The following is a 57671-nucleotide window of genomic DNA, read 5'->3' on the forward strand; positions in this document are numbered from 1 at the left end:
GCATCACGCGCTCGCCGTCGACATGGACGATTCCGCCGCGTTGCAGGCCGCCATCGCCACGCACGTCGCCGCGTATCCAGTGCAGATCCTGGTCAACAACACCGGCGGCCCGGCGGGCGGCACCGCGCACGAAGCGCCACTTGATGCATTCGAGGCCGCGTTCCGTCGACACCTGATCGGCGGCCAGGTGCTGGTGCAGGCCGTGCTGCCCGCGATGCGCGCTGCGAAATGGGGCCGCATCGTCAATGTGGTCTCGACCTCGGTGCGCGAACCCATCGCCGGCCTGGGCGTGTCGAACACTGTGCGCGGCGCGGTCGCCAGCTGGGCCAAGACCCTGTCGCGCGAACTCGCGCCCGACGGCATCACCGTCAACAACGTGCTGCCGGGCTACACCCGCACCGGCCGCATCGACCAGGTCGTGGCCGATCGTATCCGCCGCACCGGCCAGGACGAAGATGCGGTGCTGGCGTCGATGCGCGCCAGCGTGCCCGCCGGACGGTTCGCGGAGGCATCGGAGACCGCCGGTGTCATCGCGTTCCTGTGTGCGCCGGCCGCGGCTTATGTCACCGGCGTGAGTCTGCCGGTCGATGGCGGACGGATGGCGTCGATCTGATCGGCGCACGCGCGTCGCGAATGTCACGACGCCGCGACGCGTCCATTGCTTCGATGCGTCGATGCCCGAAGGCCCCGAAACCCACGCACTCGCCGATCGCCTGTCGACCCTGCTCGTCGACGAGACGCTGACGCATGTGCGCTTCATCGATCCCGCGCTGCAGAGCCGGCGCGGCCTGCTCGAAGGCCAGCGCGTGCTCGCAGTGGAGGCGCGTGGCAAGGCGCTGCTGACCGCCGTCGAAGGCGGCTGGACGCTGTACACCCACAGCCACCTGTTCGGCTTCTGGCGTTTCGTCGAAGACCTCGATGCCCTCCCCGACGGCGCGCCGCCGCGGTTGGTGCTGGCGACCGTGCGCGGTGTCGCGGCGCTGTACGCCGCGCCGTCGATCTCGCTATGGCGTACCGACGAACTCGGCGCTCAGCCCTATCTGTCGAAGCTCGGCCCCGATGTTCTCGATCCCGCGGTCGATGCCAAGGCCCTGCTCGCGCACATGCGCACGCCCCGCTTCGCCCGGCGCACGCTGGCCATGCTGTTGCTCGACCAGGGATTCGCAGCCGGCATGGGCAACTACCTGCGCTCGGAAGTGCTCTTCAAAGCCAAGCTGTCGCCGCACCGGCTGCTGCAGGACCTCACGACCGGCGAGCGGCGTCGCCTCGCGAATGCGCTGCTCGACGTCCCGCGGCGCGCGTATCGCGCCAAGCACGACGACGCGCTGCCGCCGGGCAAGGACTACCTCGCGAAAACCCGCGCGCAGTTCGGCTTCGAGGTGTTCGAGCGCAAGGGCGATCCCTGCTCGCGCGGCGACGGCCGCATCGTCGAGGAACGTCTGGCCGGGCGCCGCCTGTACTGGTGCAAGGGCTGCCAGACCTGAGCGGCTTGACGCCTCGGGTAAGCTGGCGACATGCAACGGCTGACGCACTGGATCGATGGCGCTGCGCTCGCACCCGGCCGGGATCACTGGCTGCCGGTGCACGAGCCGGCGACGGGTCGCATTTACGCAGAAGTCGCCGCCGGCGACGCCGCCGATATCGAGGCCGCGATCTCCGCCGCCGCCCGCGCCGCGCCTGCCTGGGCCGCATTGCCGAACAGCGCACGCTCGGCGTGGCTCGAAAAGCTCGCCGCGGCGCTTGACTCCCGGATCGACGACTTCGCCCATGCCGAGGCCCGCGATGGCGGCAAGCCGTTCGCCCTCGCCCGCGATGCCGAAATCCCGCGCGCGGTCGCCAACCTGCGCTTCTTCGCGCATGCGGCTACGCAGTTCGCCAGCGAGTCGCATCACGGCGAGGCCGGCCTGAATTACACGCTGCGCGCGCCACTGGGCGTGGTCGCGGCGATCTCGCCGTGGAACCTGCCGCTGTATCTGTTCACCTGGAAGATCGCGCCCGCCCTCGCAGCCGGCAATACGGTGGTCGCCAAACCTTCGGAAATCACCCCGGCCAGCGCGTCGCTGTTCGCTTCGCTGTCGGGCGAGATCGGGCTGCCGCCGGGCGTGCTCAATGTCGTGCACGGCATCGGCGCCGAGGTCGGCGATGCGGTGATCGACGATCCACGCGTGCGCGCGGTGTCGTTCACCGGCAGCACCGCGGTCGGCCGTCGCATCGGCGCGCGCACCGGTGCGCAGCTGAAGAAGGCCTCGCTGGAACTCGGCGGCAAGAACGCGACGTTGGTCTTCGCCGACAGCGACTGGGAATCACAACTCTCCACGCTGGTGCGCTCGGCCTTCCAGAACGCAGGGCAGATCTGCCTGTGCGGCTCGCGGATCCTTGTCGAACGCGGCATCTATGAGTCCTTCCGCGAGCGCTTCGTGGCCGAGGTGCTCGCGTTGCAGGTCGGCGATCCGATGGACCCCGACGCGCGCATGGGCCCGCTGGTGTCGCAGGCGCACCACGAGAAGGTGCTCGCCGCGATCGCGCGCGCCCGCGATGAAGGCGGCCACGTGCTGTGCGGCGGCCATGCGCTGGAGCGGCCGGGCTGGTTCATCGCCCCGACCGTCATCGACGGTCTCGGGCCGGACTGCGCGACCAACCGCGAGGAGATCTTCGGGCCGGTGGTCACACTGCAACCCTTCGACGACGATGCGCACGCACTCGCGCTGGCGAACGCCGGCGACTACGGCCTTTCGGCTGTCATCTGGACACGCGACCTGACCCGCGCGCACCGCCTCGCTGCGGCGCTGCATGTGGGCATGGTCTGGATCAACACCTGGCTGATGCGCGACCTGCGCACGCCCTTCGGCGGTACCGGCGCGTCCGGTCTCGGCCGCGAGGGCGGCAAGGAAGCGATGCGTTTCTTCACCGAGCCGAAGAACGTCGGCCTGTCTCTGGGATAATCGCAACATGGGCGAACTCGACAATCTTCTGCAGAACAACCGTGACTGGGCCGAGCGCGCCGTGCGCGAGGACCCGGATTACTTCCACCGTCTGGAAAACCAGCAGATCCCGCGCTACCTGTGGATCGGCTGTTCCGACTCGCGCGTGCCGGCGAACCAGATCCTCGGGCTCGACCCGGGCGAGGTCTTCGTCCACCGCAACATCGCCAACGTGCTCTCGCACGGCGATCTCAATGCGCTGTCGGTGATCCAGTTCGCTGTCGACGTGCTCAAGGTCGAACACATCCTGCTGGTCGGCCATTACGGCTGCGGCGGCGTGCATGCCGCCCTGACCGGCGCACGCGTGGGCCTGGCGGACAACTGGCTGCGTCATGTCGCCGACATCGCGCACAAGCACAGCCGACTGCTGGACTCCATCGAAGACGTGGGCATGCGACACGCACGGCTGTGCGAACTCAATGCGATCGAACAGGCGCTCAACATCTGCCAGACCACGGTGATCCGGGACGCCTGGGCACGTGGCCAGAAGATCGCCGTGCACGGCTGGGTCTACGCGTTGGGGGATGGTCGCGTGCGCGAGCTGGGCATGGACGTGACCTCGCACGCGGATATCGGGCCCGCCTACGAGGCGGCGGTAGCCGACGTCGCACGCGTTGCAAGCCAGGGCCGGCGCGATGGCTGAGGCCATCCAGGCCGGCGCAGCGCCGCGGCCGGTCGGTCGCTACCCGCATGCGCGTCGCGCGGGCGGACTGCTGTTCCTGTCGGGCATCGGACCGCGCGATCCTGCGACCGATTCGGTGCCGGGCAACGTGCTCGATGACGGAGGCCACGTGATCGGCCACGACATCGCTGCGCAGACGCATGCGGTGCTCGCCAATGTGCGCACGGTGCTCGACGCCAGCGGTGCGCGCTGGGAGGACCTTGTCGACGTGACCGTCTACCTCACCGACATGGCCGGCGATTTCGCCAGCTACAACGCGGTCTGGGCCGAGTATTTCCCCGATCCCGCCACCGCGCCCTGCCGCACGACGCTGGGCATCGACGCCTTGCCGACACCCATCGCGATCGAACTCAAGTGCGTCGCCGAGCCGAAGGAGTGAACCGATGATCCCCGGACCGCTGAACTTCCAGAAGTGGATCGACGAGCACCGCCATCTGCTCAAGCCGCCGGTCGGTAACAAATGCATCTACGACGGCGATTTCATCGTCATGGTCGTCGGCGGGCCGAACGCACGCACCGATTACCACTGGGAAGAAGGCCCGGAGTGGTTCCACCAACTCGAAGGCGAGATGGTGCTGCGCATCCAGGAAGACGGCCGGGTCCGCGACATTCCCATCCGCGCCGGCGAGACCTTCCTGCTGCCGTCGAAGGTGCCGCACTCGCCGCAGCGCGGCCCGGATTCGATCGGCCTGGTCATCGAGCGCAAGCGCCTGCCGCATGAGCAGGACGGCCTGCTGTGGTTCTGCGAACGCTGCAACCACACGCTGTTCGAACAGTACTTCCACCTGCACGACATCGAACAGGATTTCCCGCCCGTGTTCGACCGCTTCTACGGCTCGATCGAACATCGCACCTGCGAAGCCTGCGGGCATCTCAACCCGCGCCCCGCCCGCTACGATCCCGATCCGGACACGCTGGCCGATATCACCTGACTGCCGCATCCGCCACCCCTGAACCGGCTGTGCGCCTGCGGCGTGATCGGCGCGGGCCGGTCGTCTAGGATGACCGCCATGCTGAAGATCGATATCCACGCCCACTACCTGCCACGCGAGTGGCCGGATCTGGCATCGAAATATGGCGAGGCGCGGTTCCCGGTCATCCACCACACCGATGACGGCCGCCACCGCATCTACAAGGACGGGCGTTTCTTCCGCGAGATCTGGTCCAAGACCTGGGACGCGCAGGAACGCATCGACGACTACGCGCGCTTCGGCGTGCAGGTGCAGGTCATCAGCACGGTGCCGGTGATGTTCAGTTACTGGGCGAAGCCGGCGCATGCCCTGGAACTGCACCAGTCACTCAACGACCACATGGCCGCGACCGTCGCCGCGCATCCGCGCCATTACGCCGGCATCGGCACGGTGCCGATGCAGTCGCCGCGGCTGGCGATCCAGGAACTCGAGCGCTGCGTCGACCAGCTCGGCCTGCAGGGCGTGCAGATCGGCAGCCACATCGGTGACTGGAATCTCGACGCGCCGGAACTGTTCCCGTTCTTCGAAGCGGCGGCCGATCTGGGCGCGGCGGTGCTCGTGCATCCCTGGGACATGATGGGCAGCGAGTCGATGCCCAAATACTGGCTGCCGTGGCTGGTCGGCATGCCGGCCGAGCAGTCGCGCGCGGCGTGTTGCCTGGTGTTCGGCGGCGTGCTGCAACGGCTGCCGAAACTCAAGATCTGCATGGCGCATGGCGGCGGCAGTTTTCCGTACACGATCGGCCGCATCGAACACGGCTTCAACATGCGCCCCGACCTCGTCGCGACCGACAATCCGCACAATCCGCGCGGCTATCTCAAGCAGCTGTATTTCGATTCCTGGGTGGCCGACCCGCGGGCGCTGCAGTACCTGCTCGACACCTGTGGCGCGGACCGGGTGATGCTCGGCACCGACTATCCGTTCCCGCTCGGCGAACAGGTGCCGGGCGCCGGCATCGAGGAGATTCCGCTCGACGACGCTTCGCGGGCGCGCCTGTATCACGGCACCGCGCTCGAATGGCTGGGGCTGTCACCCGGCCGCTTCGCGTGATCGCGACGCCCCACCCCTCTTTAACGCGTCGCGCATCAGCGCGACCTTCGACCGAATGCATTCCATGACCGATCCGCACACGCTGTTCTCCGACGACTACGCCGCCTCCGCCGACGCCGCCGATCCGCTGCAGCGCTTCCGCGCGCAATTCCATCTGCCGCGCTTCGGCGATGTGGAGCAGGCCTACTTCGTCGGCAATTCGCTCGGGCTGCAGCCGCGCGGCGTGCGCGCGCAGGTCGAGGACGTGCTCGACAAGTGGGCGATGGAAGCGGTCGAAGGCCACTTCCGCGGCAACTCGCAGTGGATGACCTATCACGGCCTGGTCGGTGCACAGCTGGCCGAGATCGTCGGCGCCCAGCCGGAAGAAGTGGTCGCGATGAACTCGCTGACTGCGAACCTGCATTTCCTGATGGTCGGTTTCTATCGCCCGACCGCCGAGCGTCCGGCGATCCTGATGGAGGCCGGCGCGTTTCCGTCCGATCGCTATGCGCTGGAATCGCAGGTGCGCTTCCACGGCTTCGACCCGGCCACCGATCTGATCGAAGTGCAACCCGGCGCGGACGGCCTGTTCGGCATGGACGCGATCGCCGCCGCCATCGAACAACACGGCCATCGCGTCGCGCTGGTGCTGTGGCCGGGCGTGCAGTACCGCACCGGCGAGGCTTTCGATCTCGCGGAGATCGTGCGACTCGGTCATGCCGCGGGCGCGGTCGTCGGTTTCGATCTCGCGCATGCGGCCGGCAACCTGCCGCTGCAGCTGCACGACAGCAATGCCGACTTTGCCGTGTGGTGCCACTACAAGTACCTCAACAGCGGTCCGGGTGCGGTGGCCGGCGCCTTCGTGCACGCGCGGCACGCGCAGACCGACCGCCCGCGCTTTGCCGGCTGGTGGGGCCACGACGCGGCGACGCGTTTCCGCATGGGGCCGGATTTCCAGCCCACGCCGGGCGCCGAAGGCTGGCAGCTCAGCAATCCGCCGATCCTCGGCCTCGCGCCGCTGCGCGCATCGCTGGACCTGTTCACCGTGGCCGGCATGCCGGCACTGCGGGCGAAGTCGGAAACGCTGACCGGCTATCTGGAAACGCTGATCCGCAGCCAGCTCGACGACGTACTCGACATCGCCACGCCGCGTGATCTCGCGCGTCGCGGCGCCCAGCTGTCGCTGCGTGTGCGCGGCGGTCGCGAGCAGGGCCGCGCGTTGTTCGAATACCTGTCCGACAACGGCGTGCTCGGCGACTGGCGCGAGCCCGACGTGATCCGCATCTCGCCCGCGCCGCTCTACAACACCCACGGCGACGTGCTGCGCTTCGTGCGCACCGTGGCGCGCTGGCGCGACGCGTGACGGCACCCGCACGCCATCTGACGATCATCGGCGCGGGCCTGGCCGGCGCCCTGCTCGGCATCCTGCTGCGCCGTCGCGGCTGGGACGTGGATCTGTACGAGAAGCGCGGGGATCCGCGCGTGCAGGGCTACGGCGGCGGCCGTTCGATCAATCTGGCATTGGCCGAACGCGGCCGGCATGCACTACGCGCCGCCGATGCGGATGACGCGGTGATGCACCACGCGATCATGATGCGCGGCCGCATGGTCCACGTCGGCGACACCGAGCCGGTGCTGCAGCGCTACGGCCGCGACGACGACGAAGTCATCTGGTCGGTGCATCGCGGCGATCTCAACATCGTGCTGCTCGATCTGGCGGAGGCTGCCGGCGCGCGGCTGCATTTCGATGCCGGCCTGGACGCGGTGAACTTCGATTCGAAGCGGGCGGTGTTCCGAGATCCGCGCGACGACAGCACGCGCGAAGTGCAGTTCGAAGCGCTGATCGGCGCCGACGGTGCGGGCTCTGCACTGCGCGGCGCGATGCATCGCGTGCGCGATCTCGGCCAGCGCAGCGATTTCCTCGATCATGGCTACAAGGAACTCGAGATTCCGCCGACCGCCGACGGCGGCTTCCGCATCGAGCCCAACGCGCTGCACATCTGGCCGCGCGGGCATTACATGTGCATCGCGCTGCCCAACGACGAAAAGACCTTCACCGTCACCCTGTTCCTGCCCCACCACGCCGGACCGGATGGAGGGCCCGCGTTCGATCAGCTGGACGACGTCGCCGCGGCGCGCGCGTTCTTCGAGCGCGACTTTCCGTCCGCGCTGGCACTGATTCCCGAGTTCGACCGTGACTGGAGCGGCAACCCGGTCGGCCAGCTGGCCACGCTGTATCTCGACCGCTGGCATCTCGATGGCCGCGCGGTACTGCTGGGCGACGCGGCGCACGCGATGGTGCCCTTCCACGGCCAGGGCATGAATTGCGCGTTCGAGGACTGCGTCGCGCTGGCCCGGCAGCTGGATGCGCACGACGATCTCGCGACCGCGTTCGCCGCCTTCGAGGTCGAGCGCAAACCCGACGCCGCTGCGATCCAGCGTATGGCGCTCGACAACTATCTGGAGATGCGCAACCGCGTCGACGATGCCGACTATCTGCTCCAGCGCGAGCTGGAACTCGCGTTGCAGGACCGCCATCCCGGCCGCTTCGTGCCGCACTACGCGATGGTCACCTTCATGCGCATCCCCTACTCGCTGGCGATGACGCGCACCGACCTGCAACGCGGCATCCTCGAACGCGCGACCGCGGGGCATGCCTCGCTGGCGACGCTGGACTGGGACGCGATCGACGCCGAAGTGCGCGAGCTGCTGACGCCGCTGGAGGATATGCCGGCGTGAGCGACAGCTTTCTCTTCTACGATTTGGAAACCTTCGGTTCCGATCCGCGCCGCACGCGCATCGCGCAGTTCGCCGCGATTCGCACCGATGCCGAACTCAACGAGATCGACGACCCGATCGACTTCTTCGTCCGGCCTGCCGACGATCTGCTGCCCTCGCCCATCGCGACGCTGATCACCGGCATCACCCCGCAGCACGCGCTGGCCGCAGGCATGCCCGAGGCCGATGCGTTCGCGCGGATCCATGAGGAAATGGCGCGGCCGAAGACCTGCACGCTGGGCTACAACTCGCTGCGCTTCGACGACGAGTTCGTGCGCTTCGGCCTCTACCGCAATTTCCACGATCCCTACGAGCGCGAGTGGCGCAGCGGCAATTCGCGCTGGGATCTGCTCGACGTGATGCGCCTGTGGCATGCGCTGCGCCCCGAGGGGCTGGTGTGGCCGAGGCGCGAGGACGGCGCGACCTCGTTCAAGCTCGAGCATCTGGCGACGGCCAACAACGTGCGCACCGGTGACGCGCACGAGGCGCTGTCGGATGTGCGCGCGTTGATCGGTCTCGCGCGCCTGTTCCGCAACGCGCAGCCGCGGTTGTGGGACTACGCGGCGAAGCTGCGCGACAAGCGCCATGCGGCATCGATGCTCGACACCATCGCGATGACGCCGGTGCTGCACGTGTCGCAGCGCTACCCGGCCGCGCGCCTGTGCGCGGCGCCGGTGCTGCCGATCGCGCGGCATCCACGCATCGACAGCCGCGTCGTGGTGTTCGACCTCGATGGCGATCCGGACTGGCTGCTCGACCTTGATGCCGAAGCGATCGCCGCGCGCGTCTTCGTGCGCCGCGAAGATCTGCCCGAAGGCGTCGCGCGCATTCCGCTCAAGGAAGTGCACAGCAACCGCTGCCCGGCGCTGGTGGCCTGGAGTCATCTGCGCGAGGCGGATTTCGAGCGGCTGTCGATCGATCCGGCAGACATCGAACGACGCGCCGCCCGGCTGCGCGCCGCCGGCCCAGCACTGGCCGAGAAGATCCGCCAGGTGTTCGCGGTCGAGCGCGAATTCGGACCGTCCGATCCCGACGGCGCGCTCTACGACGGTTTCGCCGGCGACGGCGACAAGCGCCGCATGGCCCAGGTCCGCGCGACGCCGCCGACCCTGCTGGGCGCATGCGATTTCGGATTCGAGGATCCGCGCCTCGATGCGCTGCTGCTCCGCTACCGCGCACGCAACTGGCCGGACACGCTCAACCCCGACGAACAGCTGCGCTGGGACGACTACCGCCGCGCGCGCCTGGCGCCCGGTACGACGCAGGCCGAGCAGGATTTCGCCAGCTACTTCACGCAGATCGACGCCTTGCGCGCCGAAGATCCCACCGACGCACGGCGCCTGCCGCTGCTCGATGCCCTCAGCGACTGGGGCCAGAGCCTGCACACGCGCCTGCATCCGTCCCCCACGCTGCCCACCCATTCCGCATGACCACGTACTTCAGCGACAAGAGTTTCAAGTTCCTGCGCGCGCTTGCGCGTCACAACGAGAAGCCGTGGTTCGAGGAACACCGCAAGGACTACGAGGCGCACGTGCGCCAGCCGTTCCTGCGTCTGATCGGCGATCTGCAGCCGGATGTCGCCGCGGTCAGTGCCCATTTCCGCGCCGACACGCGCACCGTCGGCGGCTCGCTGTTCCGCATCCATCGCGACGCACGCTTCTCCAACGACAAGTCGCCGTACAAGACCTGGCAGGGCGCGCGGCTGTTCCATGAGCGCCGCCGCGAAACCGCCGCGCCGTCGTTCTACGTGCACCTGCAGCCGGGCGGCAGCTTCGTCGGCGCCGGCCTGTGGCATCCCGAATCCGACACCCAGCGGAAAGTCCGGCAGTTCATCGTCGACAACCCGGAAAGCTGGAAGGCCGCTGCGCACGCGACCGAGCTGCGCAAGAAGTTCGAATTCGAGACGAGCGAGATGCTGGTCCGCCCGCCGCGCGGCTTCGAGCCGCAGTTCGAATTCATCGACGATCTCAAGCATCGCAACTGGGTGTTCTGGCGCACGCTCGACGACGACGCGATGACCGGCCCGAAGCTGCGGCAGACGATTGCCGCCGATCTGGTCACGCTGGCGCCGTTCGTCGACTACCTGTGCGCCTCGCTGGATCTGGAGTTCTAGGCCCGCCCCGGCCGCGCAGGCCGGCAGCGCATTCGAAAAGCGATCCGGACCCCGCGTGCCGACCGTTCCACACGTCGCTCGACCGCCGGTCACTTTCCGCCGCCCACGGCTGATCCGGACTGCGATGTTGGCCCCTCGACAACCTCGAGGTGCGCCATGTCCCGTCCCAGCCCGAACTTCGCCAGTGGCCTGATCGATCTGTTCGTCGCACCGGCCTCCGTATTCGCGGCCCTGCCGGCCCGACGCTTCTGGGGCTGGTCTGCGTTCGCGCTCATCGCGGTGACCACCGTGCTCGCGATGTTCGTCTTCATCGGGCCGATGTCACCCGAGTGGATCGTCGAGCAACAGATCCTGCAGATGGGATCGCGGATGTCCGATCAGGAACTGGCACAGGCGCGCCCGCAGCTCCTGGCGATGGCCTCGCACACCGCCGTGATCAGCGCGATCGGCGGCGTACTCATGAGCGGCCTGCTGATCGTGCTGCTCGGTTCGGTCTACATGCTGCTCGAACGGGTGGCGACCCGCGGCGACGTCCGCCATCGCTGGAGCCAGTGGCTGCGCCTGACGACTTGGGCCCAACTGCCGCAAATGCTCTACGCGATCGGCCTGATCGCGCTCGCACTGCTCGCCTCGACGCCGGACCAGCCGCTGGCGCTGATGGGCTATGCCTCGCTCAACGGTCTGGTGCTCGACCTGCCGCCGGACCACCGCTGGTTCAACTGGGCCTCGAACCTGGGTGTCTTCCAGGTGTGGTCGATCGTACTGGCGGCCGTGGGCTTCCGGGTCTGGACACAGGCCTCGTGGGTGCGTGCAGCGGGCCTCGCCGCCCTGCCCTGGATCCTCGTGTTCGGCATCTGGGCGCTGCTTGCATGAAGAAGAAGCTGCTCATTGCCCTGGGCCTGATCGCCGGCATCGCCCTGCTGGTGTGGCTGTCCTCCGGCCGCGGTGGACGCGCGCCCGACGCCACGGTCGCCAGCGTCACCCAGGGGCCGCTGGCCGACACGACGCTGGCCTCGGGCAATCTGGTGTTCGAGACCCAGATCCAGCTCCGGCCGGAAGTCAGTGGCCGCGTCGCCGAGGTTCTGGTGGAAGAAGGCGACCAGGTCGAACAGGGGCAGCTGCTGCTGTTCCTCGACCGCGAGACTTTCGCCGCGAATCTGGCCAGCGCGAACGCGGGCGTGGAATCGGCGCAATTGTCGATCCGTCGCCTGCGCGAAGCGGATACCGATCTGCGCCGCCAGCTGCAGCGCCAGCGCGATCTGCTCGAGCGGCAGCTTGTCAGTCGCGACATGGTGGACCAGCTGCGCAGCCGCCAGCAGATGTCGGCCTTGCAGGTCGGCGAGGCCCAGCAGGCGCTGGCGCAGCAGCAGGCGCTGCGTGACCAGGCCGCCGACCAGCTGCGCCGCAGCGAGTTCCGCGCGCCGATCGCCGGACGCATCATCTCGGTCGACATCAAGCCCGGCGAGACGGTCATCGCCGGCACGACGAACATCGTCGGCTCGGACCTGATGACGCTGGCCGACACCAGCGCACTACTCGCCGAACTGCGCGTCGACGAAGCCGACATCGCCCGGATCCGCCTCGACCAGTCCGTGGACGTGTTCGCGGCTGCGCGACCGGAGGCCGCGATTCCGGGACGTGTGGTCCACATCGGTTCGTCCGCGCGCAAGATCGGCACGACCGAAGGCCTCGCGTTCCGTGTACGCGTGTTGCTGGATGGCGGCGGCAGCGACCTGTCGCCGGGCATGAGCTGCCGGGCCGAGATCGTCACCGCGCAGGGCGAGGACACGCTCAAGATGCCCGTCGCCGCCTTGCGCCGTGATGCGGTCGGGGCGTTCGTCTGGCGGCTGGCCGACGACGGCACAGTGCGACGGACCCCGGTGACGCCAGGCTTGTCGAACGACATCGAGCAGGCCGTCGAATCCGGCCTCGCGGCAGGCCAGCGCGTCGTCACCGGCCCCGGCCGGGTCCTGGCGCAACTGGGCGAGGGCCAGCGCGTCGGGATCATTGACGATGCGCCCGGGTCCCGTCCCGAAGCTGCGTCGTCCACCGGCAGCGCGCCATGAGCGCCACGCCGGTGATCGAACTGGATGCCATCACCAAGCGGTACCGGATCGGCGACGGCTGGTTCACCGCGCTGGACGATCTGTCCCTGCGTATCGACGAGAACGAATACGTCGCCATCGTCGGTCCTTCGGGCTCGGGCAAGTCGACACTGATGAACCTGCTCGGCTGCCTCGATGTCCCCGATGCCGGCCACTACCGGCTCCATGGCGAAGATGTCGCGGGCCTGGACGAGGAGCGGCTCGCCATCGCACGCAACCGGGCGATCGGCTTCATCTTCCAGAGCTTCAACCTGCTGCCCCGCGCGAGCGTGCTGGCCAACGTCGTGCAGCCGCTCGTGTACCGCCGCATGGGCAATGCCGAACGGCGGCAGCGTGCGCTCGAAGCCCTGCAGCGCGTCGGTCTGGCCGACAAGCTCGACAACCTGCCCGGACAGTTGTCGGGCGGCCAGCGGCAGCGTGTCGCGATTGCCCGCGCGCTGGTGACACGGCCGCGCATCCTGCTCGGTGACGAGCCCACCGGCAATCTCGACAGCAGTACGACGGCCAGCATCATGCGTCTGTTCGACGCCCTCCACGACGAAGGGCAGACCATCATCCTGGTCACCCACGAAACGGAAATTGCCGACCATTGCCGCCGCAGCATCCGTCTGGTCGATGGCCGCATCGCCGAGGACCGGCGGCAGCCGGGCGCGGGGCGCGTGTCGTGAGCGCGCATCGCGATGCCGCGACGGACGACCGCTCCAGTGGACTGGCGCACGCGGTGCTCGAGGGCAGTCGCGCGGCATTCGCTGCGATCCGCGCCAATGCATTGCGCAGCGCGCTCACTGCGCTGGGCATCATCATCGGTGTCGCGGCAGTGATCGCGGTGGTCGCGATCATGCAGGGCCTGAGCCGCAACATCACCGCCCAGCTCGACGATCTGGGCAGCGACACCGTCACCCTGCGCGCCTGGACCTCGCCCGAGCAGACGATGCTCGGTACCGGCAACCGCATCCACTACAACGATTTCCTCGCGCTGCAGGGCCGGGTGACGGGTGTGCTGGACATGACCGCACAGATGCAGGCTTTCAGCTTCGGCAGCGGCGTTGCGTACGGCCGCAACACCACGCAGTCGCAGATCATCGGGACCGACAGCAGCTACCAGAACGTGGTGCGGGTGTATCCCGAGCGCGGCCGATTCCTGACCACCAGCGACGACGAACGCCGGCGCCGGGTCGCGGTACTGGGCCCCAGTGTGGTCGACAAACTGGAGATGACAGGGGATCCGGTCGGCCAGTTCGTGCGCATCGGGGGCGAATGGTTCCGGGTCATCGGCGTCGCCGAACGCCGCGGCAGCCTGTTCGGCATGGACCAGGACAATTACGTGATCGCACCGTTTTCGACGATGCGCTCGCTCAACGGCGAACGGGTCGAGCGCAACATCGAGATCATGTTCCGGCCCGCGAGTGCCGGACAGCTGCCGGCGATCCAGGCGCAGATGGGGCAGATCCTGCGCGCCCGTCACCGCGTAGCCGAAGGCGAGCCCGACCCGTTCGAATTCATCACTGCCGAGCGCATCCGCGCACAGTTCGACGCGATCATCCGCGGCGTGACACTGGTCGCCGGCGGTGTCGTCGGCATCAGCCTGATCGTCGGCGGCATCGGCATCATGAACATCATGCTGGTGTCGGTGACCGAGCGCACCCGGGAGATCGGCATCGTCAAGGCACTCGGTGCCACGCCGCGCTTCATCCTGGTGCAGTTCCTGATCGAAGCGATCGTGCTGTCGCTGTTCGGCGGTCTGGTCGGCCTGTTGCTCGGCTGGGGGCTGGCGGCGCTGCTCTCACTGTTCATTCCGGGCATGAGCGGCGCGGCGGTGCCGGTCTGGGCGATGATGCTGGCACTGGGATTCACGTCGCTGATCGGCATCGTGTTCGGACTTGCGCCGGCAGTGAAGGCATCCCGGCTGCATCCCATTGACGCATTGCGATACGAATGACGAGCCCACCCGCCCCCGGACATCCCTTCGCCGCGCAGTGGTACTGGCACCTGACCCATGCCAGCGGTGCCTACTGGCTCGCGCAGGCGGCGTTCTTCTGCGTGTTCTTCGGCATCTCGGCCCTGATGATGTTCGGGCTGACGCACGTGGACGGCGCGCAGACCCGCCAGCCGGCGCACATGATCGCCCGCTTCCCGATCGATGCCGGGCTGCTGCTGGTGTTCACGCATGTGCTGATCCGCCCGCTGCTGCTCATGTTCTTCGTCCACCGCCGCCCGGCCTTGCGCACGGTGCTTGCGGGTCTGGGCCTGCTGGTGCTGTTCGGCTACGCGAACCTGTTGGCCAGCTATCTGTCCGGCCGGCTGCTCACGCCGCACGACGGCATCAACTTCGAGCAGATCAGCTTCCGCGCCGGCGACAGCGCCTACGACTACAACGTCGACGCCACCCAGCTGATCCTGCTCGGCGGCTTCAACCAGTTCACCATCCTGCTGCTGTGGTCGGTGCTGTATCTGGCCTGGAAGGCCTTCGAGAGCCGGCGGCAACTGCAGCGCCAGGTCCGTGACGCGCGCCTGCGCCTGCTGACGCATCAGCTCAGCCCGCACTTCCTGTTCAATGCGTTCAACACCATCCGCGGCATGATCTTCGAGGATCGCGAGCGCGCCGCGGAACTGGTCACCCAGCTGTCGGAACTCTTCCGCTTCCATCTCAGCGCCGGCATCCGCACCGAGGTCACCCTGGGCGAGGACTGGGAGATCGCCCGCCGTTATCTCGACCTCGAGGCGGTCCGGCTGGAAGAGCGACTGCGGCTGGAGGTCGACCTCGACCCTGCGCTCATGCCCCGCACGCTGCCGATCATGACCCTGCTGACGCTGGTGGAGAACGCGATCAAACACGGCATTGCGCCGAACCGCGATGGCGGCAATCTGGTGATCCGCGCCCGGACGCGCGGTCCGGGCTGGACGCTGGAGGTCGAGAACAGCGTCGGCCGCGGTGTCGCCGACCACAGTGGCGGCCACGGCCTGTCCAACCTGCGCGAACGCGTGAGCCTGTCCGGCGACGAGCGGGCCGGGCTGCATGTCGACGATGGCGACGGGCGCTTCCTGGTCCGTCTGGAGCTGCCGCGATGATCCGCGTGCTGCTGGTCGACGACGAGCGTCTGGCGCGTACCGAACTGCGGCGCCTGCTCGGTGCGCATCCGGACGTGGAGATCGTCGGCGAAGCCGACAACGCAGCGACCGCGCTGCAACAGGTGGCGGAACTGTCGCCCGACGTGGTGTTCCTCGACATCCAGATGCCGGAAACCACCGGCCTGACACTGGCCGCCGAACTCGCCGGACAGGCACGCTTCGTGTTCTGCACGGCCTACGACAGCTTCGCGATCGATGCCTTCGGGCTCAACGCCGTCGATTACCTGGTCAAGCCCGTGGTGCCCGAACGCCTGGCCGATACGCTCGAGCGCCTGCGCTCGCAGCCGGCAGCACGCAGCGTGCTGCCCTACGACCATGGTCTGCTGCTGCGCTTCGGCGAACAGGCGCGCATCGTGCGACTGCGGGAGATCGACCGCTTCGAGAGCATCGGCAACCATGCCCGTATCCACTGCGCGCATGGCAAGAGCTGGCTGCAGAGCTCGCTGAACCGGATCGAGCAGCGGTTGGATCCGAACTACTTCTTCCGCGTCGGTCGCGGCGACATCCTGCGTCTCGACGCCATCGTCGCGATCGATGCCGATATCGGCACCGGCTCGATTGCGACCCTGCCCGACGGCAGCCAGGTGGCCGTCAGCCGACGCCAGGCGCAGGTGCTCAAGCAGCGCATGGGGCAGATCTTCTGACGCCGGCTCATGAAGTTTCCCCGCACGCTTCGTGCGCCCCGGCTGGAATGACGCCAGTGCTCGGCGCCTTCTTGCATGCGCGTCCGGTCCGGCATCCGTTCAGCCATGACTGCAGGCGGAGGCCCGAGAATCGAGCACGCCTTCCATTCCCGACTGACGATGAAGAAATTCGCCTGGCTCTCCGCGATCATTGCCGTCCTGCTGCTGGCCTACACGGCGGCCGGACCGGTCCTGACGATCAACGCGATCCGGGACGCCGTCCGCAACGAGGACTCGCGCGCCCTTTCCAGGCAGGTGGACTTCCCCGCATTGCGTGAAAGCCTGCGGCTGCAACTGGCTGACGCGATCGTGCGCGAGGCCGGGCCAGAGCTGCAGTCGAACCTGCTGGGCGCGATCGGTCTGCGGCTCGCGGGCAGCGCGGCCGGCACCGGTGTCGACATGATGGTGACGCCTGTCGGCCTGAGCGCACTGATGCGTGGCCAGCGCTTGTGGAGCCTCGCCGGCGGCGCATCGCCGACTCAGATCCGCCCTGACGCCGAACGCGAGCCGCCACTGGCGGACGCGCATTACCGCTACAACTCGACCTCGCGCTTCACCGCCACGGTGCGCGACGATCGCGGCCGCCCGATCGAATTCGTGCTCACGCGCAAGGGTCTGACCTGGAAGCTGTCGGACATCCGCCTGCCCGTCTAGGCGTCGTGGCCGGCGCGCAGCAGGCACTTCCCGGGACGAGAGGCTCCGCCTCGTTCCGCGCGTCCTAAGAACGGTCCTGCAGCGCATTCCGCCCGAACCGCGGCCGGTGGTACATCACCAGATACACGCCCACCACCCACGCCGACGCCGCCGCCCAGCCGGCCAGAATGTCCGACGGGTAATGCACGCCCAGATACACACGCGACAGGCCGACCATCGGCACGAACACGGCCATCGCGGCGATCACCCACCAGCGTGCGCGCGTCGGCCAGGCCAGCAGGATCAGCACCGCGGCCAGCGTCATCGATCCCATCGCGTGGCCGCTGGGAAAACTGTAGGTCGCCTCGGGCGCGATCGAGTCCCACAGGCTGGGCCGGTCACGCGCGAACAGGCGCTTGGTCGCGAGGTTCAACAGCGCCGAGCCACCGGTCGCAACCGCGACGAACAGCCCGTCGCGCCAGCGCTTCATCGCCAGCAGGATCAGCACCAGCGCGATATCGACCGGCACGACGCCCTTGGCGTAGCCGATCTCGGAGAAGAACAGAAACACCCGGGTGAAACCCTCGCGCGCGACGTCCTGCGCGAACAGCAGGATCGGCTCGTCGAACGGAATCACCTCGGCCTCGTGGACCTCGTCGGCGAGTTCCATGAAGCCCCACATCGGCAGCAGCACGCCGGCGAACAGCAGCAGGAACTTCCAGCCGTGGCGCCGCAGCAGGCCACCGGTTTCGCGTGAGCCCTCGACGACGACATCTCCGCCGTCAGACGGCATCGACGCGGCGGCCGTAGTTGCGGTGCACGTAGTCGTCGACCAGCGCGACGAACTCGTGGGCGATGTTCTCGCCGCGCAGGGTCATCGCCTTTTCGCCGTCGATGAAGACCGGTGCCGACGGTGCTTCCCCGGTGCCGGGCAAGGAGATGCCGATGTTGGCGTGGCGCGATTCGCCCGGGCCGTTGACCACGCAGCCCATCACCGCGAGCGTCATGGTCTCCGCGCCCGGATGGGTGATCTTCCATTCGGGCATCTTCTCGCGCACATGGTCCTGGACCACGCCGGCCAGCTCCTGGAAGAACTCGGACGTTGTGCGGCCGCAGCCGGGACACGCGGTGACCATCGGCGTGAACGCGCGCAGGCCCATCGTCTGCAGCAGTTCCTGCGCGACGACGACTTCCTTGGTGCGCGACGCGCCGGGCTCGGGGGTCAGCGAGATGCGGATGGTGTCGCCGATGCCTTCCTGCATCAGGATCGCCAGCGCGGCGCTGGACGCGACCATGCCCTTGCTGCCGATGCCGGCTTCGGTGAGACCCAGATGCAGCGCGAAATCGCTGCGCGCGGCCAGATCGCGATACACGGCGACCAGTTCCTGCACGCCGCTGACCTTGGCGCTGAGCACGATGCGATCGCGGCCGAGACCGAATTCGACGGCGCGTTCTGCCGAATCGACTGCCGAGCGGATCAGCGCCTCGCGCAACACGCGGCCTGCATCCCAGGGCACGGCGCGCCTGGCGTTCTCGTCCATCAGCGCGGCGGCGAGGGACTGGTCGAGCGAGCCCCAGTTCGCGCCGATACGCACCGGCTTGTCGTAGCGCATCGCGAATTCGATCAGCTGACCGAACTGCAGATCCTTCTTCTTGCCGAAGCCGACGTTGCCCGGGTTGATCCGGTACTTCGCCAGCGCCTGCGCGCAGGCCGGTTCGCCGGTCAGCAACTGGTGTCCGTTGTAGTGGAAGTCGCCGATGATCGGCACTTCGATGCCCTGCATCGCCAGCCGCTCGACGATCCGCGGCACCGCGGCGGCGGATTCGGGATTGTTGACCGTGATGCGCACGAGCTCCGAGCCCGCGCGCCACAACTCGCCGATCTGCTTCGCGGTCGAGGCGATATCGGCGGTGTCGGTATTGGTCATCGACTGCACGACCACCGGCGCATCGCCGCCGACGGCGACGCCGCCGACATGGACCTGACGCGTACCGCGGCGCGCGGCGGCGCCGAATTCGGGCAGGCGCACGGGTTCGGAGAGACAAGCGTCGGGTGCGGAAGCGGGCTGGGCAGACATGGGCGCATTTTAGCGGCTCGCGCACCGCTTTTCGGTGACGCGGGGTGAAACCGCCCACAGGTGCGACCGATGGCCGCAGCCTGGCCCTGCACCGGCATCACCGCGACCGGGCTGGTCTACGATGACCGGCGATGCAGCACACCTCCGCCACCGCCCTGCTCCGCACCCTGTACAGCCTGCGCTGGTTCGCCGTGGGCGGGCAGTCGCTGACCATCGCCTGGGCGACGCTCGGACTGGACATGGCCCTGCCGACCCTGCCGCTGTGGTCGTCGGTGCTGATGCTGGCCGGCTTCAACCTGTGCGTGTACGTGCGTCTGCTGAACGCCCGCGACGCGACGCCCGGCGAGGCCTTCGCCCACGTACTCGTCGACACCGCGGTGCTGGCCTGGCTGATCGCGTGGACCGGCGGCATCGCCAATCCGTTCGCCTCGCTGTTCCTGCTGCCGATCGCGCTGACCGCCACTGCGCTGCCGCAGGCCTGGGCGCTCGCGGCCGCGCTGGCCTGCGTGACCGGCTACGTCCTCGCGGTCAGTTTCGGCCAGCCGTTGCCCCATCTGCACGACCACTTCGACCTGCACCTGGCGGGCATGGCGGTCAACTTCTTCCTGTCGATGGCGCTGGTCTCGTATTTCCTGATCCGTCTGGCGGCGGCGCGCGACCTGCGCGAGCGGGAGCTGGCCGTGCTGCGCGAACGCTTCGTCCGCAACGAAGGCATCCTCGCGCTGGCGACCCACGCCGCGTCGGTCGCCCACGAACTCAACACCCCGCTGGGCACCATGACGTTGCTGCTCGACGACCTGGACACCGGCGCCCTGGGAGCGGATGGCGCAGCGGACGTGGTCACCCTGCGCCGCCTCGTCGACACCTGCCGGGATCGCGTGCGATCGCTGGCCGATCCGGCCGATCCGGCCGCGAGCACGCGCGTGGAGATCGGCCGCGTGCTCGAACACTGGCAGCTCGTCCGCCCGGCGATCGTGCTCGAACGCAGCGGAAACCTCGCCGTCCACCAGCGTGTGGACCGCGCCATCGGCCACCTGCTGCTGGCCCTGCTCAACAATGCCGCCGATGCCAGCGAAGGCAACGGCAGCCACCGCGTGGACCTGCGCCTGCAGGTCGACAACGGCCTGCTGGACGGGGCGATCCGCGACTACGGCACCGGGTTCGACGCCCAGGCGCCGTTCCTGCCGGTGCTGTTCCGCAGCGGCAAGCCCGACGGTCTGGGCGTCGGCCTGGCGCTGTCGCATGCGGCAATCGAGCAGCTCGGCGGCGAACTCGAAATGGATGAAGCCGGCGACGGCGGCAGTGGCGCGCGCGTGCGGTTCCGCGTGCCGCTGGATGCGGGCGAACGCCCTCTTGCGGAGACGACACGATGAAAGGCCTGCTGGTCGACGACGACACCCTGTACCTGGACGCCCTGCGCCGGGCGATGACCCGGCGTGGCATCGAGTGCGAGGTCGCCGCCGATCCCGACACCGCACTCGAGGTCGCTGCGCGCATCGCACCGGACTTCGCGCTGGTCGATCTCAAGCTGGGCGATGCATCGGGCCTGTCGCTGATCGAGCCACTGCGGGCGATCCGCGCCGACATGCGGATCCTGCTGGTCACCGGCTATGCCAGCATCGCGACCGCCGTCGATGCGATCAAGCGCGGCGCGGACGACTACCTGCCCAAGCCGGTCTCGGCCGATACGCTGCAACGCGTGCTGCTCGACATGGAAGCCGTGCACGGCGCGCCGGTCCCCGACCGCGGCAGCGAGAGCGACCGGCTCGACAACCCGACGATGATTCCGCTGCACCGGCTGGAGTGGGAACACATCCAGCAGGCGCTGGCCGAAACCGGCGGCAACATCTCCGCCACCGCCCGCCTGCTGGGCATGCACCGCCGTTCGCTGCAGCGCAAGCTCGCCAAGCGGCCCGGACCGGAACGGCGGCCGCCGACGGACGGCTAGCGCCGGGACACTCTGCCTGCGGACGGGCAGTCGTCGGGCCGTCAGTGGCCCGAATGTCCACCGGATGCCGGCGCATCCCCTGCCAGCGGTCGCACCTCGAACTGCACCGTCTGTTCGGGCGCGTTGGCGAAGCGCAGCGTGGCCTCGATCGACTGGCCGGCCCGCACCGGCTCGACCGGATCGATGAACATCAGATGGTTGCCACCCGGACGCAGCGTGACTTCGCTGCCGGCGGGCAGCTCGACGCCATCGGCGAGTTCGCGCATGCGCATCATCCCGCCCTCGTGCGACATCTCGTGGATTTCGACACTGGCGGCGGCAGGGGTCTCGACGGCGACCAGCCGGTCGGCGGCACCGCTGCGCAAGGTGAGATAGCCGCCCGCGACTGCGGCGTTCGGCGGCGTCTCGCGGATCCAGGCCTCGCTGACCACGATGCCGGCGCGCTCGGCTGCTGCATCCGCGGTCGGCGACGCAGCGTCCGGGGTGGCCGGCTGACAGCCGGCGAGGACCAGGATCAGACCGGCGGCGACAGGGCCGATGGCGAGGGAAAACGGGCGGCGTGCAGACATCGCGATGCTCCAGGGTCGAAGTGTGGGCGCCGGATCGCGCCCGCTTGCGGGCAGTATCGCAGCGCAGGACATCCGCTCGTCGTGCGACGCGATCGACCGCCATGCTGGCCGTATGCACGCGGCAATGCCAATGCGACCCGGTGTCGCAGCGCATCGTGTCGGCGGCACCGACCGGCGCTCGACAGCCGCCGGGTATCCTGTGCGCATGCACGACAGCGGCCCCTCGGAAGTCCTCACCCCCACCCAGCTCAATACACTGGCGCGCGGCCTGCTGGAGGACACGTTTCCCAGCGTCGTCGTCGAGGGTGAACTCGGCAATCTGTCACGGCCGGCGTCCGGGCATCTGTACTTCACGCTCAAGGATGCGCGCGCCCAGGTGCGCTGCGCGCTGTTCCGGTCGCGGAGCCAGGGACTGCGCTTCGTGCCGCGCGAGGGCCTGCTGGTGCGCGCGCGTGGTCGGGTCACGCTCTACGAGGCGCGCGGCGACTACCAGCTGATCCTCGATTCGCTGGAAGAAGCGGGCGAAGGTGCGCTGCGGCGTGCGTTCGATGCACTCAAGGCACGCCTGCAGGCCGAAGGCCTGTTCGACCCGGCGCGCAAGCGCGAACTCCCCGCATGGCCCCGCCACATCGCCGTCATCACGTCGCCATCGGGTGCGGCGGTCCGTGACGTGCTGAGCGTGCTCGGCCGACGCTGGCCGCTGGTCCGGGTGGACGTGCTGCCGGTGCCGGTGCAGGGTGTGGAAGCGCCGCAGAAGATCACGACCATGCTCGAACGGGCGGGTGCCAGCGGCCGTTACGACGTGATCCTGCTCGCGCGCGGCGGCGGTTCGCTCGAAGACCTCTGGGCCTTCAACGACGAGGCGCTCACGCGCGCGGTCGCGGCATCACCGGTGCCGGTGGTCTCGGCGATCGGCCACGAAACCGACTTCAGCCTCACCGACTTCGCGGCGGATCTGCGCGCGCCGACGCCGTCGGTCGCCGCCGAACTGCTGGTGCCCGATCGTGCCGACATCGCGACGCGACTGCTGCGCCTGCAGCGCCATGTCGACGACGCACACCTGCGCTCGATGCAGCAGCGCTTCCAGCGGCTGGACCGGGCGTCGCTGCGCCTGCAGGCCCAGCGGCCGCAGGCGCGACTGGAGGCGTTGCGGCGGCGTCAGGACGACGCGATGCGTGCACTGGCCAATGCCCTGCGGCAGCGCCTGCAGCAGGATCACGCCCGTCTGCGGCATGCCGGGGCGGTCCTGCGGACGACCACGCCACAGCGGCGACTGGCGCAAGTGCGCGAACGCCTGGCCGCACTCGCACCGCGTCCGCAGGCAGTCCTGTCGCATCGCCTGCAGCGCGACGCTCTGCACCTGCGCGGTCTTGCGCGATCACTGGAGGCCGTCAGTCCGCTGGCGACCATCGCCCGCGGCTACAGCATCCTGCAGCAGCCGGACGGCGGCATCGTCCGCCGCACCACGGACGTGGCGCCGGGAGATCCCGTACAGGCGCGACTGGCGGACGGCACGCTGCGCCTGCGCGTGGAAGGCTGACGCCTGCGGGACGTCGAGGCCTGCCGGGCGCGCGACTTGCGTGCGGCCGGCAGGCCGATGTCAGCGACGAAGTGCGGCGCCCGACGGCCTGCGTCGCGCACCGCGCCCGGGCGTCAGTGCCCGCTCAACCCCCGCCGCCCCCACCTGCATGGATTCCGCCCCGGGTGAGCTCGGCAGGATCGAGCAGCGTGGTGAGTTCGGCCTCCGACAGCCCGCTGTCCTCGCGGGCGATGTCGAGCACGGGACGCTGTTCCTTGTAGGCACGCTTGGCGATCGCCGCGGCCTTCTCGTAACCGATGATCGGGTTGAGCGCCGTGACCAGGATCGGGTTGCGCGCGAGCGCGGCGTCGACGTTCTCGCGGCGCACCTTGAGGCCGGCGATCGCGTCGTCGGCCAGCAGCCGGCTCACGTTCGACAGCAGCTGGATCGATTCGAGCAGATTCGCCGCGATCAGCGGCAGCGCGACATTGAGCTGGAAGTTGCCGGTCTGGCCAGCGACGGTGATCGCGGCGTGGTGACCGATGACCTGGGCGGCGACCATGACCGTGGCCTCGGGAATCACCGGATTGACCTTGCCCGGCATGATCGAGCTGCCCGGCTGCAGCGCCGGCAGTTCGATCTCACCCAGGCCGCCGAGCGGTCCGGAATTCATCCAGCGCAGATCGTTGGCGATCTTGATCAGCGCGACCGCAAGCGCATTGAGCTGGCCCGACAGTTCGACCGCGTCGTCCTGGGTCGCGATGCCTTCGAACTTGTCCTCGGCCGAATCGAAGCTGGTACGGGTCAGCGTCGACAGCGCACGCGTGACCTTCCTGCCGAACTGCGGATGCGCGTTGATGCCGGTGCCGATCGCGGTGCCGCCGATCGGCAGGCGGCGCAGGCGCTTGAGCGTATCGCTCAGGCGTGCCTCGGCCGAAGACAACTGCGACGACCACGCGCCGAATTCCTGCGCGAAGGTCAGCGGCATCGCATCCATCAGATGTGTGCGGCCGGTCTTGACCACCTTGCCGAGCGAACGGCCGCGTTTGTCGATCGTGCGGCGCAGGTGCTTGAGCGCCGGCAGCAGGTCTTCGACCACGGCCAGCTGCGCCGATACGCGGATCGCGGTGGGCACGACGTCGTTCGAGCTCTGGCCCAGATTGACGTGGTCGTTGGGATGCACCTTGCGCGTCGCGGTCGAGGCCAGCGTCGCGATGACCTCGTTGGCATTCATGTTCGACGACGTGCCCGAACCGGTCTGATAAATGTCGACCGGGAAGTGGGCATCGTGCTTGCCCTCGGCGACTTCGAGCGCGGCGGCACGGATCGCCTTGCCGGATTTTTCCGGCAGCAGGCCCAGACCTGCATTGACTTCGGCGGCCGCGGCCTTGACCAGGCCCAGCGCACGGATGAAACCGCGCGGCATCGGCCGGCCGGAGATGGGGAAGTTCTGCACCGCGCGCTGTGTCTGGGCGCCCCACAGGGCGTCGGCGGGCACCTGCAGTTCGCCCATGCTGTCGTGTTCGGTACGGAACGCGGTCGCGTCCTTGGTCTTGCGCATCGATTCGGCTCCAGGAGGAAATGAGTCGGCTGGCAGGGTCGCTGGCGTCGTGCCTGCAGGATACGCGAGGGCCGTACAGGCTAAAATGACGGCTTCGCCCGCTGCGCCCATGCCTCCCATGTCCGACACCCAGAAGACCGAAGCCGCCCTGCTCGCCCTGTCGCCGCTCGACGGCCGCTACGCCACCAAGGTCGATGCACTGCGTCCGATCTTCTCGGAATACGGCCTGATCCGTGCCCGCGTGCGGGTGGAGATCGAATGGCTGCTGGCACTGGGCGACGAGCCGGGCATCGTGGAATTGCCCGCGTTCGACGATGCGCAGCGCGCCCGTCTGAAGTCGCTGGCCGAGAACTTCTCGGTCAGTGATGCCGCGCGGGTCAAGGCGATCGAGCGCACCACCAACCATGACGTCAAGGCGGTCGAGTACTTCATCAAGGAACAGCTCAAGGACGACGCCACGCTGGCGCCGTCGCTGGAGTTCGTGCATTTCGCGTGCACCAGCGAGGACATCAACAATCTGTCCTACGCCCTGATGCTGGCCGAGGCGCGCCGGGATGTGCTGCTGCCGACGCTGGACACGCTGATCCAGACGCTGCGCACGATGGCCCATGACCACGCCGCGCTGCCGCTGCTGTCGCGCACCCACGGCCAGACGGCATCGCCGTCGACCGTCGGCAAGGAACTGGCCAACGTCGTCGCCCGCCTGCAGCGCCAGAGCGAGCTGCTGTGGGACGTCGCGCTGACCGGCAAGATCAACGGTGCGGTGGGCAACTACAACGCCCACGTCGTCTCGTACCCCGATGTCGACTGGCCGGCGTTCGCGCAGCGTTTCGTCGAGTCGCTGGGCATCGAGTTCAATCCCTACACCACCCAGATCGAGCCGCACGACTGCGTCGCCGAGATCAGCGACGTGCACAAGCGCATCAACACGATCGGTGTCGATCTGTGCCGCGACATCTGGGGCTACATCTCGCTCGGCTACTTCAAGCAGGCATTGAAGGAAGGCGAAGTCGGCAGCTCGACGATGCCGCACAAGGTCAACCCGATCGATTTCGAGAACGCCGAAGGCAACTTCGGCATCGCCAATGCGCTGTTCGAACATTTTGCCGCCAAGCTGCCGATCAGCCGCTGGCAGCGCGACCTGACCGACTCCACCGTGCTGCGCGCGCTGGGCACTGCATTCGGCCACACCCTGATCGCACTCGATGCGCTGCAGCGCGGCCTGGGCAAGCTGAGCGTCAATCCGGAGCGCCTGGCCGCCGATCTCGACGCCTCCTGGGAAGTGCTGGCCGAAGCCGTGCAGACGGTCATGCGCCGCCATGGCCTGCCCAATCCCTACGAGCAGCTCAAGGCGCTGACCCGCGGCCAGGGCATCACCGCCGACTCGATGCGCAGCTTCGTCGACGGACTGGACCTGCCGGCCGAGGACAAGGCGCGCCTGCGTGATCTGCTGCCGGGCGGCTACACCGGCCTGGCCGCGCAGCTCGCCCGCGATATCTGATCGCGGCCACCGGGACGCGACATGGATCTGCTGGTCAATCTCGACGTCCCGGATCTGGCCCGCGCCGAGGCGGTGTATGTCGAGGCCTTCGGCCTGCAGGTCGGACGCCGCTTCGGCGATGCCGTCGTCGAGCTGACCGGACTGCCCGCGCGGCTCTATCTGCTGCACAGGCCGGCAGGCAGCGCGGGCGCCGGCAACGCACCGCGCGACTACACGCGGCACTGGTGTCCGGTGCATCTGGATGTCGTGGTCGAGGATCTCGATGCCGCACTGGCGCGCGCGGAGCGCGCGGGTTTCGTCCGCGAGGGTGAGGTGCGCGACGAGGCATTCGGGCGGATCGTGCAGCTCGCCGATCCGTTCGGCCATGGCTGGTGCCTGCTGCAGTTCGGTCCGCTCGGCTATGACGCGATCGAGACGCCGCGTTAGACCCGACGCCCCGGATCGCCGCACTGCGATCGCGCCTTGCGGCCGACGTCGCGCCGATCGACGTCATGCGATCACAACCGGAGTCACCGGACACCGCACGGACGCGTAATCCGTGCGATCGCATCGTCGAGCCGGCGCCGGTTTTCGCGTAGGCTCCCGCCCATGAGCAGAGCCCCCCTCCCCTTCGAAATCGACGCCCGCAGCTTCGCCGATGATGGCCCGCTGGGCATGTCCGCCGGGCAGTTCCTGCGCGACTACTGGCAGAAGCGCCCGCTGCTGATCCGCAACGCGTTTCCGGACCTCGAAAGCCCGCTGCAGCCCGAGGATCTCGCCGGCCTGGCCTGCGAGGACGCCGCGCTGTCGCGGCTGATCCGCCACGACCGCGCAGCCGATGGCTGGCAGGTCGAGACCGGACCGTTCGACGAAGACCTGTTCCCGGGTCTCGGCGACCGCGACTGGACGCTGCTGGTGCAGGACGTCGACAAGTGGGATGCCGATGTCGCCGCGCTGCTGCCGCATTTTGCGTTCCTGCCGCGCTGGCGCATCGACGACATCATGGTCAGCTTCGCCGCGACCGGCGGTTCGGTCGGCGCGCACGTCGACCAGTACGACGTGTTCCTGCTGCAGGGCCAGGGCCATCGACGCTGGCAGATCGACGCGTCCGACGCGATGGGTCGCGGCGTGCCGCCCCAGGATTTCCGCGACGACGTCGAGCTGCGGCTGCTGCGTACGTTCGAGCCGACCCACGAATGGGTGCTCGGTCCCGGCGACATGCTGTACCTGCCGCCGATGGTGCCGCACCACGGCGTGGCCGAAGACGCTTGCCTGACATTCTCGGTCGGCATGCGCGCGCCATCGGTCAGCGAACTGATGGGCGACTACATCGACACGCTGGCCGCCGAAGCCGACGAGTCGATGCGATACCACGACGAGACCCTGCAGCCGCCTGCCGATCCCAACGAGATCGATGCCGACGCGATGGTGCGCGTGGTCGAGGCGCTCAACGTGATGCGCATGCGCGACCCCGATCGTCTCGGTGACTGGTTCGGCAGCTTCATCACCGGTTACCGCAACGCACAGCACGTCGTGGCGGGTGACACCACGCCGCCGCGCATCGAACTGGAGTGGCTGCTGTCGCAGGGCCAGACCGTCCTGCACCGCAATCCCTTCACCCGGATGGCCTGGCGCCGGGCGAAGCGCGGCGCGCGCCTGTTCGCCGCAGGCACCGCCTGGCCGGTGCCCCTGCGCGACGCGCGCACGCTGGCTGCCGGCGCCCAGATCGACGGCCGCACCTACGCGGCCCTGTCGGAGGCCGGACGCGAAGCGGTGCTCGACCTGCTGGACCAGGGTCACTACACACTGCTGGAGTTGGATTCCGAATGAGCGTGCTGGCGCCGTTCCAGGTCGACATCGTGTCCGATGCCGGGAGCCTGGACGCGGCGCGCGCGGTGCGCACCGCGGTATTCGTCGACGAACAGGGCGTGCCCGCAGCGCTCGAACGCGACGCGCTGGATGTCCTGAGCCGGCACGTGCTGGCGACCGCCGCCGACGGCACGCCGATCGGTGCCGGGCGGATCGCGCCCGACGGCCGTATCGGCAGGCTTGCGGTGCGCCGCGACTGGCGCGGCCGTGGCGTCGGCGAAACCATGCTGCGTGCGCTGCTCGACGCCGCGAGCGAGGCCGGCCTGCGCGAAACCTATCTGCATGCGCAGCTGCAGGCGATGGCCCTGTATGCACGCGCCGGCTTCGTCGCCGAAGGCGCGCGCTACGAGGAGGCCGGCATCGCGCATCGCACGATGCGCCGGATTGCCGGTGCGACGTTCCCGGTCGACGATCCCGAAGCCGCGATCGACGCCACCCTCACCCTGGTGTCCGCGACGCGCCGCACCCTGCGGCTGCGCACGCGCGATCTCGACCCCGGCCTCTACGACCACCCCGACGTGCTCGCCGCCCTGCGCCGCCTCGCGACCGCTGGCCGCGGCGTCCAGGTGCAGGTGCTGCTGCACGACGCCGCCACCGTGCAGCGCCGGGGTTCCGCGTTGCTGGCACTGTCGCAGCGGCTGGGCAGTGTGTTCGCGTTCCGCGAGGTCGAGGATCCGGTCGACCGCGAGTTTGCCGGTGCATTCCTGATCAACGATGCCGGCGGCTTCCATGTGCGCACCCTGGGGCATCGCGTCGACGGCGAAGCGGCGACCGATCTGCCCGGTCGTGCCCGTCAGCTGGCGCAGCAGTTCGCGCCGGTGTGGGAACGTTCACGCGCGTGCAGCGAGTTCCGCGCGCTGGGCATCTGAGCCGTTTGCGTCGTTTCGACGTGCCGCAAACGCATTCCGGATGCATCGTTGCACGTGCTTGAAGGCCCTTCGATGGTGCATCGCGGCGAACGACCCGCGTATACTCTCCGGCGTCGTTTCGCGCCAGATCCCGCCTGTTTTCCGGAGATCGCTCCGGGTCAGGCCCTGCCCCCTCCAAACGAGCCCGAATTCCCCGACGTGGACAGTCTCCTGAAGCAGTTTGCGCAGTCCTCCCAGTTCGGCGCCAATGCCGCCTTTATCGAAGACCTGTACGAGCAGTACCTCGTCGATCCCGACAGTGTCGGTTCGGACTGGAAGCGGTGGTTCGACGCTTTCAAGGGTCGTGAAGCCGGCGATGTTCCCCATTCCGCAGTGCTCTCGGCCGTGGCCGAAGCGGGCCGCAAGGCCGCCCGCGGCATCGTCGAGGCGACGCCTGGCGGCGCCGGCGACGAGCGCGAGCGCCACGTCGGTCGCCTGATCACGGCGTACCGCTCGCGCGGCCATCTGGGCGCGAAGCTCGATCCGCTGGATCTGGCGCCGCCGCTCAATCCGCCGGATCTGGGCCTGCCCTTCCACCAGCTGACCGATGCCGACCTCGATGACGAGTTCAGCACCGGCGGCGTGGCCGGCCAGCCGCGGATGAAGCTGCGCGACCTGCTCGCGCTGCTCAAGACCACCTACTCCAGCCAGATCGGCGCGGAGTTCATGCACATCCCCGACTTCGAACAGCGCAGCTGGCTCTACCAGCGCCTCGAAGCCGCGGGTGGCCGGTTCGCGCGCAGCGAAACGGAGAAGAAGCGCATCCTCGAACGCCTGACGGCGGCCGAAGGTCTCGAGCGCTATCTGCACACCAAGTACGTCGGCCAGAAGCGCTTCTCGCTCGAAGGCGGCGACGCGCTGATTCCACTGCTCGACAGCGTGATCCAGCGCGCCGGCAAGGAAGGCGTCAAGGACATCGTGATCGGCATGGCCCATCGCGGTCGTCTCAACGTGCTGGTCAATACGCTCGGCAAGAACCCGCGCAAGCTGTTCGACGAGTTCGAAGGCAAGTTCGACCACCACGACACCGATCGCGCCCATACCGGCGACGTGAAGTACCACATGGGCTTCTCGGCCGATCTGGCCACGCCCGGCGGTCCGGTCCATCTGGCGCTGGCGTTCAATCCGTCGCACCTGGAAATCGTCAACCCGGTGGTCGCCGGCAGCGTGCGTTCGCGCCAGCACCGTCGCCGCGACACCGAGCGCAAGCTCGTGCTGCCGGTGCTGCTGCACGGCGACGCGGCCTTCGCCGGCCAGGGCGTCAACATGGAACTGTTCCAGATGTCGCAGGCCCGCGGTTTCGCGGTCGGCGGCACGGTGCACGTGGTCATCAACAACCAGGTCGGCTTCACCACCAGCGATCTGCAGGACGCGCGTTCCACGCTGTACTGCACCGACGTCGCCAAGATGGTCGGCGCGCCGATCCTGCACGTGAATGCCGACGATCCGGAAGCAGTCGTGTACTGCGCCGAGCTCGCCTACGACTTCCGTCAGCAGTTCGGCAAGGACGTGGTCATCGATCTCGTCTGCTACCGCCGTCACGGCCACAACGAAGCCGACGAGCCGGCGGCGACGCAGCCGCTGATGTACCAGGTCATCCGCAAGCACCAGACCCCGCGCGAGCTCTACACCGCGAAGCTGGTCGCCGAAGGCGTGATGGCCGAAGCCGATGCCAAGGCGATCGTCGACGGCTACCGCAACAAGCTCGACGCGGGGGAGGTCACGGTCGAGCTGGCCGATGCCAAGCCGAGCGACTACGAGCTGACGATCGACTGGGATCCCTATCTCGCCGGCCGCCTGACCGACACGCTCGACACCACGGTGTCGGTCGACAAGCTGAAGGCGCTGGCGACGCAGATCACCACGCTGCCCGAGTCCGTCACGCTGCAGGCGCGCGTCGCCAAGATCTACGACGACCGCCGCAAGATGGCACGCGGCGAACAGGCCGGCGACTGGGGCTTTGCCGAGAACCTCGCCTACGCCACCCTGCTCGACGCCGGCCACCGCCTGCGCCTGGTGGGTCAGGACAGCGGCCGCGGCACGTTCTTCCACCGCCATGCGGTGCTGCACGACCAGACCTCCGGCAACAACTACATGCCGCTGCGCGAGCTCGTGCAGAACCCGGAAGACGCCACGATCATCGACTCGCTGCTCAGCGAAGAGGCGGTCATGGCGTTCGAGTACGGTTATGCATCGTCGGAGCCGGGCACACTGTGCATCTGGGAAGGCCAGTTCGGCGATTTCGCCAACGGCGCCCAGGTGGTCATCGACCAGTTCCTGTCGTCGGGTGAAGCCAAGTGGGATCGCCTCTGCGGTCTGGCGCTGTTCCTGCCGCACGGCTACGAAGGCCAGGGCCCCGAGCACAGCTCGGCGCGCCTCGAGCGCTTCCTGCAGCTGTGCGCGCTGGAGAACATGATGGTCTGCGTGCCGACCACGCCGGCGCAGGCCTTCCACATGATCCGTCGCCAGCTGTGCATGACCACGCGCAAGCCGCTGGTGGTGATGACGCCCAAGTCGCTGCTGCGCCACAAGCTGGCCGTGTCCTCGCTCGAGGAACTGGCCAACGGCGAGTTCCAGCATCTGATCCCCGATGCCGACGCCGACCCGAAGAAGGTCACGCGTGTGGTTGCATGTTCGGGCAAGGTCTATTACGACCTGCTGGAAGAGTCGCGCAAGCAGGGCCTCGACAACGTCGCACTGCTGCGTGTGGAACAGCTGTATCCGTTCCCGCGCGAACTGCTGGCTGCCGAGCTCAAGCGCTTCCCGAAGGCCACCGAAGTGGTCTGGTGCCAGGAAGAGCCGCAGAACCAGGGCGCCTGGTACCAGATCAAGCACCATCTCGAGTTCTGCTCGGGTGCCAAGCAGTCGGTGCATTACGCCGGTCGCGCACGCTCGCCCTCGCCCGCCGTCGGTCATTTCAACGACCACGTCGCCGAGCAGCAGCAGCTGATCGCCGATGCGCTGGTGAACGATCTCGCCGGCAAGGTACTCGCCGAGTAATCCGGCGCGCACCCCGCTCATCCATTCCCCACATTCAACGCTTTTCCAGGAAGCCACATGGCCACTGAAATCAAAGTCCCGGTCCTGCCCGAATCCGTCTCCGACGCGACCATCGCCACCTGGCACAAGAAGGCCGGCGATGCGGTCAAGCGCGACGAGAACCTCGTCGACCTGGAGACCGACAAAGTCGTCCTCGAAGTGCCGTCGACCGTTGACGGCGTGCTGAAGGAAATCAAGTTCGAAGAAGGCGCGACGGTCAACAGCGCGCAGGTCATCGCGATCATCGAGGAAGGCGCCGCCGCCGAAGCGCCGGCCGCCGAATCGGGCGCCAAGGACAAGGAAGCGCCGGCCGCCGGTGCCGAGGAAGTGCAGCCGAAGTCGGAAGCCAAGAAAGCCGACGACAAGGCGCCGGCCTCGACCAAGCCGCAGACGTCGTCGGGCAAGAACGATGGCCTGCCGCCGGGCGCACGCTTCACCGCCGAGAGCAAGGGCATCGACGCCTCGCAGGTCGAAGGCACCGGCCGCCGCGGCGCGGTGACCAAGGAAGACCTGCTGAACTACGCCTCGGGCAAGACCCCGGGCGTGTCGGGCGGCGCACGTCCGGAAGAGCGCGTGCCGATGACCCGCATCCGCAAGACGATCGCGGCGCGCCTGATGCAGTCGAAGGAATCGATCGCGATGCTGACCTCGTTCAACGAGGTGAATCTCGGCAAGGTGATGGCGCTGCGCAAGGAGCTGGGCGAACAGTTCCAGAAGGACCACGGCATCAAGCTCGGCTTCATGAGCTTCTTCGCCAAGGCCGCTGCCAACGCGCTGGCCAAGTACCCGGTGGTCAACGCCTCGGTCGACGGCACCGACATCATCTATCACGGCTACGCCGACATCTCGGTCGCCATCTCGACCGATCGTGGTCTGGTGACGCCGGTGCTGCGCAACGTCGAGCGCCAGGGCTTCGCCGAAATCGAGCAGGGCATCGCCGATTACGCCAAGAAGGCGCGCGACGGCAAGCTGGGCCTGGACGATCTGCAGGGCGGCACGTTCACGATCACCAACGGCGGCACCTTCGGCTCGCTGATGTCGACGCCGATCGTCAACCCGCCGCAGTCGGCGATCCTGGGCATGCACTCGATCAAGGAGCGCGCCATCGTCGAGAACGGCCAGGTGATCGCCGCGCCGATGATGTATCTGGCGCTGTCCTACGACCACCGCATCATCGACGGCAAGGACGCGGTGCTGTTCCTGGTCGACATCAAGAACCAGCTGGAAAACCCGCACCGCATGCTGCTCGGCATGTGATGCGCCGCGACCCCCTCCACGGAGGGGGTTCGCACTTGTGGCGCCTGCGCCGCACCCCCAAATTCGCCGCATCGGCACCCTGCCCTCCACCGCAGGCATAGAAAGAAGGAATTCCCCCATGGCTGAACAATTCGACGTCGTCGTCATCGGTGCCGGCCCGGCCGGTTATCACGCCGCCATCCGCGCCGCGCAGCTCGGCAAGACGGTCGCCTGCATCGACGCGGCGCTGGGCAAGGACGGCAAGCCGGCCCTCGGTGGCACCTGCCTGCGCGTGGGCTGCATTCCGTCGAAGGCGCTGCTCGATTCCTCGCGCCAGTTCTGGAACATGGGCCATATCTTTGGCGACCACGGCATCAGCTTCAAGGATCCGAAGATCGACGTCGAAGCGATGATCGGTCGCAAGGACAAGATCGTGAAGCAGTTCACCGGCGGCATTGCGATGCTGTTCAAGGCGAACAAGGTCACGCCGTACTACGGCTTCGCCACCCTGCACGCCGACCGTCTGGTCAAGGTCGCGCAGCACGACGGTACCGAGGTCGAGCTGACAGGCGCCAACGTCATCATCGCCGCGGGCTCGGATTCGATCGAACTGCCGTTCGCCAAGTTCGACGGCGAGACCATCGTCGACAACGTCGGCGGTCTGGACTTCACCGAAGTGCCGAAGCGCCTGGCCGTCATCGGCGCCGGCGTGATCGGTCTGGAGCTCGGCAGCGTGTGGAAGCGCCTCGGCGCCGAGGTCACGATCCTCGAAGCCCTGCCCGACTTCCTCGCACTGGCCGACGCCGAAGTGGCCAAGACCGCGCTGAAGGAATTCAAGAAGCAGGGTCTCGACATCAAGCTGGGCGCCAAGGTCTCCAAGACCGAGATCACCGGCAAGGGCAAGAAGAAGGAAGTCGTCGTCAGCTACACCGACGGCAGCGGCGAGCAGACGATCACCGTCGACAAGCTGCTGGTCGCCGTGGGCCGCAAGGCCGCGAGCAAGGGCCTGCTGGCCGACGACAGCGGCGTGAAGCTGACCGATCGTGGCCAGATCGAAGTCGACGACCACTGCCACACCGGCGTCGATGGCGTGTGGGCGGTCGGCGACTGCGTGCGCGGCCCGATGCTGGCGCACAAGGGCTTCGAGGAAGGCATCGCGGTCGCCGAACTCATCGCCGGCCTGCCGGGCCACGTCAATTTCGACACGATTCCGTGGGTCATCTACACCGAGCCGGAGCTGGCCTGGGTCGGCAAGACCGAGCAGCAGCTCAAGGACGAAGGCATCCCGTACAAGGCGGGCAGCTTCCCGTTCGCCGCCAACGGCCGCGCGGTCGCGATGATCGAGGCCACGGGCTTCGTCAAGGTGCTCGCACACGCCGAAACCGATCGCGTGCTCGGCATGCACCTCGTCGGCGCCAACGTCTCCGAGCTCGTGCACGAGGGCGTGCTGACGATGGAGTTCAGCGGCTCGGCTGACGATCTCGCCCGCATCTGCCACGCGCATCCGTCGCTGTCGGAAGTGGTGCACGACGCTGCGATGGCGGTCGACAAGCGGTCGATCCACAAGGCGAACTGAGTTCCATCGCCTTGATCCAGGAAGGCTCCGCCCAGGCGGGGCCTTCCTGCTTTCCGGCCCGGCAAACCGTCTGTACGACACCGGGCGATCACCTCCGACTACAAGGACATCCCTGATGAAATCGATCTGCGTCTACTGCGGCTCCAATGCCGGCAACAAACCCGTTTACGCCGAACGCGCGATGGCGCTGGGCGACCGGCTCGCGCAGGACGGCCTGCGCCTGGTCTACGGCGGCGGCAACGTCGGCCTGATGGGCACCGTCGCCAACGCCGTGCTCGAAGCTGGCGGCGAAGTGACCGGCGTGATTCCGCAGCAGCTCGCCGACTGGGAAGTCGCGCACCGCGGCCTCACCGAACTCGAGATCGTCGATTCGATGCACGCGCGCAAGATGCGCATGTTCGAACTCTCCGACGGCTTCGTCGCCCTGCCCGGCGGCTTCGGCACGATGGAAGAGATCTTCGAGATGCTGACCTGGCGCCAGCTCGGCATCGGCAACAAGCCCTGCGCCTTCCTCGACATCGACGGCTTCTACGCCCCGCTGATCGGCATGATCGACCGCATGGTCGAAGAGCGGTTCCTGCATCCGGATCAGCGCGCCGATCTCTGGTACGGCAGCGACATCGACGAGATGCTGGCGTGGATGCAGGCCTACGAGCCGGCGCAGGCGAGCAAGTGGATCGACGAGAAGCGTCGTAGCGTCCTGAAGTAACGGCGTACGCGTTGCAGGTGCGCGATCACACTGTGCTGATCGCGCGCGAACGCGCGTCACGCTTTGGTGTCACGCGCATTTGCGAGTCCTGAATGCGCCGCTAGAATCTGGATGTCATTCCCGGGGGACTCCATGGCACGCATCCTGATCGTGGACGACTCGCCGTCCCAGCTCATGGGCATCCGGCGGATCGTCGAAAAGCTCGGCCACGTGGCGTTGACCGCAGAAGACGGCCAGGCCGGCGTCGAAGCGGCCAAGCGGGAGCTGCCCGACCTGATCCTGATGGACGTGGTGATGCCCAACCTCAACGGTTTCCAGGCGACGCGCTCGATCACCCGCGAGCCGACGACCGCGCACATTCCGGTGATCCTGGTGACCACCAAGGACCAGGACACCGATCGCGTCTGGGGCATGCGCCAGGGCGCGCGGGCCTATCTGACGAAGCCTTTCAGCGAAGTCGAACTGTCCGAGGCGATTCTCGGCACGATCGGCAACGACACGCCGCCGACCCTCTGAGGGACGCCGCGGCGCCGCATCTGCGGCGCCGACTCCCTTACTCGGGCGTGCCCGCGGCAAACGCGTCGCGCAGCGCTTCGTATGCCGCCACCTGCTGCGGCTCGCGCGCCACGGGCGCCTGGATTTCCAGCTCGACGATCTGGTCGCCATCCGACACACCGCCCGCACCGGGCAGTCCGCGACCACGCAGACGCAAGCGGCGTCCTGCTTCCGAACCGGCCGGGATCTTCAGCTCGACACGTCCACCCAGTGTCGCCACGCTCAAGCTCGCGCCCAGCGCCGCGTCCCACGGCGCGATCGCCAGCGTGTGGATGATGTTGCGTCCGTCGACCTCGAAATCCGGATGCGCGGCGTATTCGATCTCCAGCAGCAGGTCACCACCCTGCTGTCCCTGCCTGGGCAGGCGCACGATCTGTCCCGGACGGATGCCGCGCGGAATCTTCACCTCGAAGGTCTTGCCCATCACCGGCACGCGCACGCTGTCGCCGCGATGGATCGTCTCCAGATTCACCGCCAGACGTGCGCGCGTGTCGCTGCGCGGCTGTGGTCCACCGCGTCCGGGCTGCGGACCGGCGTAGCCGCCGCCAGCACGACGGCCGAACATCTGCTCGAAGAAATCGCTGAATCCGCCGCCCGCACCGCCACCGGCGAATATCTCGTCGAAGTCGACACCGCCCGGACCGCCACCGAACCCGCCCGGTGGCGGCTGCACATCGTCGCCCGGCCGGTAGCCGCGCGCACGCAGCTGGTCGTAGGCCTTGCGCTTGTCCGGGTCGCGCAGCGCCTCGTAGGCCTCGTTGACGGACTTGAAGGTGTCTTCGGCGCCCGGCTCCTTGCTGACGTCGGGGTGGTACTTCCGCGCGAGCCTGCGATATGCGGTCTTGATCTCCGCTTCGCCCGCGTTCGGCTCGACGCCGAGCGTCGCGTAGTAATCCTTGAACTGCATCTGCATCTGTCCGATGGGGGCGCGTGGCCCTAGACGATTGGAATGCCGCGTGCGGCAGCGGTCCGCAGGATACCTGCAGCAGACCGTCGCGTCGTCGTGGCGACCCGCATGTGCGGTACTGCCCGCGATCACGATACGTCCCGGACCCGCGTGCGGACGACGCCACGGTCGCGCGGCCCGAGCGGCTAGACTCCCCCTACCCTGTCCCCCAGACCGCAGCCATGACCATCCAGATCGGCGACACCATTCCCGAAATCGCGCTCAAGCACATCCACGACGGCGTACGCGTCATCGACACGCCGACGCTGTTCGTCGGCAAGCAGGTGGTGCTGTTCGCGGTGCCTGGCGCGTTCACGCCGACCTGTTCGGAACATCACCTGCCCGGCTTCGTGGCGCACTTCGATGCGTTCCGCAAACGCGGCATCGACGTGGTGTGCGTGGCCGTCAACGACCCGTTCGTGATGCAGGCCTGGGGCGAGAGCGTCGGTGTCCCCGACGGACTGCAGATGATTTCCGACGGCAACGGCGATTTCGTCAAGGCAATGGGCCTGGCGATGGATGCGAGTGCCTACGGCATGGGCCTGCGCGCGAAGCGTTTCGCGCTGTATGCCGACGACGGTGTGGTCAAGCAGCTCTTCGTCGAAGCGCCGGGCGAGTTCAAGGTGTCGTCGGCGGAACACGTGCTGGCACATCTCGACTGATCGAGCTTCGGGTGTGCGCTTTGCCCGGAACGTCCGACGTCAGGCATCGGTGCGGCGCACGACCTTCCCGGTGATTCGCCCACGACCCGGATGATGGACAAGGGGGCCGCCGGACACCGGCGTGCCTCACTCGGCGACCCGGAACGCCACGCTCTGCCACGCACCGTCGTCCGCCAGCGCCGTCAGTGCGTGCGCACCCGGCACGTCGAACTCGTGCCGCAGCCACTGCGTGCCGCGTGTTTCGCCGATCCAGCGTCCATCCAGCAGCCATTGCACGCGCCCGTCGCTGCCGAGTGCGCGCAACTGCAGACGCACGCCGTGCGTGCTGTTGGGCGGCCGTGCGAGCAACGTGCCGTCTGCGAGGCCCTCGATATGCAGCGTGTCCGCCGCATCGCGGCCATCGGGCGCGCAGTCGGGCGCCAGTGCAGGCAGGCGTGCCGCCCGCCGCGCTGCGGCCGGCAGCCAGGGCGCGGCCAGAGCCGGCCAGCGGGCGACTTCCTGCGGCCGCCGCACGTGCGCCGCACTGCACGCGGCCGACAATCGCCGTCCGCTCGACGCATCCACGTCGAAGCGCACCAGGCCGCTGCCCCAGCGCCGCGCATCGCGCTCGGCGAATGTCGGCGGCACGTTGCCGTCGAGCGTCCACGCATCCCGGCGACGCTGGCACAGCGGTGCCGCCTGATCGTCGGCAGCAGTCCCGAGCGGCCAGCAGACCGCGACTTCGCGGACATTGCGCGGCGGCGGCGAACGCATCGCATCGCCCCGGTCAGCCGGCAGGCTGTCGACGACCTCGAACAGCAGTGGCAGCGCCGTGACCGCGCCGTACTGGCCCGGCAGCGGCGTGCCATCCGGCCGGCCGACCCACACACCGACGGTATGCCGACGCGTCCCACCGATCGCCCAGGCGTCACGGTAGCCGTAGCTGGTGCCGGTCTTCCAGGCCACGCGCGGCCGGCCGCCGGTGTCGAAGGTGTCGACGCGTTCGCCGGGACGCGGGTTCGATTCGAGGATCTCCCGCACGATCCATGCCGCTCCCGGAGACATCAGGCGGCGTTCGACCATCGGTGCGTCCGGCGTGAGCCGCACGCGCCCGGCGATTCCCTCGCGATGCAGGGCCGCATGCGCACCGACCAGTTGTTCGAGCGTCGCGCCGGTCCCGCCGAGGATCAGTGAAAGGTTGGGCACCGCGCCGCGCGGAAACCGCAGCGTGACGCCCGCATTGTCGAGCCGCGCGGCAAAGCGCGCCGGGCCGACCCGGTCGAGCAGATCCACCGCGGGGACGTTGAGCGACAGCCGCAACGCGTCATCGGCGCCCACGGGACCGTTGAATGCCGCATCGAAGTTGCCCGGCCGGTAGCCGTCGAACGACTGCGGGGCGTCGACCAGCAGACTGCCCGAGTGGATCAGGCCGTCGTCGAGCGCCATGCCGTAGAGGAAGGGCTTGAGTGTGGAGCCGGGCGAGCGCCACGCGCGCACCATGTCGACATGTCCCAGCCGCGCGCGATCGCCGAACGCGACGGAGCCGACGTAGGCGCGCGCTTCCAGAGTGTCGTTGTCGACGACCAGCAACGCGGCCGAGGTGCGCTCGGGCAACTGCGAGAAATAACCGGCGACGCGCTGCTCGAGCATGCGCTGCAGATCGACATCGATGGTGGAGGCGATGCGCGACGCCTGCGGCGTGGCTTCGCGCAGGCGTTGCGCCAGCAGCGCGGCATGCAGCGGCGACCGCAGGCTGCGGGCCACGACTGCTTCGACCCTGGCATCGTCGACGTCGGCGCGCGACCACAGCCCGCGTGCCGCCATGCGTTCGAGCACCTTGTCGCGCGCCGCACGTGCCGCCTCGGGCGCGCGATCGGGCCGCAGCCGGCTCGGCGCCTGCGGCAGTACCGCGAGCAAGGCCGCTTCTGCATGCGACAGATCGGATGCCGGCTTGCCGAGGTAGGCCCAGCTCGCCGCCTCGACGCCTTCGATCGTCCCGCCGAACGGCGCGCGGTCGAGGTACAGCGTCAGGATCTCGTCCTTGGACAGGTGCACTTCGAGCTGCACCGCGCGCAGCATCTGCAGCACCTTGCCGCCGAGGCTGCGCCCGCGCGGTTGCGGGTCGAGGATGCGCGCGACCTGCATCGTCAGTGTCGAGCCGCCCGACACGATGCGACCGCCACGTCCCCATTGCCAGGCTGCACGCCCCATCGCCAGCGGATTGATCCCCGGATGCCGGCGGAACCAGCGATCCTCGTAGCCGAGCAGCGCCTGCAGGTAGAGCGGCGAGACGGTCTCCGGTGTCGCCGGCTGTCGCCACACGCCCTCCGCATCGGCAAACGCGCGCAACGGTGTACCGTCGCGCGCGACCACGACCACGCTGGTGTCCGCACGTGCCGGCAGTTGCGGCGGGAACACGAAATCGAGCACCAGCAACGTCAGCAGCACGACGACCGTGCCCCAGCGCAGGAGCGCGAGTGCACCGCGACGCAGACGCGTGGCGCGCTCAGTGGACAGGCGATGTCTCCATTCCGTGCTTGGACGCCTGCACATCGCGCCGCGGCAGGCGCAGGGAGGCGACGCTGCCCGGCATGTCCGCACGCGGCAGCAACTGCAGGCTGCCCGACTGCGATTCCACGATCTGGCGCGACAGCACCAGGCCGATGCCGGAACCACCCGGCTTGGTGGTGAAGAACGGCACGAACAGGTTGTCGCTCGGCGGCAGCCCGGGTCCCCGGTCCGCGATGTCGATCCGCACGCAGGCATCTTCCGCGCTGCAGGTCACCTCGACGATGCCGCCGCCGGTGTCGGCCTCCAACGCATTGCGCTGCAGGTTGATCAACACCTGTTCGAGCTGGTCGGCATCCGCCACGACCTGCAGTCCCGGCGCAGGCTGGACGCGTATCCGCTCGTCGCCGAGCAGATGGCGGACGCGTTGCAGCGCGTGGTCGAGCACGACCGGGCCGAGGACAGGTGGCGGCAGGCGCGCGAGGCGCGCATAGCCGCCGAGAAAGCGTTGCAGGGCATCGCTGCGCTGGCCGATCAGGGACAGGGCGGCGAACGCGTCCTGGCGGTTTTCGGCGTCCATCGGCGCGTCGGCAGAGGGCAGCAGGCGCTGCACGGTGTCGGCCATCGACGCGATGGGTGTCAGCGAATTGTTGATCTCGTGACTGAGCACGCGCAGCAGCCGGCGGAAGGCCTGCGCCTCCTCTTCGCGGAGTGCGCGTTCCATCGGCTGCAGCACCAGCAGACGTCCGGCCTGGCTGCGGCTGCGCAATGCGGCGTGACTGACCTGCCAGCGCCCGGCCTGTCCGCCGAAGCGCTGCACATGCAGCGCGCCATCGGGCAGCGTGAGCAGATGCGCCAGACCGAGTGCGTCGACATCCCGCCCCATCAGCGCGGTCGCCGGCTGTCCCAGCAGGCGCTCGCCTGCGGGATTGACCATGCGCAGGCGGGTGTCCTGCTCGAAGACGAAGACCGCGCCGTCGAGCATCGCCAGCGTCTTGCCCAGCAGTTGCAGGCTCTCGTGCACCTCGCGGCGCTCGTCCTGCAGATGCAGGGCCAGTCGGTTGAAGGCCTCCGCCAGTTGCACGTCGGCCGGTCTGCCGATCGCCGCCGCGCGCAGGCTGTAATCCCCCTCGCGCAAGGCATCGACCAGGCTGCCGAGCGTCGCCAGGGCGCGGCGTGCACTCCTTGCCTGCCATCCGGCCACGACACCGGTCAGCCCGATCACGAGCACCGGCATCCACACGCGCGCCGCGCCTTCCGGCACGCCGACGGCCAGCACGATACACAGCGCGACCAGCGCCGGCACCGCCACCAGCAGCACGCGCCACGTCGGCAGCGCCGCGCCTTTCAAACCGGCGCGGCTCCGTCGCCGAGGCCGTGCTTCTCCAGACGCCGGTACAGACTCTGGCGGGTGATGCCCAACTGGTCGGCGCTGCGCTGCAGTTTGCCGGGGTGGTCGCGCAGCGCCCGGCGCAGCAGCCACAGTTCCGCCTGTTCCAGTGTCATGCCGGCGAGTGCATCCCGCGTTGTGGACGCGGGCTGCAGGCGCAGGTCCCCGGCGTCGAGCTGCGTACCGTCGGCCAGCAACGCGGCGCGCTCCATCGCGTGCGACAGCTCGCGGACGTTGCCGGGCCATGGATACGCCGACAGCGCACGCTCGGCCGAGGTCGCCAGGCGCGGCTGTGCGCGCCCGTAACGCCGGCACGCTGCGGCCAGATAGTGGCGCGCGAGCGGCACGATGTCCTCGCGCCGCTCACGCAGTGGCGGCACGCGGAACTGGAAGGTATTGATGCGGTACAGCAGATCCTGGCGGAAACGTCCTGCCGCGACGTCCGCCGGCAGATCGGCATTGGTCGCCGCGACGATGCGCACGTCCACACGCACGGTGCGCGAGGACCCGAGACGCTCGAATTCGCCGTCCTCGATCGCGCGCAGCAGCTTGGGCTGCTGCTCCAGTGGCAGGTTGCCGATCTCATCGAGGAACAGCGTGCCGCCGTCGGCCAGTTCGAAACGCCCCACCCGCTCCTGCCGCGCATCGGTGTAGGCGCCCTTGACGTTGCCGAACAGCTCGGCCTCGAACAGGGTCGGGGTCAGCCCACCGAGATTGACCTTCACCAGCGCTTCGGCACGACGCGGTGACCACTGGTGGATCAGCTGGCCGATCATGCTCTTGCCGGTGCCGTTCTCGCCCAGCAACAGCACCGAGGCATCGCTGTCGGCCACGCGCGCCAGATCGTCTACCAGCTGGCGCATCACCGGCGATTCGACGATGAAGCCTTCGCTGCCCTCACGTGCCAGCAAGGCATTGGCGGCACTGAGCCGCTGCACGTTGCGCTGGCTGCGGTCGAGCGCGATGCGGCTCTCGAGCACCGACAGCACACGCGCATTGCTCCACGGTTTCTCGATGAAATCCGCAGCGCCCACGCGCATTGCCTCCACGGCCAGCTCGACACTGGCCCAGGCCGTCATCGCCACCACCGGCAGACCGGGCCACTGCGCGGCGATCGCAGCGATCAGATCCAGCCCTTCCTGTCCCGACGTGGTGTCGCGGCTGTAGTTCATGTCGACCAGCACCGCCGCGAACGCATCGCCACGCAGACAGGCCAGAGCCTCGTCCGGCGCGGCCGCGCCGACCATGCCGTAACCGGCGGTCTTGAGCAGGAGGCGCAGGGCCTCGCGGACATCGGACTGGTCGTCGACGACCAGGATGCGGTGTGCGGTGTCGGTCACGGGCATGACGGAAGTCTAGTCGCTCGCGTCGGCCGACTCCGCGCGCGCGACACATGCGGGATTGAACGCACGCATTTCAATCCGCCGACACCCGCGCGGACGGAAGCTGTTCGATGACCTCGCCGGTCTCGTCCATGAACTGCAGGATCGGTTCTCCTTCCGGCGTCACCAGCATCATGATGCGCGGGCGGCCATCGGAATCGGCCAGCACCACCGCCGAAGAGTCGCCGACCGTCCTGCCGACGAAGAGGCGCTGGGTTTGCTGGCCGCCCGCGTCTTTCCAGCGTGCCAGCAGTGCGTCCTTCTCCGGTCCGGGCGCCGCCTGCTCATAAGCGTCCCACACCGGCCCGTAGTCCTTGACCAGGCCCCTTTCGAACACGGTCAGCCCGGTCTGCATCCGGCCGTTGCCCTCGTACTGGTGCAGCGCCAGTTGCTGGTCGCCGCCGTACCGGTCCATCGACAGATGCACGCCACCGCGCGGCGTGCCATCCGCGGCCAGCCTGCCGTCGTAGATCAGGCCGCCGACCTCGTCGCCTTCGGCGTTGTAGAACGCCATGCCGGGACGGTCGTCGCCGCTGCGCGTTTCTTCCCTGCCGTCGATGACCGGGCCCGGCAGACGGCCGCGGCCGGCGATCACCATCGCGCGCGATCCGTCAGGGTTGCGCACGTTGATGCGTTCGACATCGAGTTCGGCGAAGCGCGCCTTCTGCGCGTCTGAGGCGGCGCCGGTCAGGACGATGCCTGCGGCGCAGATGCACAGTGCGGTGATTATCAGGCGCAGCAGGCGGTTCTGGCGGCGCAGGTGGCGGATGACGTCGGTGGACATGGACGATGGATTCCTCATCGGGATGGACGGGTGGGAGGTGTCGCGCCGCTCAGGTGCGCAGCGCCTGCATCGGCGGCACCCGCGCCGCACGCAACGCCGGCACCAGCGATGCCAGCGCGCCGGTCAGCGCCAGCACGAGCAGCACCAGTGCGATCGCGAGCGGATCGGCGGCCCCGACGCCGAACAGGAAACCCTGCAGGACGCGCGAACCCGCGAGCGCGACCGCCAGACCGATCGCCAGCCCCAGGGCGATCTGCCTGACGCTTTCGAGCAGGACCTGCCGCAGCAAGCGCGCCGGCGATGCGCCCAGCGCTGCACGCACGCCGAATTCGTGACGACGCGCGGCGACCGAGGTCGCCATCACCGCGTACAGACCGACGCAGGCCAGCAGCAGTGCCAGTGCTGCGAACAGACCGACCAGCAGCAGGTTGAGCTTCTGCTGGCTGGTGGTGGACGCCACGACCGTGGTCATCGTGCGCAGATTGGAGATCGGCTGCTGGGGTGCCATCTCCGCGACAGCTTCGCGCAAGGTCTTTTCGTCAACCGCAACACCGTGCTGCGTGCGGTAGGCGTAGGTCAGCCCGCCGAAGCCGCGCACGAGCTGCCAGCTGGCCTCTGGAAGCTGGGCCAGCGGCGTGTAGACGATCGCAGGCGCAGGTTCGGACGGTCCGAACTGACGCACATCCCCGACCACGCCCACGACGCGCATGGCGGTCCGTCGGCTGTTGTCGTCGTCGTCCGGGATCGATACCACCTGGCCCAGCGGATCGCCCTGCAGATATCGCTTCGCAAACTCGGCACTGACCACGCAGACCGGTTCCGCGCCGGCCGTGTCGCCCTCTGCAAACCCGCGGCCCGCCAGCATCGGAATGCGATAGACATCGAACATGTCCGGGGTCATGAAGCGGTACTGCGCGCTGATCTCCCGCGCATCCGGCAACAGGAAGCTCCAGTTCAACTGTGTGGTCGTTGGCGGGTTGCTCGCCGTGGATGCCCGCGCAATGCCCGGCACGCGCTCCAGACGTTCGATGATGCGCCGGGTCTGCACCACCATCGCATCCACATCGCCGACCTGCGATTTCACCGGCGCGAGGTTGAACAGCGAGACGGACTGGCTCTCGAATCCCATCGGCACCTTCGACAGTTCGTGCAGGGTGCGCGTGAACAATGCAGCGCCGGTCAGCAGAACGACCGCCAGCGCGACCTGTGCGATCACCAGTCCGCGGCCCAGTCGACCGGCCCCCCGGCTCCATCCACCACGCCCGCCACCGACCAGTTCACTGGCCAGATCGAGCGTGCGCGTGCGCCACACGCCCAGCAGCACCGCCAGCACCGCGACCGACACCCCGCAGACCACCGCGAACACGATGCTGCCGCCCGTCAGCGACACCGGGTCACCCCGCACCCAGTCCGGCGGCACCGTCCCACCGAACAACCGCAGACCGGACCAGGCCAGCAGGAGGCCGGTCGCCGTGCCCAGCAGGCCGATGAGAATCCCCTCTGCCAATGCAGGCAGGCCAAGCCGCGACAGCGACGCGCCCAGCGCAGTGCGCACCGCGCTGTCGTGGCTGCGGCCCAGCGCCCGCAGCAGCATCAGACTCGTGAGGTTCACCGTGGCGATCAGCAGCACGCAGGCTGCGGCGCCGAGGAACAGCCACAACGTATTGCCCGAACCGGCCGAGAACACACTGCGCTGCAGCGGCAGCGCATTGGGCGGATAACGCACCAGTGCAGCGCGCCATGCGTCGTCCATCATCGCGCTGGCCCGCAGCAACGTGCCGATGACGGCGTCCGCCTCCGCCGACGCCGACGCCACGCTGGCATCGGGTGCCAGACGCGCCACGATCATCTCGTTGGTCGACATCACCGGAGACACGGGATCGGGTTGCAGCGGCAGGATCACGTCGAACGTGTCGGGCCACTGGAATGCCGCGGGCAGCACGCCGACGATCTGCGCCGCACGTCCCTCGACGAGCAGCGATGTGCCCACTGCTTCGACCTGTCCGCCATAGGCGCGCTGCCAGTACGCGTGGCTCAGGATCACCGCCTGCGGCCCGTTCGGACGGTCCTCGTCGACACTGAAGTTCCGTCCGGCCACCAGAGGCAGCGCCAGCGTCTCCAGGAACCCGCGGTCCGCCCTGATCGACCGCACGACCTCGGCCTGGTCGCCACGCGCGACGTTCGCGTCCATGACCCAGCCCCGGAGCATCCCCACTGATGCCACCGACCGCATGCCGCGCACCGGTGCGAGATAGGCGGGTGCCGCGACGTTGCGGCTGTCGGAACTGTATTGCCCGATCGTCACCAGCCGGTCCGCCTGCGGATACGGCAGCGGCTTGAGCAAGGCCTGGTCGATCAGCGAGACCACCGCGGTGCTGGTCGCCACACCCAGCGCCAGTGTCGCCATCGCCAGCAGCAGATACCCCGGTCGACGCAGCAGTCCACGCCAGGACTGGCGCATCTCGCTCCAGGCGATCGCGGTATTCATGGCGCGAGCTCCGCGATGCCCGGCAGCGGCATGTCCTGTTCGAAACGCAGCCGTTCGAAGCTGTCCTCGTCGACGATGCGGCCGTCGAGCATGTGCACGATGCGCTGCGCGCGACGGGCGAACGCCACATCGTGGGTCACCATGCACAGGGTCGTGCCGTTCTCGTGCAGCTGCTCGAGCAGTTGCATCACCGCCTCGCCGTTGCGCGTGTCGAGATTGCCGGTGGGTTCGTCGGCCAGCAGGATCGCCGGATCACCGACCAGCGCACGCGCCACGGCGACGCGCTGCTGCTGGCCGCCTGAGAGCTGCCCCGGATAGTGGCGCGTGCGGTGCCCCATCCCGACCACCTCGAGCACTTCGCGCACGCGATGGCGCATCTCCCTGCCGGATACCCCGTCGCGATACGTCAGCGGCAGGGCGACATTCTCTTCCACCGTCAGGTCGGCGATCAGATTGAAGGCCTGGAAGATGAAGCCGATGCGGCCGTTGCGGATCCGCGCGCGGCCGCGCGCGTCGAGGCGCGACACATCCTGCCCGTCGAGCACGTAGTCGCCGCCGCTGGGCGGATCGAGCAGGCCCAGGATCGACAGCAGTGTCGACTTGCCGCAGCCCGATGGACCGGTGATCGCGACGAAATCCCCCTGGCGGATGTCCAGCGCGATATCCGAAAGCGCGTGGGTTTCGACTTCGTCGGTGTGGAAGACCTTGCCCAGGCCCTGCAGCCGCAACAGAGGGGTATCGGGACGCGTGGATGCGATGTTCATTCTCTGGTGTTCCTGTCAGCGGATGCGGAGCGTGTCGTGGTCGATCCAGCGGCCGGTGTCCGAGAGGATCACCCGGTCGCCGGCCTGCAGGCCGGTACGGATCTCGATGCGGTCACTGGACACCGCCCCGAACTCGACCGGCCGTCGGTGCGCGTCGCCGCCGGCGGCGGTGATCACGAACAGCGTGGTGCGGATATCGGGGGCTGCCGAGGCCGGGCGCGCGATGCTCAGGGTGTCGCGGACCGTGCCCAGCAGGATCCTTCCGTCGACCGACAGGTCCGGACGCACGCCGGCGGGCAGTGCCGCATCGAAGGCGACATCGACCGTGACACCGCCCTCGCGCACCGCGGGATCGATACGTGCGATCCGCCCGGCGGCCAGGCCGTTGCGGGTGTCGACCGACACCGGAAGATCGAGCACGAGATCCTTGGCCAGCACTTCGGGCACCTGCAGGCGCGCGATCAGATCGTCCGGGCGCGCCACGCGCGCCAGCTTGCCGCCCGCCTCGACCTGTTGGCCCGGCTCGACCTCGACCTGCTGCAGGATGCCGTCGATGCCGGCGCGTACCTCGAGTCCTTCGACCTGCTGCCGTGCGATCGCCGCCGCACTTGCAGCCTCGTCGCGACGCGCACGTGCCGCCTGCAGTTGCGCGGCCATGTTGTCGCGGAATGCGGAGACCCGGCTGCGTTCAATGCGTGCCTTGCCCTGCCCCTGCTCCTCGGTGATCTGTGCCTCGCGCAGGTCGATCGCCGACATCACCCCGGCGGCATGCGCGCGCTCGAAGGCCTCACGCTTGACCTGGGCGATGCGCCAGGCCGACGCGGCCGCCGCTTCCTGAGCCTGCTGGTCCAGCAGCTGCGATGCGAGCTGGGTGCGCGCCGCGGCGACATCTGCTTGCGCACCGGCCAGCGCGGCCTCGGCCTTGTCCATCGCGGCCTGCAGCTCGGGATTGGCCAGCCGCAGGATCACCGTATCGGCCTGCACACGCGCGCCGGCCAGCACCACCACTTCCTGCACGGTCGCCGTCGCGCCGGCCGCGATCCAGCGGATCTGCCGCGGCACCAATGCACCGGTCGCGCGGATCTCGCGATGCATGTCGCCCTGCACGGCGGTGTCGATCCACAGCTCGGCACCGTGCACCGCGGGTGCAGCCCGGTCGACCCCGAGCGCAAGGCCCACGAGCAGCAGCAGGCCCGCGCCGGCAAGCGCCAGCCATCGCGGCGTGCGGCGTCGCCACAGGGGAAGATGTTCGGTTCTGGCGATGTCCATGCCGTCTATCAACGCAGGGACCGTGCCAACCGCTGGCACATCCCAAGTCATTGATCCGACTGGATCCGAACCGGGCCCTGCAAGGGTTGATCCGTCCGATTCCGGACACCATCGACCGGAATCGAACGGATGGTCCGGTCAGGGCTGCACCACCGTGATCCGCGCGGGCAACGACGTGCCGACGCCGCGCAACTGCGGCCGGTACATGTCCTCGACCAGTGGCGGCGGCACGGTGTAGCTGCCCGGGCTGACCGCACGCGCGAGGTAGAACACGCGCGCATTGCGGCCGCGGTCGAGCTTGAGCGCGGCGACATAGCGGTCGTCGCGGTACTCCTCGTGCTGCACAGTCGCCGCGCTGCCGCGTTCGGTGATCCGGATGCCGTCAACGACGACGTCGGCCCACTGCTTCGCATCGCCCAGGTTGAAGTTCTCGACCTCCAGACCCGCCGGCAGCAGATCGGTCAGCAGCGCGTCGGGCATGTCGCGGTCGGACACCACCGACACCGCGACGATCAGGGCCTCGCCTTCCTTCAGCGGGCCGGGCGTCCAGGCGCGACCGTCGGTGCCGTACAGCCTGCGCTCGACCTTCAGCACGCTGGCGTCCTCGGCCGGCGCCTGACGCGGCACACCGGCGACATCGATGCTGGCGTACATCGGCGGATCGCCCTGCGGCGTGAAACGCACGCCACGGCGCAGGCCGGCTTCGTCATAGGCGCGACCGACCAGCGTCGCCGCCGCCACGGCTTCGTCGACTTCGCCTTCGCGCAGCACGCCCGACACGCGCTTGCGCTGGTCGGACGACAGCGCACGCCCGAGGCGTGCAAGCGCGATCTGCTCCTGGGTGCTCAGGTACATCCAGCCGCGGTTGCGGCGCACATCGACCTCGCGCCCGATATCGACCGCACGGGCGTCGAACGCAGGCCTGGCGACACCGCGCTCGTGGGTCAGCGCGATCATCAGCGAGGCATCCCGCAGCGGCGTGCCGTAGTCCCAGAGATAGCCGGGGCGGTCGCCCCTGAAATCGAAGCCCGCCTGCACCGCGCGCTCGCCGCGCGCCTTGTCGCCCTGCAGCGACAGCGCCAGCCCGAGATGCACCAGCGGCAGGCCGGTCCGCGTGCTGGCGCGTTCGTTGTCGAACATCGCCCGCAGCGTGCCCAGCGGCGCCCGGTTCACGCGCGCGAGCACGTAGCCGGCATAGGCGCGATAGGCGAAGCGCAGGTGGTCACGTTCGTTCTGGCCGTAGAACGCGTTGCCACCCGACAGCAGGTCCTCGCCGAGACGTTCGAGCGATTTCTGCAGCACCGTGTCGGGCACCGCGAAGCCGGCATCGCGCGCATCCAGCAGGAACTCGACGATGTACGGCGTCAGCATCGGATTGACGTAGCCGTCGCTGCCCCACATCGAGAAGTGGCCGGTGCCGACCTGCATCGACGCCAGCCGTCCGAAGGCGGCCTCGACGTACTGCCGGCGCCGCGCGGCATCGACACCCTGGATACCGAGCATCGACACCGTGGCGTCGTCGAGCTGCAACGCCGCATAGCCGCGGCTCGTGGTCTGCTCGGCGCAGCCGTAGGGATACGACAGCGCGCCGGTGATCGCGGCGGCGAACGGAATCGGCGGCAGGGCACTGACCGTGAAGCGGGCGTTGACCGAGCCGGTCATCAGACCGTCCATCAGACCCGTGTCGAGCGTCACCGGGGTGGCGCCGTCGAGCACCCGCGTGGTCGAGCGCAGCACCGACGGCCAAGCTGCGCGCACGGGCAGGTCGTAGCTGCGGTCGACCTTGACGCCGGCACCGTCCACGCGCACCCGCACCTTCGCGACCGTATAGCCCTCCTGCGCGGTCAGCGGGAAGCTCAGGGTGGTCTTGCCCTCGACGCCGAGCTCGACCTTGCGGCTGTTCTCGCCGATCGCCAGCGGGCCGACGCCATCGACACGCACATCGAAGCTGCCCGCACGTCCGCTGAAGTTGGTGAGATCCAGCGTGACCGTACTGGTGTCACCCGGCGCCATGACCCGCGGCATGCTGGCCTCGGCGACCAGCGGCGCGCGTACCACCGTCTCGACATCGCGGCTGCCGTAGCGGTCCGCCGACCACACCAGCGCGGAGACGCGCAGCGTGCCGTTGAAGTCCGGCACCTGCAGCGGCACACGCACGTTGCCGCGTGCGTCGAGCTTCACCGGTCCCGCAAACAGGTCGACCGTCTGCACACGCGCGGTCGGGCGCCGCGCCTGCGGCAGCGCGGCCAGCGGCGCGTCGCCGCCGAAGCGCAACCGCGCGGTGCCGCCCTCGAAACTCTCGATCACGCGACCGTAGAGATCGTAGGCATCGACACCGAACCGGCGCTGCGCGAAGAAGTGCTTCCACGCATCGGGCACCGGGAAGCGCGTGATGTTGAGGATGCCGACATCGACCGCCGACACCGTGACCCATGCGTCCTGGCCGGCCAGCTGCGGCGCGCTGACCGTCACATGCATCGGACCCTCGGGACGGACCAGTTCCGGCGCCTTCAGACCCACCGCGACCCGTCGCTCGCGACGCTCGATCGGCACGTGCGCCACACCGACAGCGCGCGCCGGCGTGACGGTGCTGGCCGCGCTGCCACCGCGGAACACCAGCGCGGTCACGTACACATCGTGGCGTTCCCAGTCTTCGGTGACCGGAATGTCGAAGGTGCTGCCGGGCCTGGCGTCGATCTCGTGCAGGTACAGCATGCGGTCGCTCTCGACCATCAGCAGACCCTTGCCCGGATGCGGCGGCGTCACCGTCACGCGCATGGTGTCGCCGGCGCGGTAGCCGGACTTGTCGAGCGCGACCTTGATCTTGTCCGGGCGCGCGTCGAGCCCGCGATTGCCGTCGTCCCAGCTCCAGCCGGCCCGGAACGGATAGCGCGACACCAGCTTCGTCGCCGGGTCCTCGACATCGATGCGGTACTCGCCCCACTCCACCGGAAAATCGAAGCGCGTGGCATCGCTGCCGGCATCGAGGGTGCGCGTTTCCACGGTCTCGAAGCGACGCGTGAACTCGTAGCGCCAGCCGGCGTCGTCGTTGCGCCAGTGGTAGTCGCGATGCTCGCGGATCAGCGACACCTTGAGCCCGGCCTGCGGTCGCGGCTTGCCGTCGGCGCCCACACGCACCAGTTCGAAGCGCGCATTGGTGTTGGGGTCCGCGCCGTCGTCGGCTTCGAACAGCGGACGCACGCCGACCAGCGCATCGGCCGGCCACAGCACCCGCTTGAGCGTGCGGTTGACGCTGCGGCCGCCGGTCTCGTACAGACTGCCGGAGACGATCGCGGCGATCGGCGTCGTCGGCCTGGCTTCTTCGGGCAGCGGAATGTCCGCAGACAGACGCCCCTGCGCATCGAACGTACCTTCGACGACATCCCTCGCCTCACGCGGCAGATCGGCAGTCGCGTCGCCGAACACGAACCCGGGCAGCCCTTCGACCGGCGAACGCTCCACGGCCAGCGCCAGGCGCGCGGTGAACCGGTTGCCGTCGGCCGGCGCGCCGTAGAGATAGGCGCCGGTCGCCTGGAGCTTCAGCGGCTCACCGGGACGCAGCACCGCCTGCGCGTCGAGATCGAGTTTCATGCGCTCGGGCAGGAATTCCTCGATTCGCAACGTCATGCCCTGCACCGCTTCGCGCGCGGCGGGATCGGTGCGGAATTCGACACGCCAGCTGCCGGTGGGCGCGTCGACCGGAATCTCGCGCTCGAAGCGGAAGTAGCCGCTCTCGCCCGGCTCGACCCGGGTTTCGAAGAAGGTCTTGCCGTCGGGCTGGCGCAGGCGTGCGAACAGCGACTGCGAACGGCCGTCCTTCGCCGCGACCGGCCGCCCGTCCTGGTCGCGCAGCAGCGCGGACACGCGCACGGTTTCGCCGGGGCGATACAGGTCGCGGCCCGACCAGGCGAACACGTCGAACCAGGCCTGCTCGCGTCCGCTGACCGCGAATTCCGACAGGTCCAGCGCCGGCTGGTTGAACGGCAGCAGCGAGATGTCGCTGCCGCGCGTGGCCACCAGCACGTGGGCGGCGTCCAGCACGTAGTCGAGCATCGCGTTGCCCTTGGCATCGGTGCTCGCGCGGTAGACCGGCTGACCTTTGGCATCCAGTACGCGGATCTCGGTACTGCCGACCGGCGTGCCCGACTGCAACGATGCGGTGTGCACGAACAGCTTCTCGCCGTAGGCGCGCGCGTGCAGGCCGATGTCGCTGACGGTGAAGAAGGCGGTCTCGTACTGGTCCTCGAACGCGCCCGCACGCTTCATCACCGCGAAGTACAGACCCGGCGACTGCAGCTCGCGGATGCCCTGCAGCGGCAGATAGGTCAGCACGCGCTCGTTGCGCGCGCCGTCGATCGCGAAGCGGTTGACGTAGACCGGCGTGGCCAGCTTCGACAGCGGCGTGTTCTCGCCCCAGCGGCTGTCGAGTTCCCAGCTGCCGCGCCGACCACCGCGCTGGTACTGGGTCAGGAACGCCGGCAGCGATTCGTCGTCGACGCGCAGGAACTCGACATCGACCTCGGCGACGTTGATCGAGACGATCGGCAGACCGCGCGATTCCTTCGCCGGCAGCACGCTGCCCTGCGAGGCGAAGCCGACCACCGGATCGAGTTCGCCGGTGAATACCTTGCGCTCGACATCCGCGCCGAGCGTGTCACCGCCTGCCGAAGCCAGCTTCCCTGAGAGCCGCACGGTGTAGTCGCGATTCGCCTCGACGTGCGGGAAACGCAGGACCTTGCCAGCCTCGTCGAGCGTCCAGCTGCCCTCGCGGGCCGCACCGTCGGTGAAGGTCACCAGCGCATCGAAATCCTGGGTGCCGACCAGGGGTTCGGAGAACTCGAGCGCCAGTGCGAGCGACCCGTCGCGCTGGTCGGGAAACGCGCGGACCAGACCGAAGCCTTCGATCGTGTCGCGATCGGTCCGGATCGCCTCGCCGCTGACGCCGGGCGTCTGACCCGCTGTATCGCGCTTGCAGGCCGTCAGCCCGAACGTGAGGAGCAGGATGGTCAGGCCTGCCAGCAGATGACGCATGCGCAGCGATGCGCGTTCGGTTCCGAAGGACATCCGCTGTGCTCCGCTGGGCATTGGCCGCGAGTATAGGCTGCGGGTGCAGCGTTCCGGTGGCGCCCGACGGCGCGACTGCATGGCGTTCCGGCGCGTCCATCCGTCAGGTTCGACGCCCCGGGATACCCGGCGGCGGACGGATGCGCTGCGCGAGTCGGATGTGTTCGTCACCGGTGCGCCGGCGAAGCGTCTGCACTGACCCGCGCGTCCTGCACGTGCAGTGGACGCTGCTCGCTACCCGCCCCATCACTTCGCCAGCGCAACGCGATACCGGGGATCGCCCACAAAAAAGGGCCGGCAATGCCGGCCCTTTCGGATCATCCGACCTGCATCACGCGTCGGGCGATACACCCGGTGCGTCGGTCGCCGGCGTCTCGCCCGGCGGCAGTGCATCGATGTCGTCTTCGCTGCTGTCGACGATCGAGCCATCCACGCGCTCGATGCCCTGCAGACGCTCGTCCTTGGACACGCGCATCAGGGTCACGCCCTGCGTGTTGCGGCCGACGCGTGCGATTTCCGATGCGCGGGTGCGCACGAGCGTGCCGCCGTTGGAAATCAGCAGCACCTCGTCGTGGTTGCGCAGCAGCACCGCGCCGACCAGCGGACCGTTGCGCTCCGTGGTCTGGATGCCGATGACGCCCTGTGTGCCGCGACCCTTGCGCGGGTACTCCGACAGCGGCGTGCGCTTGCCGTAGCCGTTCTCGGTCGCGGTGAGGATGTACGGAATGTCGTCGCCCGCACCGGTCTCGACCGCAACGTCTCCGGCCGTCTCCACGCTGATGTCTTCGAGCGTGTCCTCGGCCTCGTCCTCGATGCCGCCTGCGCTCTCGGACACGATCAGGCTGACCACCTGCTCGCCCTTCGTCAGACGGATGCCGCGCACGCCACCGGCGGTGCGGCCCATCGAACGGACACGGTCTTCGCCGAAACGCACGGTCTTGCCGTTCGACGCGAACAGCAGCACGTCCTTGTCGCCATCGGTCAGCGCCACGCCGATCAGCGCATCGCCCTCGTCGAGCCGGATCGCGATCTTGCCGCGCGCCAGACGATAGGCGAACTCGGTCAGCGGGGTCTTCTTGACCGTACCCGCACGCGTGGCGAAGAACACGTACTGGCCTTCGAGATACTCGCGCACCGGCACGACGGCCTGCACCTTCTCGTCGGATTCGAGCGGAATCCAGTTGATGATCGGACGGCCACGCGCGTTCGGGCCGGCGTCGGGCAACTGGTGCACCGGCAGCCAGAACACGCGGCCGGCGCTGGTGAAGGTCAGCAGCGTGTCATGCGTGTTGACCAGCCACAGCTGCTCGATGAAATCCTCGTCCTTCGTCGCTGCGGCATTGCGGCCGCGGCCACCACGCTTCTGTGCGCGGTAGGCGCTGACCGGCTGGCGCTTGGCGTAACCGGCGTGCGACAGCGTGACCACCACGTCTTCCGGGGCGATGAGGTCGAGGATGTCGAAATCCTCTTCGCTGGCGCGGATCTCGCTGCGGCGGGCATCGCCGAATTCTTCCTTGACGTTGCGCAGCTCGGTCCGGATCAGCTCCAGCAGCACTTCGGGATCCTCGAGGATCTCGATCAGGCCACGGATGACTTCCAGCAGCTGCTTGTATTCGTCGGTCAGACGGTCCTGCTCCAGCCCGGTCAGGCGGTGCAGGCGCATCTCGAGGATCTGCTGGGCCTGGGTCTCGGTGAGCTGGTAATGGCCGTCGGCCAGACCGACGCCTTCGGGCAGATCTTCCGGACGCGAGGCTTCCGCACCGCTGGCGGCGAGCAGCGCGCCGACCAGGCCGGCTTCCCAGCGCCGCGCGAGCATGCGTTCCTTGGCGACCTGCGGATTCTCCGAGGTCTTGATCAGCTCGATCATCTCGTCGATGTTGGCGAGCGCGACCGTCAGGCCTTCGAGGATGTGCGCGCGGTTGCGCGCCTTGCGCAGTTCGAAGATCGTCCGGCGCGTGACCACTTCGCGGCGGTGACGGATGAAGGCTTCGAGGATCTGCTTGAGGTTCAGCAGCTGCGGGCGACCTTCGACGATCGCCACCATGTTGATGCCGAACACCGACTCCATCTGCGTCTGCGAATAGAGGTTGTTGAGCACCACATCGGCCGAGTCGCCCCGCTTGATCTCGATGTAGATGCGCATGCCGTCCTTGTCGGACTCGTCGCGCAGTTCGCTGATGCCTTCGAGCTTCTTCTCCTTGACCAGCTCGGCGATCTTCTCGATCAGCCGGGCCTTGTTGACCTGGTAGGGAATCTCGGTGACGGCGATCGCCTCGCGGCCGTTGTCGGCCACCTCGATCTCGGCGCGGGCACGCATGCGCACGCGACCGCGGCCGGTGCGGTAGGCGATGTGGATACCACCGACGCCATTGATGATGCCCGCAGTCGGGAAATCGGGACCTGGAATGAACTCCATCAGACCGTCGATATCGATCTGCGGATTGTCGATCAGCGCGATCAGCGCATCGATCACTTCACCGAGATTGTGCGGCGGAATATTGGTCGCCATGCCGACCGCGATACCGGCCGAACCGTTGACCAGCAGGTTCGGGAACCGGGTCGGCATGACCGTCGGTTCGCTTTCCTTCTCGTCGTAATTGGGCTGGAAATCGACCGTTTCCTTGTCGATGTCGGCCATCAGCTCGTGGCTGAGGCGCGCCATGCGCGACTCGGTGTAACGCATCGCCGCTGCGGAGTCACCGTCGACCGAACCGAAGTTGCCCTGGCCGTCCACCAGCAGATAGCGCAACGAAAACGGCTGGGCCATGCGCACCAGCGTGTCGTAGACCGACTGGTCGCCGTGCGGGTGGTACTTACCGATGACGTCACCGACGATACGCGCCGACTTGAAGTACGCCTTGTTGCTGTGCGCGCCGAGCTCGTGCATCGCGAACAGCACGCGCCGGTGCACCGGCTTGAGACCATCGCGGACATCGGGGAGCGCGCGTCCCACGATCACGCTCATGGCGTAATCGAGGTAGCTGCGGCGCATCTCGTCTTCGAGGTTGACGGGGATGATTTCTTGCGCGGAATCGACCATCTAGAGGGTTTGCATCCTGTCTACGCGGTCCGGATTTCCGGCGCTGGGCGCAAGGCACCAACGCGGCGCGTACCGGCCGCCGGCAACGCGATCAAAACGACAGGAAATCCTAGCACAAAAGCGGCCCTCGCAGGCCGCCTTTCCGACGCAAAAACAACCACTTATGCAGTTTTCGGCCCTGGATTTCCGGCGGATGCCGCGCGTGCAGCGAATGCCGTGCGCGCGCGCACAACGCCGAGCACCGCCATCAGGCCTTGAACAACGCCTGCATCGACGCCGTGGACGGTCGTTCGACGACGCCCTGCTCGGTCACGATCGCATCGATCAGCTCACCCGGCGTTACGTCGAAGACCGGGTTCCAGGCCTGGATGCCTTCGGCCACGGTGCGCGTGCCACCGATGCCGAACAGTTCGCCCGGATCGCGCTGCTCGATCTCGATCAGGTCGCCCGATGCGGTGTCCATGTCGACGGTCGACGACGGCGCGACGACCATGAACTTCACGCCGTGATGGCGCGCGGCGATCGCCAACTGGTAGGTGCCGATCTTGTTGGCGGTATCGCCGTTCGCGCAGATGCGATCGGCGCCGACGACGATCCACTGCACCGCGCCGGTCTTCATCAGATGCGCGGCTGCCGAGTCGGCGATCAGCGTCGCGTCGATGCCGTCCTGCTGCAGCTCCCACACCGTCAGGCGTGCGCCCTGCAGCCAGGGCCGCGTCTCGCCGGCGAACACCTTGCCGATGCGCCCCTGCGCCATGCCGGCGCGGATCACGCCCAGCGCGGTGCCGAAGCCCGCCGTCGCCAGCGAGCCGGTATTGCAGTGGGTCAGTACGCCACTGCCTGGCGCGATCAATTCGGCGCCGAGCGCGCCCATGTGCCGGTTCGCCGCGAGGTCTTCTTCCGCGATCGCCTGCGCCTCACGCGCCAGCACCTCGCGCCAGTCGGCGCCCGAGGTCGCCAGCACACGTCGCATCCGCGCCAGCGCCCAGGCGAGATTCACTGCGGTCGGCCGCGACGCATTGAGCCGCTGCAACGCCGGCTCGAGCTTCGCCAGTGCCGCGGTCCCGTCTTCGGCCTCGATATCGCGCGCGCCCAGCACCGCACCCCACGCCGCCGCAATCCCGATCGCCGGCGCGCCGCGCACGGTGAGGTCATGGATCGCCTGGGCGACCTCGTCGCTGGTGGTGCACGACACATGCTCGACCACGAACGGGAGCTTGCGCTGGTCCAGCAGATCGAGCGTG

General features: G+C 68.4%; 46 protein-coding genes and 1 pseudogene (2 of these 47 cut by a window edge). 31 read left to right on the plus strand and 16 right to left on the minus strand.

All coding sequences use genetic code 11. The features are described 5' to 3' along the window. The 18 genes from AC3A4E_RS10220 to AC3A4E_RS10305 form a co-directional block, all read left to right on the plus strand. Positions 1-613 carry the 3' portion of an SDR family NAD(P)-dependent oxidoreductase gene (locus AC3A4E_RS10220; protein ID WP_487631371.1) on the plus strand. The gene continues 173 nt to the left of window position 1, outside the view, so only the last 613 of its 786 coding nucleotides appear in the window; the start codon falls outside the window, past its left edge; the stop codon is at positions 611-613. 61 nt (positions 614-674) lie between these two features. Continuing rightward, positions 675-1484, plus strand: coding sequence for a DNA-formamidopyrimidine glycosylase family protein (locus AC3A4E_RS10225; protein ID WP_487631372.1), 810 nt, complete (start codon positions 675-677; stop codon positions 1482-1484). A 30-nt stretch (positions 1485-1514) separates the two neighbouring features. Further along, positions 1515-2942 carry an aldehyde dehydrogenase gene (locus AC3A4E_RS10230; protein WP_487631373.1) on the plus strand — a complete coding sequence of 476 codons (1428 nt, stop codon included), beginning with the start codon at positions 1515-1517 and terminating at the stop codon, positions 2940-2942. Positions 2943-2949: 7 nt separating this feature from the next. Then, complete coding sequence (can, locus tag AC3A4E_RS10235; RefSeq protein WP_487631374.1) at positions 2950-3624, plus strand: carbonate dehydratase; 675 nt, start codon at positions 2950-2952, stop codon at positions 3622-3624. Next, complete coding sequence (locus AC3A4E_RS10240) at positions 3617-4042, plus strand: RidA family protein (protein ID WP_487631375.1); 426 nt, start codon at positions 3617-3619, stop codon at positions 4040-4042. The genes can and AC3A4E_RS10240 overlap by 8 nt, the downstream gene beginning before the upstream one ends. A 4-nt stretch (positions 4043-4046) precedes the next feature. Next, positions 4047-4595, plus strand: coding sequence for a 3-hydroxyanthranilate 3,4-dioxygenase (locus AC3A4E_RS10245; RefSeq protein ID WP_487631376.1), 549 nt, complete (start codon positions 4047-4049; stop codon positions 4593-4595). A 78-nt stretch (positions 4596-4673) separates the two neighbouring features. After that, complete coding sequence (locus tag AC3A4E_RS10250) at positions 4674-5684, plus strand: amidohydrolase family protein (protein WP_487631377.1); 1011 nt, start codon at positions 4674-4676, stop codon at positions 5682-5684. A gap of 64 nt (positions 5685-5748) precedes the next feature. Beyond that, positions 5749-7026 carry a kynureninase gene (kynU, locus tag AC3A4E_RS10255; RefSeq protein ID WP_487631378.1) on the plus strand — a complete coding sequence of 426 codons (1278 nt, stop codon included), beginning with the start codon at positions 5749-5751 and terminating at the stop codon, positions 7024-7026. Further along, on the plus strand, positions 7023-8402 hold the full coding sequence (locus AC3A4E_RS10260; RefSeq protein WP_487631379.1) for an FAD-dependent oxidoreductase: 1380 nt from the start codon (positions 7023-7025) through the stop codon (positions 8400-8402). The genes kynU and AC3A4E_RS10260 overlap by 4 nt, the downstream gene beginning before the upstream one ends. After that, the gene (gene sbcB / locus AC3A4E_RS10265) at positions 8399-9871 is read left to right on the plus strand and encodes an exodeoxyribonuclease I (protein ID WP_487631380.1); all 1473 of its coding nucleotides are present in this window, start codon (positions 8399-8401) and stop codon (positions 9869-9871) included. The genes AC3A4E_RS10260 and sbcB overlap by 4 nt, the downstream gene beginning before the upstream one ends. Continuing rightward, on the plus strand, positions 9868-10554 hold the full coding sequence (locus AC3A4E_RS10270; RefSeq protein ID WP_487631381.1) for a DUF2461 domain-containing protein: 687 nt from the start codon (positions 9868-9870) through the stop codon (positions 10552-10554). The genes sbcB and AC3A4E_RS10270 overlap by 4 nt, the downstream gene beginning before the upstream one ends. A 156-nt stretch (positions 10555-10710) precedes the next feature. Next, positions 10711-11427: a YIP1 family protein gene (locus AC3A4E_RS10275; RefSeq protein WP_487631382.1), complete on the plus strand. Its 717-nt coding sequence runs from the start codon at positions 10711-10713 to the stop codon at positions 11425-11427. Continuing rightward, positions 11424-12620, plus strand: a complete 1197-nt coding sequence (locus tag AC3A4E_RS10280) for an efflux RND transporter periplasmic adaptor subunit (RefSeq protein WP_487631383.1) — start codon at positions 11424-11426, stop codon at positions 12618-12620. The genes AC3A4E_RS10275 and AC3A4E_RS10280 overlap by 4 nt, the downstream gene beginning before the upstream one ends. After that, a complete protein-coding gene (locus AC3A4E_RS10285; RefSeq protein ID WP_487631384.1) occupies positions 12617-13327 on the plus strand; it encodes an ABC transporter ATP-binding protein in 711 nt (236 codons plus the stop codon). Before AC3A4E_RS10280 ends, AC3A4E_RS10285 begins: the two co-directional genes overlap by 4 nt. Then, positions 13324-14598, plus strand: a complete 1275-nt coding sequence (locus AC3A4E_RS10290; RefSeq protein WP_487631385.1) for an ABC transporter permease — start codon at positions 13324-13326, stop codon at positions 14596-14598. Before AC3A4E_RS10285 ends, AC3A4E_RS10290 begins: the two co-directional genes overlap by 4 nt. Continuing rightward, positions 14595-15728 (plus strand): sensor histidine kinase, encoded by a 1134-nt coding sequence (locus AC3A4E_RS10295; RefSeq protein ID WP_487631386.1) that lies wholly within the window; start codon positions 14595-14597, stop codon positions 15726-15728. The genes AC3A4E_RS10290 and AC3A4E_RS10295 overlap by 4 nt, the downstream gene beginning before the upstream one ends. Continuing rightward, complete coding sequence (locus AC3A4E_RS10300) at positions 15725-16432, plus strand: LytR/AlgR family response regulator transcription factor (RefSeq protein WP_487631387.1); 708 nt, start codon at positions 15725-15727, stop codon at positions 16430-16432. Before AC3A4E_RS10295 ends, AC3A4E_RS10300 begins: the two co-directional genes overlap by 4 nt. Positions 16433-16591: 159 nt before the next feature. Beyond that, on the plus strand, positions 16592-17125 hold the full coding sequence (locus AC3A4E_RS10305) for a DUF2939 domain-containing protein (RefSeq protein WP_487631388.1): 534 nt from the start codon (positions 16592-16594) through the stop codon (positions 17123-17125). Between the two features lie 64 nt (positions 17126-17189). On the opposite strand, the gene AC3A4E_RS10310 is transcribed toward AC3A4E_RS10305, so the two are convergent. Beyond that, a complete protein-coding gene (locus AC3A4E_RS10310; RefSeq protein ID WP_487631389.1) occupies positions 17190-17897 on the minus strand; it encodes a phosphatase PAP2 family protein in 708 nt (235 codons plus the stop codon). After that, the gene (gene ispG, locus AC3A4E_RS10315) at positions 17887-19182 is read right to left on the minus strand and encodes a flavodoxin-dependent (E)-4-hydroxy-3-methylbut-2-enyl-diphosphate synthase (RefSeq protein WP_487631390.1); all 1296 of its coding nucleotides are present in this window, start codon (positions 19180-19182) and stop codon (positions 17887-17889) included. Before ispG ends, AC3A4E_RS10310 begins: the two co-directional genes overlap by 11 nt. 131 nt (positions 19183-19313) lie before the next feature. On the opposite strand from ispG, the gene AC3A4E_RS10320 reads away from it, so the two are divergent. Both AC3A4E_RS10320 and AC3A4E_RS10325 read left to right on the plus strand, forming a co-directional pair. Next, positions 19314-20555, plus strand: coding sequence for an ATP-binding protein (locus tag AC3A4E_RS10320; protein WP_487631391.1), 1242 nt, complete (start codon positions 19314-19316; stop codon positions 20553-20555). Further along, positions 20552-21130, plus strand: a complete 579-nt coding sequence (locus tag AC3A4E_RS10325; RefSeq protein ID WP_487631392.1) for a response regulator transcription factor — start codon at positions 20552-20554, stop codon at positions 21128-21130. The genes AC3A4E_RS10320 and AC3A4E_RS10325 overlap by 4 nt, the downstream gene beginning before the upstream one ends. 41 nt (positions 21131-21171) lie before the next feature. On the opposite strand, the gene AC3A4E_RS10330 is transcribed toward AC3A4E_RS10325, so the two are convergent. Beyond that, positions 21172-21699, minus strand: a complete 528-nt coding sequence (locus AC3A4E_RS10330) for a copper chaperone PCu(A)C (RefSeq protein ID WP_487631393.1) — start codon at positions 21697-21699, stop codon at positions 21172-21174. A 205-nt stretch (positions 21700-21904) separates the two neighbouring features. Between AC3A4E_RS10330 and xseA the strand changes: the two genes are divergently transcribed. Next, positions 21905-23239 (plus strand): exodeoxyribonuclease VII large subunit, encoded by a 1335-nt coding sequence (gene xseA, locus AC3A4E_RS10335; protein WP_487631394.1) that lies wholly within the window; start codon positions 21905-21907, stop codon positions 23237-23239. Between the two features lie 124 nt (positions 23240-23363). Here the strand turns inward: xseA and AC3A4E_RS10340 are convergent, their stop codons facing one another. After that, a complete protein-coding gene (locus AC3A4E_RS10340; RefSeq protein ID WP_487631395.1) occupies positions 23364-24779 on the minus strand; it encodes a class II fumarate hydratase in 1416 nt (471 codons plus the stop codon). Positions 24780-24897: 118 nt separating this feature from the next. On the opposite strand from AC3A4E_RS10340, the gene purB reads away from it, so the two are divergent. From purB to pilH, 9 genes are all read left to right on the plus strand, one after another. Further along, positions 24898-26280, plus strand: a complete 1383-nt coding sequence (purB, locus tag AC3A4E_RS10345) for an adenylosuccinate lyase (RefSeq protein WP_487631396.1) — start codon at positions 24898-24900, stop codon at positions 26278-26280. A 21-nt stretch (positions 26281-26301) separates the two neighbouring features. Further along, positions 26302-26706 carry a VOC family protein gene (locus AC3A4E_RS10350; RefSeq protein WP_487631397.1) on the plus strand — a complete coding sequence of 135 codons (405 nt, stop codon included), beginning with the start codon at positions 26302-26304 and terminating at the stop codon, positions 26704-26706. A gap of 162 nt (positions 26707-26868) precedes the next feature. Continuing rightward, on the plus strand, positions 26869-28089 hold the full coding sequence (locus AC3A4E_RS10355; RefSeq protein ID WP_487631398.1) for a JmjC domain-containing protein: 1221 nt from the start codon (positions 26869-26871) through the stop codon (positions 28087-28089). Then, complete coding sequence (locus AC3A4E_RS10360; RefSeq protein ID WP_487631399.1) at positions 28086-28997, plus strand: GNAT family N-acetyltransferase; 912 nt, start codon at positions 28086-28088, stop codon at positions 28995-28997. The genes AC3A4E_RS10355 and AC3A4E_RS10360 overlap by 4 nt, the downstream gene beginning before the upstream one ends. A 198-nt stretch (positions 28998-29195) precedes the next feature. Next, positions 29196-32036, plus strand: a complete 2841-nt coding sequence (locus AC3A4E_RS10365; protein ID WP_487631400.1) for a 2-oxoglutarate dehydrogenase E1 component — start codon at positions 29196-29198, stop codon at positions 32034-32036. 57 nt (positions 32037-32093) lie between these two features. Continuing rightward, entirely contained in the window at positions 32094-33332 is a 1239-nt protein-coding gene (gene sucB, locus AC3A4E_RS10370) for a dihydrolipoyllysine-residue succinyltransferase (RefSeq protein WP_487631401.1), read from the plus strand. Between the two features lie 118 nt (positions 33333-33450). Beyond that, positions 33451-34887: a dihydrolipoyl dehydrogenase gene (gene lpdA / locus AC3A4E_RS10375; RefSeq protein ID WP_487631402.1), complete on the plus strand. Its 1437-nt coding sequence runs from the start codon at positions 33451-33453 to the stop codon at positions 34885-34887. Between the two features lie 115 nt (positions 34888-35002). Then, positions 35003-35596, plus strand: a complete 594-nt coding sequence (locus AC3A4E_RS10380) for an LOG family protein (RefSeq protein WP_487631403.1) — start codon at positions 35003-35005, stop codon at positions 35594-35596. A 132-nt stretch (positions 35597-35728) separates the two neighbouring features. Next, complete coding sequence (gene pilH / locus AC3A4E_RS10385) at positions 35729-36112, plus strand: twitching motility response regulator PilH (RefSeq protein WP_487631404.1); 384 nt, start codon at positions 35729-35731, stop codon at positions 36110-36112. A gap of 37 nt (positions 36113-36149) precedes the next feature. Here pilH and AC3A4E_RS10390 read toward each other — a convergent pair whose 3' ends face one another. Then, positions 36150-37058, minus strand: coding sequence for a DnaJ C-terminal domain-containing protein (locus AC3A4E_RS10390; RefSeq protein ID WP_487631405.1), 909 nt, complete (start codon positions 37056-37058; stop codon positions 36150-36152). Positions 37059-37279: 221 nt separating this feature from the next. Between AC3A4E_RS10390 and AC3A4E_RS10395 the strand changes: the two genes are divergently transcribed. After that, on the plus strand, positions 37280-37759 hold the full coding sequence (locus AC3A4E_RS10395) for a redoxin family protein (protein ID WP_487631406.1): 480 nt from the start codon (positions 37280-37282) through the stop codon (positions 37757-37759). A 126-nt stretch (positions 37760-37885) separates the two neighbouring features. Here AC3A4E_RS10395 and pbpC read toward each other — a convergent pair whose 3' ends face one another. The 11 genes and pseudogenes from pbpC to mtnA form a co-directional block, all read right to left on the minus strand. Continuing rightward, positions 37886-40291 carry a penicillin-binding protein 1C gene (gene pbpC, locus AC3A4E_RS10400; protein ID WP_487631407.1) on the minus strand — a complete coding sequence of 802 codons (2406 nt, stop codon included), beginning with the start codon at positions 40289-40291 and terminating at the stop codon, positions 37886-37888. Then, on the minus strand, positions 40245-40556 hold the full coding sequence (locus AC3A4E_RS10405) for an ATP-binding protein (protein WP_487632049.1): 312 nt from the start codon (positions 40554-40556) through the stop codon (positions 40245-40247). The genes pbpC and AC3A4E_RS10405 overlap by 47 nt, the downstream gene beginning before the upstream one ends. Continuing rightward, positions 40547-40628, minus strand: a pseudogene (locus tag AC3A4E_RS10410) (ATP-binding protein); the annotation flags it as partial. The gene AC3A4E_RS10405 and the pseudogene AC3A4E_RS10410, both read right to left, overlap by 10 nt. Positions 40629-41593: 965 nt before the next feature. After that, positions 41594-42982: a sigma-54-dependent transcriptional regulator gene (locus AC3A4E_RS10415; RefSeq protein ID WP_487631408.1), complete on the minus strand. Its 1389-nt coding sequence runs from the start codon at positions 42980-42982 to the stop codon at positions 41594-41596. A 70-nt stretch (positions 42983-43052) separates the two neighbouring features. Beyond that, positions 43053-43802: a hypothetical protein gene (locus AC3A4E_RS10420; RefSeq protein WP_487631409.1), complete on the minus strand. Its 750-nt coding sequence runs from the start codon at positions 43800-43802 to the stop codon at positions 43053-43055. Positions 43803-43851: 49 nt separating this feature from the next. Continuing rightward, positions 43852-46290 carry an ADOP family duplicated permease gene (locus tag AC3A4E_RS10425; RefSeq protein WP_487631410.1) on the minus strand — a complete coding sequence of 813 codons (2439 nt, stop codon included), beginning with the start codon at positions 46288-46290 and terminating at the stop codon, positions 43852-43854. Next, a complete protein-coding gene (locus AC3A4E_RS10430; RefSeq protein WP_487631411.1) occupies positions 46287-47054 on the minus strand; it encodes an ABC transporter ATP-binding protein in 768 nt (255 codons plus the stop codon). The genes AC3A4E_RS10425 and AC3A4E_RS10430 overlap by 4 nt, the downstream gene beginning before the upstream one ends. 15 nt (positions 47055-47069) lie before the next feature. After that, the gene (locus AC3A4E_RS10435) at positions 47070-48323 is read right to left on the minus strand and encodes an efflux RND transporter periplasmic adaptor subunit (protein WP_487631412.1); all 1254 of its coding nucleotides are present in this window, start codon (positions 48321-48323) and stop codon (positions 47070-47072) included. A gap of 138 nt (positions 48324-48461) precedes the next feature. Further along, on the minus strand, positions 48462-53354 hold the full coding sequence (locus tag AC3A4E_RS10440; protein ID WP_487632050.1) for an alpha-2-macroglobulin family protein: 4893 nt from the start codon (positions 53352-53354) through the stop codon (positions 48462-48464). A gap of 364 nt (positions 53355-53718) precedes the next feature. Continuing rightward, positions 53719-56427, minus strand: coding sequence for a DNA gyrase subunit A (gene gyrA / locus AC3A4E_RS10445; RefSeq protein WP_487631413.1), 2709 nt, complete (start codon positions 56425-56427; stop codon positions 53719-53721). A 247-nt stretch (positions 56428-56674) separates the two neighbouring features. Next, a protein-coding gene (mtnA, locus tag AC3A4E_RS10450; RefSeq protein WP_487631414.1) for an S-methyl-5-thioribose-1-phosphate isomerase crosses the window boundary here: on the minus strand, positions 56675-57671 show its 3' portion. The gene runs 65 nt beyond the window's last position; only the last 997 of its 1062 coding nucleotides appear in the window; its start codon lies beyond the right edge, outside the window — the gene reads right to left on this strand; its stop codon occupies positions 56675-56677.

The sequence above is a fragment of the Luteimonas sp. Soil_N_1 genome (assembly GCF_057656255.1).

Coding starts and splice junctions, on each gene's coding strand:
- AC3A4E_RS10420 (WP_487631409.1), bottom strand. CDS start 43,802: ATGTCCACCGACGTCATCCGCCACCTGCGCCGCCAGAACCGCCTGCTG.
- lpdA (WP_487631402.1), top strand. CDS start 33,451: ATGGCTGAACAATTCGACGTCGTCGTCATCGGTGCCGGCCCGGCCGGT.
- xseA (WP_487631394.1), top strand. CDS start 21,905: ATGCACGACAGCGGCCCCTCGGAAGTCCTCACCCCCACCCAGCTCAAT.
- can (WP_487631374.1), top strand. CDS start 2,950: ATGGGCGAACTCGACAATCTTCTGCAGAACAACCGTGACTGGGCCGAG.
- AC3A4E_RS10245 (WP_487631376.1), top strand. CDS start 4,047: ATGATCCCCGGACCGCTGAACTTCCAGAAGTGGATCGACGAGCACCGC.
- sucB (WP_487631401.1), top strand. CDS start 32,094: ATGGCCACTGAAATCAAAGTCCCGGTCCTGCCCGAATCCGTCTCCGAC.
- AC3A4E_RS10225 (WP_487631372.1), top strand. CDS start 675: ATGCCCGAAGGCCCCGAAACCCACGCACTCGCCGATCGCCTGTCGACC.
- AC3A4E_RS10300 (WP_487631387.1), top strand. CDS start 15,725: ATGATCCGCGTGCTGCTGGTCGACGACGAGCGTCTGGCGCGTACCGAA.
- AC3A4E_RS10360 (WP_487631399.1), top strand. CDS start 28,086: ATGAGCGTGCTGGCGCCGTTCCAGGTCGACATCGTGTCCGATGCCGGG.
- AC3A4E_RS10440 (WP_487632050.1), bottom strand. CDS start 53,354: ATGCGTCATCTGCTGGCAGGCCTGACCATCCTGCTCCTCACGTTCGGG.
- AC3A4E_RS10340 (WP_487631395.1), bottom strand. CDS start 24,779: ATGCGCAAGACCAAGGACGCGACCGCGTTCCGTACCGAACACGACAGC.
- AC3A4E_RS10280 (WP_487631383.1), top strand. CDS start 11,424: ATGAAGAAGAAGCTGCTCATTGCCCTGGGCCTGATCGCCGGCATCGCC.
- AC3A4E_RS10295 (WP_487631386.1), top strand. CDS start 14,595: ATGACGAGCCCACCCGCCCCCGGACATCCCTTCGCCGCGCAGTGGTAC.
- AC3A4E_RS10430 (WP_487631411.1), bottom strand. CDS start 47,054: ATGAACATCGCATCCACGCGTCCCGATACCCCTCTGTTGCGGCTGCAG.
- AC3A4E_RS10355 (WP_487631398.1), top strand. CDS start 26,869: ATGAGCAGAGCCCCCCTCCCCTTCGAAATCGACGCCCGCAGCTTCGCC.
- AC3A4E_RS10270 (WP_487631381.1), top strand. CDS start 9,868: ATGACCACGTACTTCAGCGACAAGAGTTTCAAGTTCCTGCGCGCGCTT.
- AC3A4E_RS10350 (WP_487631397.1), top strand. CDS start 26,302: ATGGATCTGCTGGTCAATCTCGACGTCCCGGATCTGGCCCGCGCCGAG.
- AC3A4E_RS10310 (WP_487631389.1), bottom strand. CDS start 17,897: ATGCCGTCTGACGGCGGAGATGTCGTCGTCGAGGGCTCACGCGAAACC.
- AC3A4E_RS10285 (WP_487631384.1), top strand. CDS start 12,617: ATGAGCGCCACGCCGGTGATCGAACTGGATGCCATCACCAAGCGGTAC.
- kynU (WP_487631378.1), top strand. CDS start 5,749: ATGACCGATCCGCACACGCTGTTCTCCGACGACTACGCCGCCTCCGCC.
- AC3A4E_RS10425 (WP_487631410.1), bottom strand. CDS start 46,290: ATGAATACCGCGATCGCCTGGAGCGAGATGCGCCAGTCCTGGCGTGGA.
- pilH (WP_487631404.1), top strand. CDS start 35,729: ATGGCACGCATCCTGATCGTGGACGACTCGCCGTCCCAGCTCATGGGC.
- AC3A4E_RS10330 (WP_487631393.1), bottom strand. CDS start 21,699: ATGTCTGCACGCCGCCCGTTTTCCCTCGCCATCGGCCCTGTCGCCGCC.
- AC3A4E_RS10415 (WP_487631408.1), bottom strand. CDS start 42,982: ATGCCCGTGACCGACACCGCACACCGCATCCTGGTCGTCGACGACCAG.
- AC3A4E_RS10275 (WP_487631382.1), top strand. CDS start 10,711: ATGTCCCGTCCCAGCCCGAACTTCGCCAGTGGCCTGATCGATCTGTTC.
- AC3A4E_RS10390 (WP_487631405.1), bottom strand. CDS start 37,058: ATGCAGTTCAAGGATTACTACGCGACGCTCGGCGTCGAGCCGAACGCG.
- AC3A4E_RS10320 (WP_487631391.1), top strand. CDS start 19,314: ATGCAGCACACCTCCGCCACCGCCCTGCTCCGCACCCTGTACAGCCTG.
- pbpC (WP_487631407.1), bottom strand. CDS start 40,291: ATGTGCAGGCGTCCAAGCACGGAATGGAGACATCGCCTGTCCACTGAG.
- AC3A4E_RS10240 (WP_487631375.1), top strand. CDS start 3,617: ATGGCTGAGGCCATCCAGGCCGGCGCAGCGCCGCGGCCGGTCGGTCGC.
- AC3A4E_RS10305 (WP_487631388.1), top strand. CDS start 16,592: ATGAAGAAATTCGCCTGGCTCTCCGCGATCATTGCCGTCCTGCTGCTG.
- ispG (WP_487631390.1), bottom strand. CDS start 19,182: ATGTCTGCCCAGCCCGCTTCCGCACCCGACGCTTGTCTCTCCGAACCC.
- AC3A4E_RS10380 (WP_487631403.1), top strand. CDS start 35,003: ATGAAATCGATCTGCGTCTACTGCGGCTCCAATGCCGGCAACAAACCC.
- AC3A4E_RS10250 (WP_487631377.1), top strand. CDS start 4,674: ATGCTGAAGATCGATATCCACGCCCACTACCTGCCACGCGAGTGGCCG.
- AC3A4E_RS10325 (WP_487631392.1), top strand. CDS start 20,552: ATGAAAGGCCTGCTGGTCGACGACGACACCCTGTACCTGGACGCCCTG.
- AC3A4E_RS10435 (WP_487631412.1), bottom strand. CDS start 48,323: ATGGACATCGCCAGAACCGAACATCTTCCCCTGTGGCGACGCCGCACG.
- purB (WP_487631396.1), top strand. CDS start 24,898: ATGTCCGACACCCAGAAGACCGAAGCCGCCCTGCTCGCCCTGTCGCCG.
- AC3A4E_RS10395 (WP_487631406.1), top strand. CDS start 37,280: ATGACCATCCAGATCGGCGACACCATTCCCGAAATCGCGCTCAAGCAC.
- AC3A4E_RS10230 (WP_487631373.1), top strand. CDS start 1,515: ATGCAACGGCTGACGCACTGGATCGATGGCGCTGCGCTCGCACCCGGC.
- gyrA (WP_487631413.1), bottom strand. CDS start 56,427: ATGGTCGATTCCGCGCAAGAAATCATCCCCGTCAACCTCGAAGACGAG.